Origin of the sequence: Amycolatopsis plumensis, from assembly GCF_042652605.1 — a bacterium.
In the GTDB taxonomy this organism is placed as follows: Bacteria; Actinomycetota; Actinomycetes; order Mycobacteriales; family Pseudonocardiaceae; genus Amycolatopsis; species Amycolatopsis plumensis.
Window position 1 is genome coordinate 1,540,458 of sequence record NZ_JBHSJY010000001.1, and the last position, 56,668, is coordinate 1,597,125.

Annotated in this window: 52 protein-coding genes and 1 tRNA gene (2 of these 53 only partly in view); 13 read left to right on the forward strand and 40 right to left on the reverse strand. The window is 71.7% G+C overall.

Annotation, left to right across the window (positions count from 1 at the left end; translation table 11 throughout):
• A protein-coding gene (locus tag ACFPLC_RS06930) for a hypothetical protein (RefSeq protein WP_191316086.1) crosses the window boundary here: on the forward strand, positions 1–240 show its 3' portion. Its footprint begins 9 nt before the window's first position; the window shows 240 of its 249 coding nt (coding positions 10–249); its start codon lies off the left edge, out of view; its stop codon occupies positions 238–240.
• A 291-nt stretch (positions 241–531) separates the two neighbouring features.
• Positions 532–1,611: a glycoside hydrolase family 19 protein gene (locus tag ACFPLC_RS06935; protein ID WP_378203092.1), complete on the forward strand. Its 1,080-nt coding sequence runs from the start codon at positions 532–534 to the stop codon at positions 1,609–1,611.
• Between the two features lie 38 nt (positions 1,612–1,649).
• Here ACFPLC_RS06935 and ACFPLC_RS06940 read toward each other — a convergent pair whose 3' ends face one another.
• The 8 genes from ACFPLC_RS06940 to ACFPLC_RS06975 form a co-directional block, all read right to left on the reverse strand.
• Complete coding sequence (locus tag ACFPLC_RS06940) at positions 1,650–2,396, reverse strand: thioesterase II family protein (protein ID WP_378203089.1); 747 nt, start codon at positions 2,394–2,396, stop codon at positions 1,650–1,652.
• 67 nt (positions 2,397–2,463) lie between these two features.
• Positions 2,464–3,297 carry a dioxygenase family protein gene (locus ACFPLC_RS06945; protein WP_378203086.1) on the reverse strand — a complete coding sequence of 278 codons (834 nt, stop codon included), beginning with the start codon at positions 3,295–3,297 and terminating at the stop codon, positions 2,464–2,466.
• A 77-nt stretch (positions 3,298–3,374) separates the two neighbouring features.
• Complete coding sequence (locus ACFPLC_RS06950) at positions 3,375–4,223, reverse strand: AraC family transcriptional regulator (protein ID WP_378203184.1); 849 nt, start codon at positions 4,221–4,223, stop codon at positions 3,375–3,377.
• Between the two features lie 193 nt (positions 4,224–4,416).
• Positions 4,417–5,568: a thioester domain-containing protein gene (locus tag ACFPLC_RS06955; RefSeq protein WP_378203083.1), complete on the reverse strand. Its 1,152-nt coding sequence runs from the start codon at positions 5,566–5,568 to the stop codon at positions 4,417–4,419.
• 195 nt (positions 5,569–5,763) lie between these two features.
• The gene (locus tag ACFPLC_RS06960) at positions 5,764–6,588 is read right to left on the reverse strand and encodes a serine hydrolase (RefSeq protein WP_378203080.1); all 825 of its coding nucleotides are present in this window, start codon (positions 6,586–6,588) and stop codon (positions 5,764–5,766) included.
• 201 nt (positions 6,589–6,789) lie between these two features.
• The gene (locus ACFPLC_RS06965; protein WP_378203077.1) at positions 6,790–8,322 is read right to left on the reverse strand and encodes a cellulase family glycosylhydrolase; all 1,533 of its coding nucleotides are present in this window, start codon (positions 8,320–8,322) and stop codon (positions 6,790–6,792) included.
• A 171-nt stretch (positions 8,323–8,493) separates the two neighbouring features.
• Positions 8,494–10,209, reverse strand: coding sequence for a GTP-binding protein (locus tag ACFPLC_RS06970; RefSeq protein WP_378203074.1), 1,716 nt, complete (start codon positions 10,207–10,209; stop codon positions 8,494–8,496).
• A gap of 128 nt (positions 10,210–10,337) precedes the next feature.
• Positions 10,338–11,255, reverse strand: coding sequence for an aminoglycoside phosphotransferase family protein (locus tag ACFPLC_RS06975; RefSeq protein ID WP_378203071.1), 918 nt, complete (start codon positions 11,253–11,255; stop codon positions 10,338–10,340).
• Between the two features lie 50 nt (positions 11,256–11,305).
• Here ACFPLC_RS06975 and ACFPLC_RS06980 point away from each other — a divergent pair, with 50 nt between their 5' ends.
• Positions 11,306–12,382 (forward strand): sensor histidine kinase, encoded by a 1,077-nt coding sequence (locus tag ACFPLC_RS06980; protein WP_378203068.1) that lies wholly within the window; start codon positions 11,306–11,308, stop codon positions 12,380–12,382.
• A gap of 205 nt (positions 12,383–12,587) precedes the next feature.
• Here the strand turns inward: ACFPLC_RS06980 and ACFPLC_RS06985 are convergent, their stop codons facing one another.
• The 7 genes from ACFPLC_RS06985 to ACFPLC_RS07015 all read right to left on the reverse strand — a co-directional run bounded on the left by ACFPLC_RS06985 (position 12,588) and on the right by ACFPLC_RS07015 (position 19,916).
• Positions 12,588–13,010: a S26 family signal peptidase gene (locus tag ACFPLC_RS06985; RefSeq protein ID WP_378203065.1), complete on the reverse strand. Its 423-nt coding sequence runs from the start codon at positions 13,008–13,010 to the stop codon at positions 12,588–12,590.
• Positions 13,007–14,821: an ABC transporter ATP-binding protein gene (locus ACFPLC_RS06990; protein ID WP_378203062.1), complete on the reverse strand. Its 1,815-nt coding sequence runs from the start codon at positions 14,819–14,821 to the stop codon at positions 13,007–13,009. Before ACFPLC_RS06990 ends, ACFPLC_RS06985 begins: the two co-directional genes overlap by 4 nt.
• Positions 14,818–15,321, reverse strand: coding sequence for a TlpA disulfide reductase family protein (locus ACFPLC_RS06995; protein WP_378203059.1), 504 nt, complete (start codon positions 15,319–15,321; stop codon positions 14,818–14,820). Before ACFPLC_RS06995 ends, ACFPLC_RS06990 begins: the two co-directional genes overlap by 4 nt.
• Entirely contained in the window at positions 15,321–15,821 is a 501-nt protein-coding gene (locus ACFPLC_RS07000; protein WP_378203056.1) for a MauE/DoxX family redox-associated membrane protein, read from the reverse strand. The genes ACFPLC_RS06995 and ACFPLC_RS07000 overlap by 1 nt, the downstream gene beginning before the upstream one ends.
• A 73-nt stretch (positions 15,822–15,894) precedes the next feature.
• Entirely contained in the window at positions 15,895–16,062 is a 168-nt protein-coding gene (locus tag ACFPLC_RS07005) for a hypothetical protein (RefSeq protein WP_191316100.1), read from the reverse strand.
• Between the two features lie 197 nt (positions 16,063–16,259).
• The gene (locus ACFPLC_RS07010; protein ID WP_378203053.1) at positions 16,260–18,692 is read right to left on the reverse strand and encodes a tetratricopeptide repeat protein; all 2,433 of its coding nucleotides are present in this window, start codon (positions 18,690–18,692) and stop codon (positions 16,260–16,262) included.
• Positions 18,693–18,758: 66 nt separating this feature from the next.
• Positions 18,759–19,916, reverse strand: coding sequence for an SGNH/GDSL hydrolase family protein (locus tag ACFPLC_RS07015; RefSeq protein ID WP_378203050.1), 1,158 nt, complete (start codon positions 19,914–19,916; stop codon positions 18,759–18,761).
• 86 nt (positions 19,917–20,002) lie between these two features.
• Between ACFPLC_RS07015 and ACFPLC_RS07020 the strand changes: the two genes are divergently transcribed.
• The 3 genes from ACFPLC_RS07020 (at position 20,003) to ACFPLC_RS07030 (ending at position 26,347) form a co-directional block, all read left to right on the forward strand.
• Positions 20,003–23,161 (forward strand): AfsR/SARP family transcriptional regulator, encoded by a 3,159-nt coding sequence (locus tag ACFPLC_RS07020; protein WP_378235734.1) that lies wholly within the window; start codon positions 20,003–20,005, stop codon positions 23,159–23,161.
• 77 nt (positions 23,162–23,238) lie between these two features.
• The gene (locus ACFPLC_RS07025; RefSeq protein WP_378203044.1) at positions 23,239–24,693 is read left to right on the forward strand and encodes an FAD-dependent monooxygenase; all 1,455 of its coding nucleotides are present in this window, start codon (positions 23,239–23,241) and stop codon (positions 24,691–24,693) included.
• A 214-nt stretch (positions 24,694–24,907) separates the two neighbouring features.
• Entirely contained in the window at positions 24,908–26,347 is a 1,440-nt protein-coding gene (locus ACFPLC_RS07030; protein ID WP_378203041.1) for a DUF1996 domain-containing protein, read from the forward strand.
• A gap of 76 nt (positions 26,348–26,423) precedes the next feature.
• Here ACFPLC_RS07030 and ACFPLC_RS07035 read toward each other — a convergent pair.
• The 4 genes from ACFPLC_RS07035 to ACFPLC_RS07050 all read right to left on the reverse strand — a co-directional run bounded on the left by ACFPLC_RS07035 (position 26,424) and on the right by ACFPLC_RS07050 (position 29,511).
• Positions 26,424–26,500: transfer RNA gene (locus tag ACFPLC_RS07035), tRNA-Leu, on the reverse strand.
• A 10-nt stretch (positions 26,501–26,510) separates the two neighbouring features.
• On the reverse strand, positions 26,511–28,475 hold the full coding sequence (locus tag ACFPLC_RS07040; RefSeq protein WP_378203038.1) for a hypothetical protein: 1,965 nt from the start codon (positions 28,473–28,475) through the stop codon (positions 26,511–26,513).
• Positions 28,476–28,501: 26 nt separating this feature from the next.
• Entirely contained in the window at positions 28,502–28,660 is a 159-nt protein-coding gene (locus ACFPLC_RS07045) for a hypothetical protein (RefSeq protein ID WP_378203035.1), read from the reverse strand.
• The gene (locus ACFPLC_RS07050) at positions 28,657–29,511 is read right to left on the reverse strand and encodes a 5'-methylthioadenosine/S-adenosylhomocysteine nucleosidase family protein (RefSeq protein WP_378203032.1); all 855 of its coding nucleotides are present in this window, start codon (positions 29,509–29,511) and stop codon (positions 28,657–28,659) included. The genes ACFPLC_RS07045 and ACFPLC_RS07050 overlap by 4 nt, the downstream gene beginning before the upstream one ends.
• Positions 29,512–29,716: 205 nt before the next feature.
• On the opposite strand from ACFPLC_RS07050, the gene ACFPLC_RS07055 reads away from it, so the two are divergent.
• Positions 29,717–30,427 carry an NUDIX hydrolase gene (locus tag ACFPLC_RS07055; protein WP_378203029.1) on the forward strand — a complete coding sequence of 237 codons (711 nt, stop codon included), beginning with the start codon at positions 29,717–29,719 and terminating at the stop codon, positions 30,425–30,427.
• Between the two features lie 61 nt (positions 30,428–30,488).
• On the opposite strand, the gene ACFPLC_RS07060 is transcribed toward ACFPLC_RS07055, so the two are convergent.
• From ACFPLC_RS07060 to nfi, 3 genes are all read right to left on the reverse strand, one after another.
• Positions 30,489–31,823, reverse strand: coding sequence for an NAD(P)/FAD-dependent oxidoreductase (locus ACFPLC_RS07060; RefSeq protein ID WP_378203026.1), 1,335 nt, complete (start codon positions 31,821–31,823; stop codon positions 30,489–30,491).
• 84 nt (positions 31,824–31,907) lie between these two features.
• Positions 31,908–32,591: a uracil-DNA glycosylase gene (locus ACFPLC_RS07065; RefSeq protein ID WP_378203023.1), complete on the reverse strand. Its 684-nt coding sequence runs from the start codon at positions 32,589–32,591 to the stop codon at positions 31,908–31,910.
• Positions 32,588–33,247, reverse strand: coding sequence for a deoxyribonuclease V (nfi, locus tag ACFPLC_RS07070; RefSeq protein ID WP_378203020.1), 660 nt, complete (start codon positions 33,245–33,247; stop codon positions 32,588–32,590). The genes ACFPLC_RS07065 and nfi overlap by 4 nt, the downstream gene beginning before the upstream one ends.
• Positions 33,248–33,295: 48 nt before the next feature.
• Here nfi and ACFPLC_RS07075 point away from each other — a divergent pair, with 48 nt between their 5' ends.
• A complete protein-coding gene (locus tag ACFPLC_RS07075) occupies positions 33,296–34,789 on the forward strand; it encodes a S10 family peptidase (RefSeq protein WP_191316109.1) in 1,494 nt (497 codons plus the stop codon).
• 24 nt (positions 34,790–34,813) lie between these two features.
• Here ACFPLC_RS07075 and ACFPLC_RS07080 read toward each other — a convergent pair whose 3' ends face one another.
• The 16 genes from ACFPLC_RS07080 to ACFPLC_RS07155 form a co-directional block, all read right to left on the reverse strand.
• Complete coding sequence (locus tag ACFPLC_RS07080; RefSeq protein ID WP_378203016.1) at positions 34,814–35,599, reverse strand: hypothetical protein; 786 nt, start codon at positions 35,597–35,599, stop codon at positions 34,814–34,816.
• Positions 35,596–36,432 (reverse strand): hypothetical protein, encoded by an 837-nt coding sequence (locus tag ACFPLC_RS07085; RefSeq protein WP_378203013.1) that lies wholly within the window; start codon positions 36,430–36,432, stop codon positions 35,596–35,598. The genes ACFPLC_RS07080 and ACFPLC_RS07085 overlap by 4 nt, the downstream gene beginning before the upstream one ends.
• Positions 36,433–36,478: 46 nt before the next feature.
• Positions 36,479–37,315, reverse strand: a complete 837-nt coding sequence (locus tag ACFPLC_RS07090) for a hypothetical protein (RefSeq protein ID WP_378203010.1) — start codon at positions 37,313–37,315, stop codon at positions 36,479–36,481.
• Between the two features lie 51 nt (positions 37,316–37,366).
• A complete protein-coding gene (locus tag ACFPLC_RS07095; RefSeq protein ID WP_378203007.1) occupies positions 37,367–37,957 on the reverse strand; it encodes a hypothetical protein in 591 nt (196 codons plus the stop codon).
• A gap of 59 nt (positions 37,958–38,016) precedes the next feature.
• Positions 38,017–39,726 (reverse strand): S8 family serine peptidase, encoded by a 1,710-nt coding sequence (locus ACFPLC_RS07100; protein WP_378203181.1) that lies wholly within the window; start codon positions 39,724–39,726, stop codon positions 38,017–38,019.
• 90 nt (positions 39,727–39,816) lie between these two features.
• A complete protein-coding gene (locus ACFPLC_RS07105; RefSeq protein WP_378203004.1) occupies positions 39,817–40,815 on the reverse strand; it encodes an ABC transporter ATP-binding protein in 999 nt (332 codons plus the stop codon).
• Positions 40,808–41,803, reverse strand: coding sequence for an ABC transporter ATP-binding protein (locus ACFPLC_RS07110; RefSeq protein ID WP_378203002.1), 996 nt, complete (start codon positions 41,801–41,803; stop codon positions 40,808–40,810). Before ACFPLC_RS07110 ends, ACFPLC_RS07105 begins: the two co-directional genes overlap by 8 nt.
• A gap of 6 nt (positions 41,804–41,809) precedes the next feature.
• Positions 41,810–42,763 (reverse strand): ABC transporter permease, encoded by a 954-nt coding sequence (locus ACFPLC_RS07115; protein WP_378202999.1) that lies wholly within the window; start codon positions 42,761–42,763, stop codon positions 41,810–41,812.
• Positions 42,756–43,685, reverse strand: a complete 930-nt coding sequence (locus ACFPLC_RS07120) for an ABC transporter permease (RefSeq protein WP_191316116.1) — start codon at positions 43,683–43,685, stop codon at positions 42,756–42,758. The genes ACFPLC_RS07115 and ACFPLC_RS07120 overlap by 8 nt, the downstream gene beginning before the upstream one ends.
• Before the next feature lie 109 nt (positions 43,686–43,794).
• Complete coding sequence (locus ACFPLC_RS07125; RefSeq protein ID WP_378202996.1) at positions 43,795–45,420, reverse strand: peptide ABC transporter substrate-binding protein; 1,626 nt, start codon at positions 45,418–45,420, stop codon at positions 43,795–43,797.
• 328 nt (positions 45,421–45,748) lie between these two features.
• Positions 45,749–46,702 carry a Ppx/GppA phosphatase family protein gene (locus ACFPLC_RS07130; RefSeq protein ID WP_378202993.1) on the reverse strand — a complete coding sequence of 318 codons (954 nt, stop codon included), beginning with the start codon at positions 46,700–46,702 and terminating at the stop codon, positions 45,749–45,751.
• A 9-nt stretch (positions 46,703–46,711) separates the two neighbouring features.
• Positions 46,712–47,890: a lytic transglycosylase domain-containing protein gene (locus tag ACFPLC_RS07135; RefSeq protein WP_378202990.1), complete on the reverse strand. Its 1,179-nt coding sequence runs from the start codon at positions 47,888–47,890 to the stop codon at positions 46,712–46,714.
• 140 nt (positions 47,891–48,030) lie between these two features.
• On the reverse strand, positions 48,031–48,540 hold the full coding sequence (locus ACFPLC_RS07140; RefSeq protein WP_378202987.1) for a DUF501 domain-containing protein: 510 nt from the start codon (positions 48,538–48,540) through the stop codon (positions 48,031–48,033).
• Positions 48,541–48,656: 116 nt separating this feature from the next.
• Positions 48,657–49,019 (reverse strand): FtsB family cell division protein, encoded by a 363-nt coding sequence (locus tag ACFPLC_RS07145; RefSeq protein ID WP_191316124.1) that lies wholly within the window; start codon positions 49,017–49,019, stop codon positions 48,657–48,659.
• Positions 49,020–49,270: 251 nt separating this feature from the next.
• Positions 49,271–50,557 carry a phosphopyruvate hydratase gene (gene eno / locus ACFPLC_RS07150; protein ID WP_378195493.1) on the reverse strand — a complete coding sequence of 429 codons (1,287 nt, stop codon included), beginning with the start codon at positions 50,555–50,557 and terminating at the stop codon, positions 49,271–49,273.
• A 64-nt stretch (positions 50,558–50,621) separates the two neighbouring features.
• Entirely contained in the window at positions 50,622–51,083 is a 462-nt protein-coding gene (locus ACFPLC_RS07155) for a VOC family protein (RefSeq protein ID WP_191307265.1), read from the reverse strand.
• A 72-nt stretch (positions 51,084–51,155) separates the two neighbouring features.
• Between ACFPLC_RS07155 and ACFPLC_RS07160 the strand changes: the two genes are divergently transcribed.
• Complete coding sequence (locus tag ACFPLC_RS07160; RefSeq protein WP_091318052.1) at positions 51,156–51,560, forward strand: tetratricopeptide repeat protein; 405 nt, start codon at positions 51,156–51,158, stop codon at positions 51,558–51,560.
• 188 nt (positions 51,561–51,748) lie between these two features.
• Here the strand turns inward: ACFPLC_RS07160 and ACFPLC_RS07165 are convergent, their stop codons facing one another.
• Positions 51,749–52,291 carry a TetR/AcrR family transcriptional regulator gene (locus tag ACFPLC_RS07165; protein WP_378195496.1) on the reverse strand — a complete coding sequence of 181 codons (543 nt, stop codon included), beginning with the start codon at positions 52,289–52,291 and terminating at the stop codon, positions 51,749–51,751.
• A gap of 68 nt (positions 52,292–52,359) precedes the next feature.
• On the opposite strand from ACFPLC_RS07165, the gene ACFPLC_RS07170 reads away from it, so the two are divergent.
• Complete coding sequence (locus ACFPLC_RS07170) at positions 52,360–52,674, forward strand: antibiotic biosynthesis monooxygenase family protein (RefSeq protein ID WP_378195499.1); 315 nt, start codon at positions 52,360–52,362, stop codon at positions 52,672–52,674.
• On the opposite strand, the gene ACFPLC_RS07175 is transcribed toward ACFPLC_RS07170, so the two are convergent.
• Positions 52,664–53,410 (reverse strand): lysozyme family protein, encoded by a 747-nt coding sequence (locus ACFPLC_RS07175; RefSeq protein WP_378195979.1) that lies wholly within the window; start codon positions 53,408–53,410, stop codon positions 52,664–52,666. The two genes, ACFPLC_RS07170 and ACFPLC_RS07175, sit on opposite strands and share 11 nt — an antisense overlap.
• A 366-nt stretch (positions 53,411–53,776) precedes the next feature.
• On the opposite strand from ACFPLC_RS07175, the gene efeU reads away from it, so the two are divergent.
• The 3 genes in view from efeU to efeB are tightly spaced (each overlapping or abutting the next) and all read left to right on the forward strand, a layout consistent with a single transcriptional unit that may run on beyond the window.
• Positions 53,777–54,622, forward strand: a complete 846-nt coding sequence (efeU, locus tag ACFPLC_RS07180) for an iron uptake transporter permease EfeU (RefSeq protein ID WP_378195503.1) — start codon at positions 53,777–53,779, stop codon at positions 54,620–54,622.
• Positions 54,619–55,755, forward strand: coding sequence for an iron uptake system protein EfeO (efeO, locus tag ACFPLC_RS07185; RefSeq protein ID WP_378195506.1), 1,137 nt, complete (start codon positions 54,619–54,621; stop codon positions 55,753–55,755). The genes efeU and efeO overlap by 4 nt, the downstream gene beginning before the upstream one ends.
• Positions 55,752–56,668, forward strand: partial view of an iron uptake transporter deferrochelatase/peroxidase subunit gene (efeB, locus tag ACFPLC_RS07190; RefSeq protein WP_378195509.1) — the 5' portion only. It continues 343 nt past the right edge of the window; 917 of the gene's 1,260 nt are visible here — the first part of the coding sequence; the start codon lies at positions 55,752–55,754; its stop codon lies beyond the right edge, outside the window. Before efeO ends, efeB begins: the two co-directional genes overlap by 4 nt.

The window sequence follows — 56,668 nt, forward strand, 5'->3', positions numbered from 1 at the left end:
CGGAGCCACCGGGCGGACGACGTCGTGGACGAGGTCGGGGTGTGGCTGGCCGGGGAGTTCGCGGGGCGTCTCCCCGCATCGGAGATCGACCGCGTCGTCCGGACGACGCGGCTCGACCTCGAGGGGAGCATCGCGCCGGAGGAGCTCGGGGAGATGCTCCACCGGCTGGGCCGGGCCAGGCTGCAGCGCATCCTGCACGCCGCCCCGGCCGCGCAGGTGAGGATTCCGCAAGCGCGGTGACGTGCCGGGCGGGCCACGCGGCTTTCGGTGCCGCGTCGCCCGCCCGCGGCACGGCCGCCCCTTCGCCGCCCGCCGGTCCCCTGTGAACGCACCGGGAGGCGCCGGCGGTTCATCGGAAGGGAACGTTCGCGCACACCCTCTGCCCGCGACGCCGGGCATTCTTGACTGGACTAGACCAATCTGCTCTAGTGACCGGTGTCCCCCCTCGTCTCGGCCGGATGAGCACACCCACCTGCGACGCCGGGCGCCTGCGCGCCCGCGTTCCGTCGTGGCCGAAGGAGTGAGCGAGTCTTGAGAAGACGTCTTGTCGCGATCCTGTCCGCTGTCGCCGCCGTTGCCGGGCTCGTCTTCGGCGCGCCCGCCGTCACCGGGCACGCTTCGCAGGCGGCCGCCGCCGCGTGCAGTGCGCCGAACTGGGTCGCCGGGCAGTGGTACGACGTCGGCGCCGTCGTGCGGTACACCAACGGCGGCTACTACCGCGCCAAGAACGCCAACCCGGGCTACGACCCGGTCATCAGCACCTGGTACTGGGAGCCCTACAGCTGTGACGGCGGCGGCGGGACCACCTGCAGCTACCCGAACTGGGTGGCGGGCCAGTGGTACGACGTCGGCGCGATCGTCCGCTACACCAACGGCGGCTACTACCGCGCCAAGAACGCCAACCCGGGCTACGACCCCGTGATCAGCACCTGGTACTGGGAGCCCTACACCTGCGGCGGCGGCACGGACCCCGGCAACCCGGGCAACCCCGGCGCGTTCGTGGTCAGCGAAGCGCAGTTCAACCAGATCTTCCCCGGCCGCAACTCCTTCTACACCTACAGCGGCCTGACCGCGGCCCTGTCGGCCTACCCCGGCTTCGCGAACACCGGCAGCGACACGGTCAAGAAGCAGGAAGCCGCGGCCTTCCTGGCCAACGTCAACCACGAAACCGGCGGCCTGGTCTACATCGTCGAGCAGAACACCGCCAACTACCCGCACTACTGCGACGGGAACCAGCCCTACGGCTGCCCCGCCGGCCAGTCCGCCTACTACGGCCGCGGCCCGATCCAGCTCAGCTGGAACTTCAACTACAAGGCCGCCGGTGACGCGCTCGGCATCGACCTGCTCGGCAACCCCTGGCAGGTCGAGCAGAACGCGGCGGTCGCCTGGAAGACCGGGCTCTGGTACTGGAACACCCAGAGCGGCCCCGGCACCATGACCCCGCACAACGCGATGGTCAACGGCCGCGGGTTCGGCGAAACCATCCGCAGCATCAACGGCTCGATCGAATGCAACGGCGGCAACCCCGCCCAGGTCGAGAGCCGCGTCTCGAAGTACCGCCAGATCACGTCGATCCTGGGTGTCGACCCGGGCGCCAACCTGTACTGCTGAACCGGCGGGGCGGGCGGGGGTGCGCCCGCCCGCCCCGCTCAGCCGGCGAGCCGTCCGGCGATCAGCCGGACGATCGCCGGAACGTGGTCGTTCAGGTAGAAGTGGCCGCCCGGGTACGTCTTCAGCTCGAAGTCACCGGACGTCCGTTCCGCCCACAACCGCGCCTCGGCCGCGCCGACCTTGGGGTCCCGGTCGCCGATCAGCGCCACGACCGGGCAGCCGACGTCCGGGCCCGGGCGGTAGTGGTACAGCTCGGCGGCCTTGTAGTCGCTGCGCAGCGCGGGCAGCACGAGGGTGCGGATGTCTTCGTCGTCCAGCACCGCCGCGTCGGTGCCGCCGAGCCGCTTGACCTCGGCCAGCAGCTCCTCGTCGCCCTTGTCGTGGACCCGCTCGCCGTGGTCCGCCGTCGGCCCGCGGCGGCCGGAGACGAACAGGGTGAGCAGTTTCGTGCCCCGGGCTTCGAGCCGCCGCGCGACCTCGAAGGCCAGGCTGGCGCCCATGCTGTGGCCGAAGAACGCCACCGGCCCGGTGGTCTCCGGGGCGAGCACGTCCGCCAGCCGGTCGGCGAGCACGAACAGGTCGTCCACCGGGGCTTCGGCGTACCGGTCCTGCCGGCCCGGGTACTGCACGGCCAGCACCTCCACGGCGGGCGCCAGCGCCGCCGACACGGGGTGGTAGTAGCTCGCCGCTCCCCCGGCGTGCGGGAAGCACACGAGCCGGGCCGAGGCCGACGGCGCCGGGTGGAAGCGCCGGACCCACGCCGCGGCGTCGAGGGAAATCGTCATGGGCCCAATCTGGCAGGCCACCCGGACGGCGTCGACCCCTGAAGTGCGCGGCCCGGTCAGCGGGGTGTCACTCCGCCCGCCACAGCGCCGGGACGGCCGGGGGTTCCCAGCCCGGCTGCGCGGTGTGGGCCTGCAGGCAGACGTACCCGCGGCCGCCGTAGGTGACCCGGATCCCCGCCGTGTACGCGGTCCCCACCGTCCAGGAAGTGCCCCCGGGTGGCGTGGAGGAGGTCGGCGTGGAGGAGGTCGACGTCGGCCGCGTCGACGTCGGCGTCTGGGCGACGTCGAGCACGAAGTCGAAGGCGGCCTCCTTCGCGGACCCGTTGTCGCGCACGGTCATCAGCAGCCGCGCGTCGAAGATCGTGTCGGTGTTGTTGCGAGGCTCGCCGGGGAAGTAGAGCTGCGTGGTCAGCACCGGACGGCCGGGTGCCTGCACCTTCACGTGGATGTGCCGGGTCCGGCCGGGGTAGAGGCCCGGCACGATCGTGGACAGCGTGAACGCGCCCTGGGCGTCGGTGTACTGGTGCCCGCGGAAGGTGTAGCCGGTGTTGTCGTAGGCGCCGTTGACGTCCGCCTGCCAGAAGTCCAGCAGCGCGCGGCCGATCGGCAGGCAGGCCCGTCCGAAGACGTACCCGGTCACGGTCAGCCGGGTGCCCGGGGTGCCGGGCGTGACGAGGTTGGTCCGTTCCGGTGAGTTCGGCTTGAAGTACGGGCCCTCGGTCTGCTCGATCGTCGGATCGTCGTCGTCGTGGCACGCCGGGGTCAGCGCCGGTGCCGTGCCGCCGACGGCGTTCGCGCGGGCCAGCGCCGGGCCACCGATCAGCGCGACCGGCGCCGCGACACCCGCGGCCAGCGCGGCCTTGAGCACCGTCTTGCGGCTGAGCTTGGTTTCATCGTCCATGGCTGCTCCTCGTGGGGGCTCGGGGATCCCCTCGAACGTAGGCAGCGCACCGGGCGGGCGGCGATGGACTGGACCGGTCAGTCGTGGTGCTTCTCCCCGCCGCGCCGGAAGGCGCCGGGACTCATCCCGGTCTCGCGGCGGAAGAACCGGCAGAAGTAGGCGGGGTCGGCGAACCCGACCCGGCTCGCGACCTGCCGGACGGTGAGGTTCGTCCGGAGCAGGAACCGTTGCGCCTCCCGGGTCCTTGCCTCGCGCAGCAGCTGCGCGGCGGTGCGGCCGGTCGCGGCCTTGACCGCCTCGGTGAGGTGCCCGGAGGTGACGCCGAGGCGTTCGGCGTGCGCTCGCACCGACCACAGCCCCGGCTCGGCGCGGCCGGCGAGCCGGACGAACTCCGCCGCCACCGCGCCGGCGGGGGCGGGCGGCGGGGTGCCGGCGGGGGCGGGCGGCGGGGTGCCCAGCCGTCCCGCCCGCACGATCAGGACGTGCACCAGCGCGCGCAGCACCGACTCCGTGCCGGCACCGCCACGGCGGTACTCGTCCTCCAGATCGGCGATCAGCCGCGCGACCCGCGCGTCGGCGTGGTCGTCCAGGTGCAGCCACGGCCGTTCGCTCAGCCGCCGCAGGAGCTCGCGATCGGCCGGGTGGTCGAGGAGGAAGTCGTCGGTGAACAGCACGACGTGCCCGGTGAGGCCGCGGACGCCGGCCCACTGGTGCACCTGCCCGGGCGCGATCACGCCGAAGTGCGGCGGCCGCAGCGGCCAGCGGGCGGTGTCGACGACGTGCGCGCCGGTGCCGCCGGTGACGTGCACGAGCTCGTGGAAGGTGTGCCGGTGCGGGAAGTCCGCGCGCGACAGCGGCCCGAGCGCGTCGAACGTGCCGACGGCGAACGGGGGTGCGTGCGGAGCGGGGACCTCCAGCCGGTGCATCGGCAGCTCGCCCGGCCGCGGGGTCCGGCAGGGCGTCCCTGACGGAACGGTCGTACCGCGCATGGCCGAGAAGTCTAGACCAATTTATCGGCGATTCGCCGGTTTTGCCCCGATGATCGCAATCCGATCGTCGGGTACCGGACAGCAGAACGGGGCCGGTCCACAGTGGACCGGCCCCGTTCGGAGCTACTGCTTACGCGCGGCTGCGGCGCCGGTTCACCAGCAGCATCAGCGCGCCGCCGCCGAGCAGCAGGCCGCCGATGCCGAACGGAACCGCGGCGTCGACACCGGTGTTGGCCAGCTCGCCGCCACCGGAGGGAGCGCCGCCGGGCGTGCTCGGCGCCGTGGTCGGGGTGGGGGTCGCAGGCGTCTCGGACCAGCTCGCGGTCGCCTTCGCGGCCACCTCGGTCTTCTCCGAGTCGGCGACGATCAGCGACTGCGCCGGGTGCCTCGCGTAGTTCTCCGCGACGAACAGGCGGCCGGTGTCCACCTCGCCGGTGGCCTTGAGCGAGAACGAGCCGCTGCCCGGCTTGGTGCCGGCCGGGACGTCGAGGAACAGCTTGCTGCCGTCCTTGATGTCGGCGGCCTTCTGCTCCTTGCCGTCGGCGTCGGTGAGCTTGACGCCGTCGGGCAGCTCGGTGGCCAGCGACGTGATGGCACCGTTCGTGGCGACCTGGAACGGGCCGATCTTGGTGCCGGCCTTGCCCTCGGTCTTCGGGCCCGCGATGTCGAGAGCCGGCTTCGGCTGCGCGCCGATGCCGGTGTTCTGGTCGCCGATCAGGTAGCTGTAGAGCGCGGCGACGTCGGCGTTGGTCTCGGCCGGGTTGTCCTCGGCGAGCGGCTTCTGCAGGTTGAGGTTCACGCCGTCGCTGAAGTGCCACACCGCGGCCTGCGTCCCGGTGATCGCCTCGGCCTCGGTGAGGCCGTCGTGGACCTTGACCCCCTGCTTGGCGAGCTCCGCCGCCACCGCGTCGAGGTCGAGGGCCGGGTAGCCGTGGTGCAGCACCCAGTTGAGCTTGGCGCTGTTCTTGACGAACGGTGAGCCGGCGTCCGGGTACTTGTTCCAGGCCGTCTCGACCATGTCGACGTCGTCGCGGGCGTGGGTGCTGAACTCCACGCAGTAGAGCTTGAGCGACTTGCCGTCCGACAGCTTGAAGCCGAACAGCTTGGCGTAGGGGTCACCCTGGTCGGTGTTCACCCGGTAGACGCGCTTGGACGTGGCTTCGTCGATCCGGCCGCGCGCGGCGCCGTCGTCCGCGAGGGCTGCCGGGGCGCTGACCATGACCGCGGCGGCCGCGGCGAGCACCGCGATCCCGCCACGCGCGAAAGCTGACCTGACCTGCATAACTCTCCTATCCGAGCCCGAACCACGCCGTTAGGGGCCGCGTGGGATCACGATCCCCGACCACGTCGGCCACTGATTCGGGTGAGTGATCACCCGGTCAAGCGAATGGCAGCATACACAGACCTCACAGTGGGCTACACGCGTGCCCCCATAAGCACGAATCTGCGCGAAAATCCCCTGAAAGAGGCCCAGATCTCAGGCGCGGAAATACCCGCCGAACAGGATTTCGGCGATCTTCGTGGTGGTCTCCTTGCCGACCTCGTCGCCGCCGGAGATCACCCGGGTGTCGTTCATCAGGGCGAGGGTGTACCGCTCGTCCGGGCCCGCGAAACCGACGGAGTTCATGATCCAGGAGCCGTCGTCGTTGTCGTCTGACCAGCCGTTCTTGTTCCCGGGCCGGGCGGCCGACCCGGCGCCCCAGACGCCCCACTGCTGGTTGGCGTCCACGGTGCGCAGTTCCCCGACGACGTAGTCGCGGTGCCGGGCGGGCAGGCGGGTCAGGACGTATTCGATCAACCGGTCCAGGTCGTCGGCCGTGGTGCGGATCCAGCCCCAGTGGTGCGGGTGGTGATCACTGAACCGCATGTCGGTCATTCCGTATGCCGGAAAACGGCGACCGAATTCCGCTTCGCCTCCATAACGGGTCCACAACGTGTGGGCGGCCCCGTCATCACTCGAATGGAGCATCCGGTGCAGCAGATCGCGATCTTGGGCGGTCAATGTGATCGCACCGGCGTCCTCGCGCAGCAGCAGGTCGACGGCCATGGCCAGCTTCGGAGTGGAGCAGGCCCAGATCAGCGTGCCGGCGGCCGGGCTGCGGTGGACGGCGCCGGTCCACCGGTCCCGCAGGACGATCCCGGTCACCCCCGGCCGGCTGTCGGCGTAGGCCTGCGCCCGCGCGATCCGCGCCCGCAGCTCCGGGCCGAACGGGTCACCGCCTCGGGGCGCGCCCCCACCGGCGGCCGGCGACGGCGCCAACGCGAAGGCCGCCAGCAGCGCGGTGAGCAGGAACTTGCCCATGGAGTCTCCCGGTGCAGGCGAGCGGACGGGTCCGCCCAAGAGACTCGCACGGACGAGCGGGGGCCGCGAGCGCCGCACCCGGTCCCTGTCTCAGCACACCGCCGGTCCGAACGCAGTGAATGACTCATTCCTGGCGTTCGACGCCAGGAATGAGTCATTCACTGCACCGGGACCCGCCACGAGGCAGGCCCGTGGCGCGCCTCAGGGGTGGACGGTGAGCAAGTGGGCCCGGAAGCCCTCGCCGTAGGTCTTGGTCGGCGTGCCGCTGTAGTCCTCGATCAGCACGTTGCCGCCGCTGCAGCCCCACGGGTTCCACGTCCAGGCCGTGTAGCCGAGGTTGTGCGCGTCGAGCCAGGCCATCACCTGGTCGATGTAGTCGTGGGCGCAGCTGTTCTGCCCGATCTCGCCCGCCTGCACCGGGACCTGGGCCGCGACCGTCCCGATCTGACTGTCCCAGCAGGACACCGTGACGCAGGCGTTGAAGTTGTACGAGTGCCAGGACGCCACCAGGTTGCCCGCCGGGTCCACCGGCTTGTAGGCCAGCCACTGCGTGAGGTCGTTGGTCCACGTCAGGCCGCCGGTCATCACCACGTTCTCGGCCCCGGTCGCCCGGACCGCGTCGACCAGCTCCTGCATCCCCGCGACCGCGTAGCCGATTCCGGTGCAGGTGCCGCCGTCGCGCAGGCATCGCCACGCCGCGGCCGCGTCGGACCAGTTGGCGGCCGCGTCCGGGTAGGGCTCGTTGAACAAGTCGAACACCACGGCGTTGTCGCCCTTGAACGCGGTCGCGACCTGGCTCCAGAACGTCGGCGTGTACTGCCGGTCGGGCATCGGCTTCTGGCAGGTGGCGTTGACGTCGGTGCACGCCGACGAGGTCCCGGTGTACTGGCCGTGCGTCCAGTGCAGGTCGAGGATCGGGTTGATCCCGTTGGTCACCAGCAGGTTCGCGTAGTCCTTGACCGCCTGCTGGTACGGGGCGCCGCTGGGCGAGCCGGACAGGCCGAGCCAGCAGTCCTCGTTCAGCGGGATCCGCACCGCGTGGATGTTCCACGCCTTCATCGCGTCGACCGAAGCCTGGTCGACCGGGCCGCTGTCCCACATCCCCTTGCCCTGCACGCAGGCGAACTCGCCGCTGGACCGGTTGACGCCGAGCAGCCGGTAGGTCTTCCCGTCGGCGGTGAGCAGCTTGTTGCCCGAGACGTGCAACGCCGGTGCCGGGCCCGGCGGGGGTGGCGTGGTGGTGGTCGTGGTCGGTGTCGTGGTCGTCGGCTTGGTGATGGGGGTGGTCGCCGTGGTCGGCGGGGTTCCGGTGCACGCGGCACCGTTGACCGCGAAGTCGGTGGGCGTGGTGTTGGTGCCGCTGTAGGAGAAGTTCGCGCCGGTGCTGACCGAGCCGCCGGCCGGGATGGTGCCGTTCCAGCTCGCGTTGGTCACGGTGACCTGCTTGCCGGACTGCGTCCACGTGCCCATCCAGCCCTGCTGGAGGGTCTGGTTCCCGGCGTAGGAGTAGGTCAGCGTCCAGCCGTCGGCCGCCGCGGAGCCGACGTTGGCGATCCCGACCGTGGCGCTGAAACCGCTTCCCCAGTCGTTGGCCGAGTAGGTGACGCGGCAGGCGAACGCGGCGCTCGTTTCACGCGCGGACGACACCACCGTCGTCGACGTGACGACTCCGGCGGCGACCGCGAGACCCGCCACGGCCAGCGCGGCAGGACGTTTTCCGGCTCTTCCCCACATCGGCACTCCCTTGTGCACATTCACGGCGAACCGCTCTGGGAGCGTTCCCAGAGACCCGTCACACCGTCGCTGCCGGGCCCCGGGTTGTCAATCACCAACGCCGACAAAGGGGCCGAACAGCGTCGGGTGCGTTCCCCCATCGAACGCAGGCGTCTCCTCCGGGCGGAGGCCCTACGGCCGCCACGGCCGGTAGCCGCCGGGCTCGACCGCGAAGACCGCTTCGCCCTGCCCGAGGGCCGGCAGCCGGCGCCGGAAAGCCGTGGTCGCGGCCGCCGGCAGCGTCCCGCTCAGCCGGGCGAGCCCGGCTTCGACCACCGGCGGCTCGCACACGGCCTCGAGCTGGGCCAGCGCGACCACGGCTGCGCCGACGACGTGTTCGGGCACTTCGAGGTCGAACCGGTCCACCGGTTCGTACACGCGGGTCCGCGCCCGCGCGAACGCCAGCGAAAGCAGGCGCGCGGTGGCTTCGCGAAAGTCACCGGCCGTGCTGACCGGCGGCTGGAACCCCGAGTGGGTCAGCGTGACGACGCAGTCGGTGACCTCCCAGCCGTGCGGGCCGCACCCCGCCGTGCGGTACACCGTCTGCTCGATGGCGGTGTGGAAGGCCCGCGGGAGCGAGCCGCGTTCGACGGCCAGCTCGTAGCGGACGCCGCTGCCGATCTCGCCAGGCGCGACCCGCAGCCCGACCGTGGCGACCGGATCGGTCGGACCGAGCCGGTCCAGGAACTGGACCGCTTCCCCCACACCGACGGGCCTTTCGATGTGGACCGGCGCCGGCGGCGCAAACCGGGCGACGAGCCCGAAGTCCTCGCGCAGCCGCTCGAGGAGGACCTCGATCTGGACTTCGCCGTACGTCCGCACCGACAACGCACCGCGGTCGGCCCGCAGGCCCAGCAACGGGTCCTGGTCGCACAGCTCCCGCAACGCCTGGTGCAGCCGGATTTCCTCGCCGGGCCGAGCGGTGACGACCGAAACGAGCCCGGGCGGCGAGAACAACCCGGCGTCCGCCAGGCCGTCCGGCGACCCGAGCCGGTCGTCGACGCGGACGTCACCGAGGCCCGAAAGCCGGACCAGATCGCCCGCGCCCGCGCGAGTGGCTTTGGCGCCCGCGAGCGTCATCGCCGTGACGCGTCGCCGGCTTCGCTCGACCGAGCCGTCTGCGTTCCGCCGGAAGAGCTCCACGCGGTCGCGCACCCGCAGCGTCCCGCCGTGCAGGCGGGCGTAGGCGATCCGGTCGCCGCCGCGGCCGCGTTCGATCTTGAAGACGGTCGCGCGGAGTTCGGAGCCCGGCTCGGGTGCGGGCAGGAAGTCCACGATCCCGGTGACGAGTTCAGCCACGCCGGCGCCGGTCATGGCCGAGCCGAAGAACACCGGGTACGCCTCGCCGGCGGCCACCTGGCTGCGGACGGCGTCCCCGGCCGGCCCCATCGCGGGAGACAGCTTCTTCCGCAGGTCGTCGAGCACCCCGGCCGGATCGACACCGGGCTGGTCGAGCTTGTTGACGAACACCAGCGTCGGCACACCCAGCCGGCGCAGGAGGCGCCAGAGGATCCGGGTGCTCGCCTGGACTCCGGCGGCCCCGGAGACCACCAGCACGACGCCGTCGAGCACGCCGAGCGCCCGTTCGACCTCGGCGACGAAATCGGCGTGCCCCGGCGTGTCGATGACGTTGACCGTCCGGCCACCGGCGCAGAAGGAGACCACGCCGGTGCTGATCGTGATGCCGCGACGCCGTTCGATGTCGAGGGTGTCGGTCTGGGTGTTCCCGTCGTCGACGCGGCCGAGCGCACCGACCGCGCCGGTGTCGAACAGCAGCCGCTCGGTCAGGCTGGTCTTACCGGCGTCGACGTGGGCGAGAATCCCGATGTTGAGGGAGGTTTCGGGCAAGAAGGGCTCCAGGTGCCGCAACGTTGGCTGGGAATCCGGCGGTGTTGCGGAACTGGCGCATGCTGCCCCCTTCGCGAATCGATCAGAGGGGCCGACCGTAGCCGAGGACGCGGTCGGGGACCAAAGGATTAACGGCCGGTCCGGTATTCGGCGAAGATTTCGCCGAGGACGCGGTGCGCGTCTTCGTCATCGGTCCGGGCCGCGGACACGAGCGTTTTCCAGAGCGCCCAGCCGCGTCCGCGCGCCCAGGTGCCGTCGTCGACGGCCAGGTGTTCGCGGAACGCCCGCCGTCCGTCGGCGGTCAGCAGCGTCCAGGCGATGGCCGTGTCGCAGGACGGGTCCCCGACACCGCAGGTCCCGAAGTCGATGACGGCGGTCAGCTCGCCGTCGTCGAGCAGCAGGTTCCCGGCGGCCACGTCGCCGTGGAACCAGGCGTCCCGGCCGTCCCAGCGCGCGGACAATGCGGCCGCCCAGATCTCGCGGGCCAGCCCGGCGTCGATCCGGCCGTCCAGCGCCGCGAGCGCGCGCTCGGCCGACGGCTCGTAGGTGCGCAGGGTGGCGCCCCGGAACCAGTTGTGCTTTCCCGGCTGCGGCCCGTCGGCGGCCTCGACCTCCTGCAGGGCAGCCAGGAACCCGGCCAGGTCGACGGCGAAGCGGACGGGATCGGCGATCCGGTCCCGGCTCGCGGGACGGCCGTCGAGCCACGGCTGGATCGACCACGGAAAGGGATAGCCCGCACCGGGTTTCCCGGCGGCCAGCGGGACCGGAACGGGCAGCGGCAGCCGGGGAGCGAGCACCGGGAGCCAGCGCTGTTCCTTGGCGACGGCCAACGCGTATTCGGCCGCGCTGGGCAGCCGCGCCACCAGGTCATCGCCGACGTGGAAGGTGAAGTTGTCCCAGCCACCGTGCGCCACGGGCCGGACCGGAAGTCCGGCCCACCGCGGGAACTGCTCGCCGACCATCCGGCGCACGGTTTCGGCGTCGACGGCGATCCGCTGCGGCGCGGGCCCGAGATCGGGGACGGGGCGGTTCTCCGGGGTGATCACGGCGGACGAGCATATGCCCGCGATAACCCGCGCTGCCTACGCTTTTCGGCGTGAACAGGCGCCCCGGGCTCAGCGCCCGGCTGAAACTGACCATCAGCTACGCCGCGTTCCTCCTGCTCGCCGGCGCTGTCCTGCTCGCCGTCGTGCAGATGTCCCTGCTGCGGTACGTGCCCGACAACGACCAGGGCCTGCTCGGGATCGCCCCGAACCGCTATCTCCTCACCCGCATGTTCGCTCCCTCCGCGGCCACGGCACTCGGTTTCCTGCTGGTGTTCGGCATGCTGGGCGGCTGGCTCCTGGCCGGCCGGATGCTCGCCCCGCTCACCCGGATTGCGGACGCCGCCCGGCTCGCCGCGCACGGCTCGCTCTCCCACCGCATCCGCCTGACCGGCCCCTCCGACGAGTTCCGCGAGCTCGCCGACGTCTTCGACACGATGCTCGAACGCCTCGAATCCCAGGTCGGCGAGCAGCAGCGGTTCGCCGCGAACGCCTCGCACGAACTGCGGACCCCGCTGGCGATTTCGCAGGCCATCCTCGACGTCGCCGGCCAGGACCCGGCCTACCCCCGCGACGAGCTCGTCGAACGGCTCCGCACGGTGAACACGCGGGCGATCGACCTCACCGAAGCCCTCCTGCTGCTCAGCCGCAGCGACCGGCGGCACTTCACCCGCGAGCCCGTGGACCTTTCCCTCGTGGCCGAAGAAGCCGCCGAAACGCTGTTGCCGCTGGCCGAAGAGCGCCGGATCACCCTCGACGTCACCGGGGAGCCGGTGCACGCGACCGGCTCCGCCGCACTGCTCCTGCGCATGGTGACGAACCTCGTCCAGAACGCGATCGTGCACAACCTCCCGGGCGGCACGGTCACCGTCCACACCGAACGGCGGCGCTACGCGAGCGCGCTGCGGGTCGAGAACACCGGACGGCCGCTGCCGCCGGAGCTGCTGCCGATCCTGACCGAGCCGTTCCAGCGCGGGACCGGGCGCACCCGCACCGACGGGCACGACGGCGTCGGCCTCGGGCTGGCGATCGTGCACAGCATCGTCCGGGCCCACGACGGGATGCTGGAGCTGGAGCCGCGCGAGGCCGGCGGCCTGGTCGTCACGGTCCGGCTCCCCGGCCGCCGGTAGGTGGGCCACCGGCCGGGGTTCGCGAAGGCGGTTGCGCCGGGGCTTCGGCAAAGCGCGTGCGCGCGGCCGACTCACCGATCCGGTCGGCGAACACCGCTGCGGAGGAAGAGTAAATCGCGTTGTTGGTCATACCTCGAGATTACCGGGATTCGAACACGCGTCATCACTCGATCGGGTAGGTCCACATGCGACTGTCCGCCCCCGCTCAAGAGACATGCCGCACCACCACGCCGACCACCCGCTCCCGCGGCACGAACCCGTAGTGGCGCGAATCCCAGCTGCTCGGCCGGTTGTCGCCCAGGACCACGGTGCAGCCGCCCGGCACCACTTCGCCGCCGAGGCCGTGTGCGTCCGGGTCGGCCCAGTCCGGCGGGATGCGGTCGCCCGCCACGGCGACCACGCGTTTGAGCAGCAGCTGGTCCCCCGTCGGCGCGCCGCTCGGCAGCGGCGGGAAGCGCAGCAGGGCCACCTGGCCGCGGCGCGCGCGGCGGGTCCGGCGCACCAGGACCCGGTCGCCGGAGGACAGCGCCGGTTCCATGCTGTGACCGTCCACTGTGGTCATGATCAGCCGGCGGCGGAGGACGACGAAGCCCACGGCCAGCAGCCCGAAGAACACCGTTGCCTTCACGGCACCGCCTGGTATCCGTCGGCCTGCAGGCGGAACAGGCGCGCGTACCCACCGTCGGCGGCGAGCAGGCTTTCGTGCGTGCCCAGCTCGGTGACGCGGCCGCCCTCGAGGACGGCGATGTGGTCGGCGTCGCGCACCGCGCTCAGCCGGTGCGAGATGAGCAGGCTCGTGCGGCCCTGCCGGTGCTCGCGGATGCGCGCGTGCACCTCCTGCTCGGCCTCCGGGTCGAGTCCGGAACTCGGCTCGTCGAGGATCATCAGGTCCCGGCCCTCCCGGACGAGCGAACGAGCCAGCGCCAGCCGCTGCCACTGGCCGCCGGACAGCACCACGCCGGCCGAGGTGCCGATCTCGAAGATGCGGGTGAGCGGCGTGTCGTACCCCTCGGGCAGGGCGGCGATCCGCTCGTGCGCACCCGCGCGTTTCGCCGCTTCCACCAGCCGGTCGCGGTCGGCCATGGCGGACAGCTCGCCGAGCCCGATGTTCTCGGCCGCGGTCATGTCGTAGTTCATGTGGTCCTGGAACACCGCGCTGATCCGGTTGCGCAGCACGGCGGGCGGCAGGTGACGCAGGTCGACGCCGTCCCAGAGGATGCGGCCGCGCGTCGGGTCGTACATGCGGCACAACAGCTTCACGAGCGTGCTCTTGCCCGCGCCGTTGAGACCGACCAAGGCGACCGCCGTGCCGTGCGGGATGGTGAGGTCGACCCCGCGCAGCACCCACGGGTGGTCGTCGCTGTACCGGAACCAGACGTCCCGCAGCTCGATCCCCTGCCGCAGCGGGGGAACCGTGTCACGGGTCCCGCTCGGCAGGTCGGGTTCGGCGTCGACCACGGCGACGTAGTGCGCGAACGACAGCAGCCGGGCCTGGCCGTTGGCGATCGACGACGCCAGCGTGCCCAGCGCCGCCTGCACCCCGGCGACGGCGGCCACGAACATCGAGACGTCGCCGGCGCTGAGCGATCCGTCGCGCGCCGACGTGATGGCCCACCACAGACCCACCCCGGCGACGGCCGCGCTCAGCGCCGTCAGCCCGCCCATGGTCCACAGCTCGCGTTCGTCCATCCGGCGCTGGGCTTCGTTGGCGCTGCGGCGCTCGTCCATCAGCCGGGCGCGCAGGAACGCCCCGATGCCGAACAACCGGATCTCGGTGGCGGCGGGGATGCCGGTGAGCAGCTGGCTGTAGAAGAACTCGCGCCGGGCGAACCGCTCGATGCGCCATTCCACCGCGGCGCGGCGCCGGGCCAGCAGCAGTTCGGCCAGCAGCGCGGGGATCGCGGCGGCCAGCACGACCCCGGTCATCGCCGGGCTCAGCACGAGCAGCGAGCCGAGGAACCCGACGAGGGAAAGCGTTCCGCTGAGCGTGCCGCCGACGCCGTCGACGATCTCCGGCATCCGGCCGCAGCTTTCCTGGGCCAGCCGCAGCCGGTCCTGGTAGGCGGGGTTTTCGAAGGTGCGCAATCCGATCTGGCGGCCCAGCGCCTCGAACAGCCCGTCGGTGGCGACCGTGCTCGCCGCGCGGCCGATCTGCGCGCGGACGTAGTGGGCGACCACGGGCAGCGCGGCGACGGCGAGCCCGGTCAGCACCAGCGCCACGGCGAGGCCGCCGACCGCGCCGGTGCGCTCGACGAGGCGGTCGAGGACGAGCTTGGTCAGCCAGGCGGTGGCGATCGGCGCCGTCGCCGCGGCCGCGGTCATGACCAGCAGGCCCAGCAGCCGCGCCGGGCCGGACCGCCACAGCAGCCGGGCGGCGGCCGCGGCCGCCGCCCGCACCTGGTTCGCGCCGATCCGCCGGTCCGTCTGGCGCACGGTCACCGGACGGCGGGCACGGGCAGCTCGTGCACCCGCCCGGCGGTCGCGACCACCCGCCCGCCGTCGACGACGTACAGCGCGGGCGTCCAGGTGTTGCGGAACGCGGCGGCGACCGGGCCGCCGTCGAGCTCCGCCGTCACCACGTGGGCGACCTCGGCGAGCGCGCGCACGGTGTCCGGCTCGTCGCCCCCGAAGACGGCGAAGACGTTGTCACGGCCCTGCGCGCGGGCGTAGGCGAGGAAGTCCGGCAGGGTTTCGTGGCAGGCGTCGCAGCCGGCCGAGAAGAACGCCACCGTGCCGTTCAGGGTGGCCAGGGTGAGCGGCTCGCCGTCGATCGTGGTGGCGGCGAAGTCGCCGACGGCCGAACCGGGCCGCAGCGCGAAGGGCGGTTCGGGCCTCGCGGCGGGCTGGTTCCGCATCCGGCGCAGGATCCCGATGGTCAAGAGCAGGTTCAGCAGGCACATCAGGCCCAGCAGCACCAGGGTGGCGACGACGTAGGGCATCAGGAACTCCTTGCGAACACGACGGCGATGTCGTCCATGGCGACGACGAGCACGGCCACCACGACCCCGGCGGCGAAGGCCACGGCGGCCCCGGCGGCGGGCGGCAACTGCTCCGGCGCGAGCGCGCCGAGGACGGCGAAGCAGATCAGCAGGGTGTTGCGGACCAGGTGACGCGGGCCGATCGGGGTTTCGGCCGCGCCGAAGCAACGGCACGGGGCACGCCGGCCGCGTCGCAGCGAAGCGGCGATGGCGGTGGTGAAGGCCAGCAGCAACGCCGAGGCGAGGACGAACCCGGCGATCGCGGTGACCAGGACGAGGACGGCGGAGGCGAGTTCGGTGACCACGACGGCCACCGACACCGGCACGACCCACTTCGCGGGCATCGGCACCAGAGCGGGCACCGAACGCGCGAACCCGCGGAAGTCCCGCAGCTTCGAGAGGGACGAAGCGGCGAACACGACGGCGATCAGCGCCGCGCCGAAGGCCCGGAAGTACTCCATGTCGCTCCCTCCACACCGGGTGGTGTCCGCGGGGAAGGATGCGGACACCACCCGGCACGCTCACCGGGGTGGCTCAGCAGCTGCTGCGGACCTTGGACCACTCGCACCCGGTCTGCGGGCAGCAGAAGCGGTACCAGTAGCCGGGGTGGCCCTGTGCGTTGCAGAAGTAGCCGCCACTGCAGGCGGAGGCCTTGGCCGTGGGCACGATCCGGTTGAGCACGCGGTCGATCAGGCGCCCCATGATTTCTCCCTTCGACGGTGGATGTGTCCGAGGAGCGGGAGCGTTTCCGCCATCCCGCGCCGGCTGCGAGCATTGCGGTCGGCGGCGTCTCCGGGCAGCAATCCCGGACGAACCCGGACGCCGCCCGGCCGACCCGCCCCTCGCCGCGGAATCACCTGTCTCCGGGGTGATCTGCTCCGATTTCGACAGATCGGTCGTCAGCCACCCGCCGCCAGCGACCACCCCAGGCCCGCGGTGATCTCCGGCGACTCCGGCAGGCCCAGCTCCCGGTGGTGCTCCCGGGCCGCAAGCCAGTGGTGGCGGGCGCCTTCGAGGTCTCCCGACGCGGTCAGCGCCCGGGCCAGGCCCGTGTGCGCCCGCGCGGCCGCGTGCAGGCTCCCCAGGTCCACCGCGATGGCCAGCGCGCACTCGTGCGTGGTCCGCGCGTGGTCCGTCCGGCCGAGCTCCAGCGACGCGTCCGCGAGGCACAGCAGCGCCTCCACGTGCAGATCGCGGTCGCCCGCTTGCTCGGCGATCGCCGTCGCGCGGCGGAAGTAGCCGCACGCCTCCGCGTGGCTGCCCGACCGCAGGTGCGTGTCGCCGATGTTGAGCAGGCTGCGGCCGGTGTCGCACAGGTCGCCGGTCTCCTGGTCGATGGCCAGCGCCTTCGTGTGGATCTCCAGTGCCTCGGCGTACCAGCCCAGCCGTCCGTGGACGAAGCCGAGGTTGGTCAGCGCGGTGCGCTCGCCCGCCCGGTCGCCCAGCTCGCGCGCCAGCGCCAGCGCCTCCCGCAGGAATCCCGCCGATCGCGCGAAATCGGCGTTCCAGGAGGCGATCGCGCCCAGCGTGCCGAGCGCCCGGCACTCGCCGGAGCGGTCGCCCGCGCCGCGGAAGCACTCCAGCGCCGCCTCGACGTGCCGCGTGGCCACGTCGTAGCGGCCGACCTGGCTGTGGGTGGCCCCGAGGCTCACCAGCGCGTGCCCGCGGACGGCCGGGTCCGCCGACTCCGCCGCGCTCGTGTGCAGGACCAGCGCCTCGCTGATGTAGCCGCCGGTCTGCAGGTACCGGAACAGCAGCCGGGACAGCAGCCCCGCGTGCCCGGACGGGACGCCCTGGACGCCGGCGCCGACCAGGTTGGCCCGTTCGGCGTCCAGCCAGGCGGTCGCCGGCTCGCGGTCGGTCAGCGGCGGGATCGGCAGGCCGGGGTCGGGGACGCGCGGCCGGTAGGCACGCATCCGGGGCGCGTACTGGTCCATCGCGGCGGCGGTGGCGAACGTGTAGTAGTCGAGCAGCCGGGTCAGCGCCGCCTTGCGGCCGGCGGGCGCGTCCTCGTCCTGCGCCCGTGCCATCCCGAACGCGCGGATGAGGTCGTGCAGCTCGAACCGGCCCGCCTCCCCGCGGCGCACCAGGCTGGTCGCGACGAGCCGATCCGCGGTCCGGGTCGCCTCGGCCAGCCCGGTACCGGCGAGCGCGGCGACGCCGTAGGCGTCCAGATCCGCGCCGGGGTGCAGGGCCAGCAGCCGCAGCACCCGCCGCTGCGGCTCGGCGAGCTGGTCGTAGGAGAGGCTGATCGACGCGTCCACGGCGTTGTCGAGCCGCAGGTGCGCGCGCCGCTGCTCGAGCCGCTCCAGGTGGTCGGCCAGCAGCCACGACCGGTGGGCGGGCGCGGTCATCCACAACGCGGCGAGGCTCAGCGCGAGCGGCAGCCGACCCAGTTCCGCGGTGATCCGCCGGGCCACGCCGGGCGCCTGGTCGATGCGGTCCGCGCCGACGGTGTGCCGCAGGTACGCGAGCGCGTCGTCCGGGCTCAGCACGTCCAGCGGCACGGGCGTGGCGCCGGCCAGTCCGGGCAGCGCCAGCCTGCTGGTGACGAGCACCGGCCCGCCCCGCTCGTCGGGCAGCAGGGGCCGGACCTGGTCCTCGCTGCCCGCGTTGTCGAGGACGACCAGCAGGCGCCGCCCGGCCGAGCGCTCCTGGTAGACGCGGGTCTTGCCCGCCAGGTCGGCGGGGACTGCGTGCCCGGGGACGCCGAGCAGCCGCAGAAACGAGTCGAGCACCGCGGCCGGGTCCACCGGCGGGCGGCCGGGGTCGGGGTGGAACCCGCGCAGGTTCACGAAGAGCGCGTTGTCGCACCGGCCGGTGCGAAGGAGCTCGTGACCGGCCTGGACGGCCAGCCCGGTCTTGCCGACCCCGGCCATGCCCGCGATCGCCGCCACCCGCCCGCCCGCGCCGTCGCCGAGGACGGTGGCCAGCCGCGCGAGTTCCGCCCGGCGCCCGGTGAAGTGCGCGACCGCCTCCGGCAGGCCGAGCTGGGCCTGCACGAAGGTGGCCGCCTCCGCGCGGCCGCGGACCGCCCGCAGCACGTCCTGCCAGCCGGCGACGTAACCCTGGTCCGGGTGGAGCACCTCGACCACGGCCAGCAGCAGATCGGTGTTGGGCCGGGCCCGGCCGGCCTTGAAGCAGTCGGCGACGGTCGTGCGGGCGGTCCGCTCCCCGGGCGGCCGTCCGGCAGCCGTCCAGAGCCGGTTGACCCGCTCGGCGATCTGCGCGTACGACGGGCCGCCCGCCCACGCCTTGAGCAGCCGCAGCTGCGCGATGAGCTCGGCCAGCGTGCGTGCCTGACCGGGATCCGGGGGTTCGGTGAACGCCATCCCGCCATGGTGACCGCGTTCCCCGGCCCGCGGACCGGTTTTCCGGAGTTGGCCGCGGGTTCGCGCTCAGTCGAAAAGCGACAAGTCGACAGAGTCGGCCAGCGCCCGGTAACCCGCGTCGCTGCCGTGCAGGTGGTCGCCGGAGTGGAACTCCGCCCGGATCCGGCTGGGGTGCCGCGGGTCGCGCCAGACGGCGTCGAAGTCCAGCACCGCGTCGAACGCGCCGGCGGTCCGGATCCACTCGTTCACCACCTGACGGGCGAGTTCGGCTTCGGGCGTGTAGGCCTCCGAGCCCTCGAAGGGCGCGATCGTGGTGGCGCAGACCCGCACCCCGCGTTCGCGCGCCCGCGCCACCAGTTGCCGGTAGCCGGCGATGACGTCGTCCGTCGTCACCGGTGCGCCGGGGAACATCTTCAGGAAGTCGGCCAGCGGGCCGTCGTCGCGCGGGGCGCAGGAGATCGCGATGTCGTTGCCGCCCACCGAAACCACGACCCAGCCGAGGCCCGGCGTCGCCAGCACGTCCCGGTCGAAGCGGGCCAGCACCGAGGTCCCGACGCCGTCGTTGAGCATCCGGTTGCCGCTGATGCCCTGGTTGACGACGAAGCCGGCGCCGCGCGCGGCCAGCAGTTCCGGCCAGCTGTGGTGGGTGTCCGGAGTGGACCCGGCACCGTCGGTGCGCGAGTCGCCGACCACGACGACGGCCGAGGCGGGCTCGTCGCGGAGCACGTCGACCGCGGAAAGCAGCGCCCGCACCGGAAGGATCGACGCGTCGCCCGGCAGTGCGGGAGCGGCGACGGCGTCACCCGGGATCGTCCAGCCGGTGTCGAGCACCGGGTCGTGGCACGTAACGGTTTCCACGCGCTCCGGCAGGTAGAGGCTGATGGACAGCTCGCTCAACGCCGCCGCGGGCAGCGTCACCGGATCACTCGGCACCGGTGCACCGGCGGGGATGGTGACGGACGGGGCACCGGAGAACGTCAGCTCCCGTGCGTCCCGCACCCCGCCGCCGGGCACGGCGAAGCCCACCCGCGCCGCGCCGATGGTGACGGGCGCGGTCCCGAACTCGTTGGTGAAGCGGACGCGCACCCGGTGCCCGCCGCCGCTGAGCCGCACCACCTGGCGGAGCGTCACGCCGGCGAGCGGCGGGTGGTCGTCGAGCGAGCCCAGCCCGTCGTGCGCGGATTGGGGCGCGGCGCCCCAGCTGCGAACCCAGCCGATGTTCATCTGTTGCCTCCATGGGTCGAACCGACCTCCGAAGGCTGCGGGGGACCGCTCACACGCGACGCACACGGCGCTGACACGATCGACGCATGGACGGGCTGCACATCACGCTGCTGGGCACGTTCCGCGTGTCCCGCGGGGACGTGGTCCTGCCCGTGCCGGGCGCGCGGCTGCAGGCCCTGCTCGTCCGGCTGGCGCTCGCCGGGGGACGCGCGGTCGAGCCGGGCGTGCTGGTCGACGCCGTGTGGGGCGACGCGCCGCCGTCGGGCACCACCTCGGCCTTGCAGACCCTCGTCTCCCGGCTGCGCCGCGCCCTGACCGCGGCCGACGGCGTGCTCGTGCAGGCCGACGGGGGCTACCGGCTGACGGTGGACACCGTGGACGCGGTGCGCTTCGAAGAGCTCGCCGCGGCGGGCCGGGAGCGGTTGCGGGCCGGGGACGCGCACGCCGCGAACGCCGTGCTTACCGAGGCCGTGGCGTTGTGGGGCGAGCCCGCGCCGATCGCCGCCGTCGCCCCGGCGGTGGCGACCCGGCTCACCCGGCTGTCGATCGAGGCCGCCGCCGACCTCGCCGAAGCGGAATTGTCGCTGGGACGCGCCGAAGCGGCCGCCGGACGGCTGAGCGCGTTACTGGCCGAGCACCCGGCGCACGAACGCGCGGCGGGCCTGCTGATGGACGCACTCGCCGCGCAAGGACGTCAGGCCGAAGCGCTGACCGTGTACGAGCGGGTCCGGCAGAACCTGGCCGAAACGCTCGGCGCCGACCCCGGCACCGCCTTGCGGGAACGTCACCTGCGCCTGTTGCAACCGGCGCCCGCACCGGACCGGCCTCGGCCCGCGCCCTTGCCCGCGCCGGTGACCAGCTTCATCGGCCGTGACGACGACCTCGCACGCGTCGCCGCCCTGCTCACGACGGGCCGCCTGGTCACCGTCCTCGGCCCCGGCGGCGCCGGCAAGACCCGGCTCGCGCTGGAGGCGGCCCGCCGCCACGGCCACGACGTCCGGCTCGTCGACCTCGCGTCCGTCACCGAACCGGCGAAGGTCGGGCCGGCCGTGCTCGCCGGGATCGGCCTGCGCGGCAACGCGCTGTTCGACGCCCGCAGGCGCGCCGGGAGCGACGTGCTGGACGTGCTCGCCGTCGAGCTCGGCGGCCGGGACTGCCTGCTGCTGCTCGACAACTGCGAGCACCTGATCGACGCCGTGGCCCGGCTGGTCGCGACGCTGCTGCCCCGCTGCCCGGCCCTGCGGGTGCTCGCCACCAGCCGTGAACCCCTGGCCGTGGACGGCGAAGCGCTCGTGCCGCTGGGACCGCTCGCTTTGCCCGGCCTGGACGACGACGTCCGCGAGGTGGCGTCGGTGCGCCTGTTCACCGAGCGGGCCGCCGCCGTGCGTCCTGGGTTCGCCGTCGACGAGACCACGCGGGCGGACATCGTGCGCGTGGTGCGCGGCCTGGACGGCCTGCCGCTGGCGCTCGAGCTGGCCGCCGCCCGGTTGCGGACGCTGTCGCTGCCCGACCTGGCCGACGGGCTCGCCGACCGGTTCCGGCTCCTCACCACCGGCAGCCGCACCGCGCCGCCGCGGCACCGCACCCTGCGTGCGGTCATCGCGTGGAGCTGGGAGCTGCTCGACGAGCGCGAACGCACGGTCGCGGACCGGATTTCCGTCCTGCCCGGCGGCGTCACGCCCGCCTCGGCCGCCGCCGTCTGCGCGGGCACCGGCGTGCGGGCCGACGAGCTCCCCGAACTGCTCGCCGCCCTCGTCGACCGGTCGCTGCTGCAGCTGGCGCCCGGCAGCCGTTACCGCATGCTCGAAACCATCCGCGAGTACGGCATCGACCGCCTGACCGGCACCGGCGACCTCGGCCGGGTCCGCGACCTGGCCGCCGCGCACTTCGCCGCGCTGGTGACCCGCCACGACGCCGAGCTGCGCGGGCCCGGCCAGCCGGCGGCGATGGAAGTCATCGCCGCGGAGTACGACAACACGCTCGCCGCCCTGCGTCACCGGTGCGCCTCCCGCGACTCCCCCGCCGCGATCGCGCTGGCACTGGGACTGACCTGGTACTGGCAGATGTTCGGCCGGGACGCCGACGCCGGTCACTGGCTGGGCGAAGCCTTGGCGGTGCCCGGCGGCGAGCCGACGCCCGAACGGGACTGCGCCCGGGCCGCCCACCTGCTCAACCGGGCCGACATCCTGTCCGGGATCACCCCCGGGGAAGCCGCGGACGACCGCGCCGGGATGCGCGAGCTGGCCGCCCGCCTGTCGGCGCATCCGGGGCTGCCGAGTCACCACCGCGTGTTCGGCCCGATGCTGCTTTTCCTGCTGGGCGACGAAACCGCGCTCCCGAAGTTCCGGCAGCTGGCCGACGGCGACGACGCGTGGCTGTCCGGGCTGGCCCACCGGTTCCAGGCCGAGATCGCCGAGAACGCGGGCGAACTCGAGCGGGTGCGCGTGCACGTCGAGGCGGCGCTGGCCGGTTTCCGGCGGGCCGGCGACCGGTGGGGCCGGGCGGCGACCCTGCCGATGCGCGCCCAGCTGCGGCGTTACGACGATCTCGACGGCGCACTGGCCGATCTGCGCGAAGCCCGGGCGCTGGCGGGCGAGTTCGGCTCGCTCAGCCTCGGCGACCGACTCTACACCGACCTGCGCTGGATCGACCTGCACATCCGGCGCGGCGAAACCGGCCGGGCGCTGGCGATGATCGGCGCCACCCGGGAGCGGGTGCGGCGCTCGTCGACGGCGGACATGCCGGTCCTGATCGACGGCTGGGAGGCCGGCCTGCGGGTGCGCCTCGGCGACCTGCGGGAGGCCGGCGCCCTGCTCGACGACGCCGAACGCCGTCTGCTCGGCGACACCGGGTTCCCCTCCGACCACGCCCGGACGCTGCTCGCCGGCGCGCGATCCGCGCTCTGCCTGGCCCGGGGCGACCGAGCCGGCGCGGCCGAGGCCGTGCGCGAGGCGTACGCCGCCGCGCTGGCGGCCCGGGACCTGCCGATCCTGTCGCTGGTGACGGTCCACACGGCCGCCCTCGCCGCAGCGCTCGGGCGGCCGCGCGAGTCGGCCGTGCTGCTCGGCGCCGCGGCCCGGCTGCGTGGCGCGCACGACCGCACCGATCCGCAGGTCCGCGAGCTCACCGGCCGGGGCCGGACCGAGCTGGGCGAGGACGGGTTCGCCGTGGCGTACGCGAAAGGCTGGGCGTTGGACGCCCAGTCGGCGCTCGCCGCGGCCGACCCGGCCCGGCTCGCGCTGTGAGCGCGGTGTGCGCGCCGTGTGAGTGACGGCGGTCAGGCTCGGGGTCACCTTCAGTACCTCGAGAAAGCGGGTTTGTCGTGCATGACGTGGTGATCGCAGGGGCAGGCCCGGTCGGGCTGTTCCTCGCCTGCGAACTCGGCCTCGCCGGCCGGTCGGTGCTGGTGCTCGAACGGGAGCCGGAGCCGCGTTCGCCGTGGCGGAGCTTCCCGCTCGGCATGCGGGGCCTGTCGGGCGGGTCGGCCGAGGCGTTCCACCGCCGTGGGCTGCTGCCCGCGCTGCTGGCCGCGTCCGATGTGGACGAACGACCCGAGGCGATCGCGCCGCGCTCGGTCGGCCACTTCGCCGGAACGCCCCTCGACCCGGCCGACGTCGACCTGGCCCGGCTGCCCTACCGGCTGCCGAGCCCGGCGCTCGACGGGTTCATGACCAGCCTCGAGGCGGTGGAGTCGGTGCTGGCCGGACGGGCGGGCGAACTCGGCGTCGAGATCCGCCGCGGCGTCGCGGTCACGGGCGTCGACCAGGACGGCTCGTCCGTGGTCGCCCGGGCCGGTGCGCAGGAGTTCCGGGCCCGCTGGCTCGTCGGCTGCGACGGCGGCCGCAGCACGGTCCGGCGGCTGGCGGGCTTCGATTTCGCGGGCACCGAGCCGCAGCTGACCGGCTACCTCGCGCTGGCCACGCTCGCCGATCCCGGGGTCCTCCGGCGGGGCTTCACCGTGACCTCGCAGGGCATGTACGTGACGATGTCCGAGCCGGGCCACCTCGGCGTGCTGGACTTCGACGGCGGGGCGTACGACCGTTCCCGGCCGCCGAGCCGCGAGCACCTCGAGGCGGTGCTGCGCCGCGTGTCCGGCACCGACGTGACGCTCACCGAGGTCCACCTGGCCTCCAGCTTCACAGATCGGGCGAAGCAGGCGACCACGTACCGCCGGGGCCGGGTCCTGCTGGCCGGGGACGCGGCGCACATCCACTCCCCGCTGGGCGGCCAGGGCTTGAACCTCGGCCTCGGCGACGCGATGAACCTGGGCTGGAAGCTGGCGGCGACGGCGGCCGGCACCGCACCCGCCGGCCTCCTCGACACGTACACGGCTGAACGCCACCCGGTCGGGGAACGGGTGCTCGACTGGTCCCGGGCCCAGGTGGCGGTGATGCGGCCGGACCCGCATTCCCGCGCCGCCCGGTCGGTGCTCGGCGACCTCCTCGCCACCCGCGACGGGACGACGTACGTGTTCGAGCGCACCTCGGGGACGTCACTGCGCTACTTCGGCGAACACCACCTAGCGGGGCACAACGCGCCGGATTTCGTGCTGGCGGACGGCACTCGCCTCGCCGACCTGCTGCACGACGGCCGGGGTGTCGCCTTGGACTTCACCGGCCGGCTCCGCGCGGCCGGAGACCGGATCCGGTACGTCGCCGGCCCGGCCCGGGACGACCTGGGGTTCGGCGCGGTGCTGGTCCGGCCGGACGGAATCGTCGCGTGGGCCGGCGAGCCGGACGCGGATTCCTTCGAAGAAGCCGTGCGCCGCTGGTTCTGAGTCTTCGATAACGAAAAGGTAACGCCGCGATGGCGGTTTGAACCCCTCGTCCGAATTGCCCGTTTCAGCCTACGTCGGGACCAGTGGCTCGGAGGACCGATCCTCCGGCCGCTCCCCCGGGTCCCGCACGTCCGGACCGGACGTGTCGCTGGTCGCTGCCCGAGCCGCGCGTCACCTTGCCGCGCCCGGGAAACCGAACGAGGTGAACAACTCCATGCCCCGAAAACCCGCCACGGGACGGCACCGCATCACCCGCCGCACCAAGCTCGCCACCCTCGGACTGGGCTTGGCGCTGGCCGCCGGCGCCTTGGTCGTCGCCACCACCACCGGCGGCACCGGTACCGCCGGAGCGTCCGAAGTGGACAAGTCGTTCTTCGTCGACATCACGAAGGTGCCGAAGGGGACGAACGTCGACCAGGCGCTGCAGCGCCAAGGCGCCCGCGGCACCTTCACCGTGGACTGCGGCCGCAACGAGAACCAGCACTTCAACCCCGACAACTTCATCGCCCAGCCCGGCGTCCGCAACGGCGCCGAGCACCTGCACGACTACGTCGGCAACCTCTCGACCAACGCCGACTCCACCAACGAAAGCCTCGCGAAGGCCGGCACCACCTGCAAGAACGGCGACAAGTCGACGTACTTCTGGCCGGTCGTGCGCATCGACACCGAGGAAGACGACGAGAACCCGCCGGCCAAGGACGTCTCCGCCGATCGCGAGCGGGCGAAGCAGGAGAAGGCCGGGACGCAGGTCGACTGCCCCGACGTGGCCAGCAAGCTCGCCGACGTCCCCGACCCGGCCGCCGCCGAGGTCGAGCGCGACCTCGACCTGCTCGACAACCAGGTCGAGGAGGCGAACACCCGGATCGCGGGCGGGGACCTGAAGTCGGAGCAGGACGTCCGCAACGCCGTCCTGAACCCCCTGGGCGACAAGCGCAAGGCGACCATCGACCGCATCGCCATCGCCATCGGCCGGACCGGCGCGCAGCCGGAGGACCTCGGCGGCCTGGCGGCGTGTGCCCTGAAGAAGAACGGCCAGGGCGGCCTCGACAACGGCGGCGGCAACAGCAACGGCCGGCCGGCCGAGCTGCCGGGCGTCAACGAGGACAACGAGATCGGCGACAACGAGGGGGAAATCCAGCGCGTCGAGCGGGCCGACCTGACGTTCACCAGCGGCGGCGCCCGCCGGGTCGTGGCGATGCCGCAGTTCCTCCGGATCCTGTACGGCGACGCCAAGCAGACCACGAACGGCCCGGCCAACGTCCGGCCGAGATGGACGTGCAGCGGGTTCGAGGACCGGCTCACCGACAAGTACCCGATCTGTCCCGAGGGCAGCAAGGTGAAGCGTATCCACAGTTTCCCGAATTGCTGGGACGGCAAGAACATCGACAGCGCCAACCACCGCACGCACATCGTGTTCGCCGACCGGCAGGGCAGGTGCCCCCAGGGCTTCAAGAACGTCCCGCAGCTGCGGATCACGCTGACCTACGACATTCCGCGGGACGTCCAGGTCAACGGCCAGTACAAAGTGGACGCCTTCGAGCAGGAGAACCACAACCCGCGTTCGGACCACGACGACTTCGCCAACGTCATGGGCCAGCGCCTGATGAACCAGGTGGTCCGCTGCATCAACAGCGGCAAACGGTGCTCGCAGTGATTTCCGCGGGGTAGCCGCGGCTCAGGGCCGAAGAGCGTCGGCGCTTTTCGGCCCTGAGCGCGCGTGCGGATGCTGCTGGTGCCCCCGACGGGACTCGAACCCGCACTGAATCGATTTTAAGTCGACTGCCTCTGCCGATTGGGCTACGGGGGCACCGCACACTCTAGGTGATTGCGCCGGGCGTGTGTCCGGCGCCGCGCTCTTGGCTGTCCAGGAGGCCCGGGCCGTGCTCGGCTCGGCGCCAGTCCTCCGATCGGCGGCGGCGGCGCTCCTGCTCCCGCACGATCCAGTCGCGACCCTCCGCCGAGACCGCCTCCAGCACGTGCAGTGCTCCCGCGATGCCCGAGGACTCCAGTGCGATGCGCTGCAGCATCGCCTCGTTCTCCAGATTCTCGTCCGTCAGGCCTTCGAAGCCCTCGGCGACGACCGAAATCTGCTCGCCGCTGACGAGCGTCAGGCGGAACGCCCTCTTCCGGACCGACTGGGTCTGCTGGAGCACTGCGTTGTCGCCGTTGAGGATCTGGTAGTGCCAGCCGTCCGCGTAACGGACGCCCACTTCGGCGACGCGGGCTGCGGAGACCGAGTCGTAGCGGAAGGACGTGCGGCGCTCGTCGTGGACGTCGGCCTTGAGGAAGTCCAGGTCCACCTCGATCTCGCGGACGCCGCTGTGGGTTAGGAGGAACACCAGGATCACGTAGCGGGAGTAGCGCATCGGGCCGCCGAGGACGCGGGCGCGGCGGGCGTTGGCCGCGCCCTCCGTCAGGACCACGTGCGCCACCAGGTCCCGGTTGGTCAGGGCGCAGCGGCGCAGTGCCTCGGTCTTGAGGTGGGACTTGTCCAGGTCGAGCCACCACGCCATCTCGGCGTCGTCCGGCCGGTCCGCGAGCACCTGTGCCCACTCCGCGTACGCCTGCTCCTCCTCCTTCAGCAGCCGGCTGCCGCGTTCGTTCTCCTCGGCCTGGAACTGGTGGGCCACCATGATCTTCAAGCCGTGCTTCACCGCGAAGAAGCCACCTACGCCCATGAAGATCGCCGCTCCGACGAAGCCGCCCTGGCCGCCGAGCATGATCAGGGCCCCGACGACCGCGACGGCGATCCCCGCGCGGTGGACGAGGACGCTGGACGCGGACGGGCGGACCTCGTCGCGGTAGGCGAACAGGGTGCCGTTCCGCCACTGCGCGGCCACCCGCCGCGCGTGCCACCGGATCAGCCAGTTCACCGCTCCGGCTTCCACCTGCGCGTTGCCGAACAGGGTCACGAACCGCCACTTGTAGTACTCGCAGATGCCGCGCGTGTCGTGCACCCAGCTGCCCGGCGTGTGCGGCCGCGCGTCCCAGAAGCGCGCCTCCACCAGCTTGTGGATCTGTTCGACGAACCGGGTCGACACCCAGTGGCCGGGCGAGGCGGTGGCCTGGAACTGCAGCGGGATGCCGTGCTCGCGGTCGCGGGCGACCAGCCGCATCGTCCCCAGCTGCTGCTCGCGGCCCGCCCAGAGCGCGCCGGCGAACCCGGCCGCCATGACCAGCAGGGCGGGGATGCCGACCGCCGGCCTGCCGTCGCCGAACCCGCTGAGGAAGGCGATGACGCCGAAGAGCACGCTCGCCGCGCCGAGGCCCGCCTTCACCCATTCCGCCGAAGGGATGGCCGCGCGTGCGGGCACGAAGTACCGCGGCACCGCGGGATCCGGCTCGAAGAACTTCCACGCCCGGCCCACCCGGTCGTGCTCGAGCCGCTCGGTCCGGACGCGCTGGGCGTCCACGGCGTCCACGCTGTCCTGGAGCGCGCCGCCGAGGACGAGGGCGAGGTGCCGGGTGATCTCGTTCTGCCGGTCGCGGGGCAGGTCCTGCAGGTTCGCCATGGCCTTCGCCAGGTCGGGGGCGTCCGGGGAGCTGCCCATCTCCTGCCGCCACACGAAGGACATGAGTTCCCACACCACGCCCAGGGCGCCACGCCACTCGTCGTGGGCGAACCGGCGGGCCGTGAGGTCAGCCATCCGGAACCGCGCGTACACGTCGTCGCTGATCTCGTTGAGCGACCGGTCGCTGAGCACGGCCAAGGCGTAGTAGTAGGCCAGCTCGGTGGACGCGTGCCCGTGCTGCAGCAGCTCCTGGAAGAGCGACTCGGCCATGCGCGGAGTTCCACCACGCAGGTGGTTCAGCGCGACCTGGAACCGCCGCTCGGGCGGATCCGAGGGTTGATGTTGTAGGTCGTCTCGTGGCGGTGGAACGTGCCGCCGTAGATCGCGCCGATCTGCTGCTCGACGTGGGCGTCGTCGGACGCCTGGTTCTGGAAGCCGGGAGGCGGGACGGTCACGCGTGCCTCCGGGAGGATCGCTGCGTCACGTGGAAGTCGCCGTAGACGGCGCCGACCTGCTGCCCGACGTGCGCGTTGTCCTTGGCCACGTTGGTGTAGCTCGCCGACGGCACCTCGGTGCGCTCGTCCGGACCGGAACCGTCCGCGCCGCCGATCCCGGCGGCGAGCGCACGGACGAAGTCCGCCGCGTTGCCGGCGGCGACGGCCTGCCAGTCCGCCTCGTCGGCCACGTCCTTGGCGCCGTCCGCGCGGTCGCTGATCCCGCGGACGGTCAGCGCGGGGACGTCGTCGTTGAGCCGGCCGGCCAGCGCGAACCCCGCGCTCTCCATCTCCACCGCCACCGCGTCCTGGTAGTTGTCCCACAGGTAGCGCGCGACCGCGGACGTCCGCCCGTCGACCACCACCTCGCCCGCGGCGACCGGCTCGAAGTGGACGTCTCCCGAGCCGCCCCAGCCGCCCTCCCTGGCCAGTGCCCGCGCCAGTTCCAGCAACCGGTACGACGGTTCCCAGGCCTCCGGCCGGTTCCGGAAGCCTTCGCCGTCGCTGTAGCCACCGTGGTAGGCGTAGACCTTCCGGGCGACGACGACGTCGCCGAGCCGGAGCCAGTCACGCAGTCCGCCGGCGACGCCGGTGAACACGACCGCCGACGGCGAAAACTCGGCGACCGCGCGTTCCGCGATCGCGGCCGCGCGGGCGTTGCCCATGCCCACCATGCCGAGCGCCGCCGGGCGGCCGGCCAGCTCGCCGACGTCGAACACCGTTCCCGCGTGGTGCACGTGCTGCCGCACCCCGGTCATCCGGGCGCGCACCGCGGCGCGCTCCACTTCCAACGCGGTCAAGATCACCAGCACGGGGCGACCGCCCCCTCTTCACGTTCTGCCATCACGATCTCCCTCTGTTCGCCGGAACGGCGCCCTCGCGACCGGGCAGGATGCCAAGTGCAAGGTGCAAGGTAGCCCTATCGGGCGATTCTCGTCAATAAGACGAATATTGGGCCCCTGCGTACACTGTGCACTATGGACACTCCACCGACCAGGAACGGCCGAGTTGTCGAACATGCCTGAGCCCGACGAGTGGACGATTCCCGAGGTCGCGGTCGCCGTGGACCTGGCCGTCCTCACCGTGCACGACAACGCACTGCAGATCATGCTCGTGAAACGGGGAATCCCGCCGTACGAGGGCATGCTGGCCCTCCCCGGCGGGTTCCTCGCGTCGACGTCGGAAGATCTCGACCACGCCGCGGCCCGCGAACTACACGAAGAGACGGGCCTCGACGCGCGGGCGTTACACCTGGAGCAACTGCGCACCTACGGAACGCCGGGCCGCGATCCGCGTCGGCGCGTGATCACGGTCTGCTACGTCGCCTTCTCGCCCCAGCTCCCGGATCCCGTGGCCGGCGGGGACGCCCGCGAGGCCGTCCTGATGCCGGTGGAGAAGGTGCTGAAACCACGCACCCGGATCGCGTTCGACCACAAGAAGATCGTCGCCGACGCCGTCGAACGCGCCCGCAGCAAGCTCGAGTACACCACGCTCGCGGCGGCCTTCTGCGCACCGGAGTTCACCATGACCGACCTGCGCGAGGTCTACGAAATCGTCTGGGGCGAACCGCTCGATCCGCGCAACTTCCACCGCAAGATCACCGGGGTCGACGGATTCCTGATCCCGACCGGGGAGCGCGTCTCGCGACAGCCCGGCCGGCCCGCCGCGCTCTACCGCCGCGGCCCCGCCACCCTGCTCCACCCGGCCATGCTCCGGACCCGTTCCTGAACCGACCCGGAACGCCGAGAGCCCCCGGCCGCGGGGCCGGGGGCTCTCGGATTCACGAAACTCAGGACTTCGAGACGCGCGCGAACTCGTCCTTCGGGTTGTTGATCTGCCCGAGCGAGATCACCTCGCGCCGGAACAGCCCGCCCAGGATCCAGTCGAACAGGATCCGGATGCGGCGGTTCCACGTCGGCATCGCCTTGAGGTGGTAGGCGCGGTGGAACAGCCACGCCGGGAAGCCCTTGATCTTCAGGTTCAGCGCGTCCGCGACGCCCTTGTGGAGGCCGAGGCTGGCCACCGCGCCGAGGTTCTTGTGGTAGTAGTCCTTCGGCTTGCCGCCGCGGAGCACCTTGATGATGTTCTTCGCCAGCAGGCGGGCCTGGCGGACGGCGTGCTGGGCGTTCGGCGGGCAGGTCGCCGTCGGGTCCTCTTCCGTGCGGGAGAGGTCCGGGATCGCCGCGTTGTCGCCCGCGGTCCACACGTCCGGGTGGCCGACGACCTGCATCGCGGCGGTCGCCTCGAGGCGGCCGCGCTTGTCGACCGGCAGGTCCGACTGGCCCACCACCGGGTTGGCCTTCACACCCGCGGTCCAGATGATCGTGTCCGTGTCGAACTCGGTGCCGTCCGAGAGCACGACGTGGCCGTTTTCGAACGACTTCGCCGCCGTCGACAGGTAGACCTCGATGCCGCGCTTCTCCAGCTGCTCGACCGTGTACACGCCGAGGGTCTCGCGGACCTCGGGGAGGATGCGGCCGGCCGCCTCGACGAGCACCCAGCGGATGTCGGAGACCTTGATGTTCGGGTAGTAGTTCTCGACCGCGAACCGGGTCATGTCCTCGAGCTCGGCCAGCGCCTCGATGCCGGCGAAGCCGCCGCCGACGACGGTGAACGTCAGGAGGCGCTTGCGCAGCTCGGGGTCGAGCGTGCTGGCCGCCTCGTCGAGCTTGGTCATGATGTGGTTGCGCAGGTAGATCGCCTCGCCGATGGTCTTGAAGGCGATGCCCTCTTCGACCAGGCCCGGGATCGGCAGGATGCGCGCGACGGCGCCGAGCGCGACGACCAGGATGTCGTAGCCCAGCTGCTCGATGTGGCCGTCGGCCGCCTCGACCGTGACGGACTTCTTCTCGTTCTCGATCTTGGTGACGCGCGCGGTCAGCACGTGGCAGCGCTTGAGCACCCGCCGCAGCGGCACGACCACGTGCCGGGGCTCGATCGCGCCGGCCGCGGCCTCCGGGAGGAACGGCGCGTAGGTCATGTGGGGCTGCGGGTCAACGACGGTCACGGAGGCCTCGTTGGCCCGGAGCATCTTCTGGAGGCCGTACGCCGTGTAGAGCCCGACGTACCCACCACCGAGGACGAGGATCCGAGTCGGTTCCGACTTCGACTTCGCAGCAGCCATGTCCTCATGGTGACACCTTCGCCGCGCTCCCGCTCAGGGGCCCCATCCGGCTGTGACCAGCGTCGCTGCGGTTTCCGTAACGATTCAGTCGTGCCCTGTCACCGAGGTCGCGGCACGGAAGACGTCCGCCACCATGGCGTGGGTCACGCGGTGTGTCTGGACATTGCGCGGTGAGACGTGATAACAGCCGAAAACCCGCAGGTCGCCGAGTCCGAGCACGGCACCGTGCGCGAAGGCCGGACGCGGCTGCGGCACCGGCCAGCCGGCCGCCTCCAGCACGGGCAGCAACGCCTGCCAGCCGAACGCCCCCAGCACCACGATCGCCCGCAGTGTCGGACGTAACAATGTTAGTTCCTCGGCCAGCCACGGGCGGCAGGTGTCGCGCTCGGCCGGTGTCGGCTTGTTCTCCGGCGGCGCGCACCGCACGGGCGAAACGAGCCGGGTGCCGTAGAGCCGGAGGCCGTCGTCGATCGCCGTCGACGTCGGCTGCGAAGCGAGCCCGACCTCGTGCAGGACGCGGAAGAGGAAATCACCCGATGGATCGCCGGTAAACATCCGGCCGGTGCGGTTCGCGCCGTGCGCCGAGGGTGCCAGGCCGACGACCGCGAGCGACGCGTCCGGCGGCCCGAAGCCCGGCACCGGGCGAGCCCAGTACTGCTCGCCGCGGAACGCCGCCTTGGTGCCCGCGACGCCCTCGCGCCAGGCCACCAGCCGCGGGCAGGCGCGGCAGCCGGCGACCGCGGCGTCCAGCTCTTCGAGGGACCTCATCGCAGCGCCGTCCGGGAGAGCCGGTCGGCCTGCCGCGTGGTCTCGGGTAGCCGGTAGCGCGGGGTCAGGGCCAGGGTGAGCCGGCAGGCGTGCGCCAGGTCGATCCGGTGCCCGGCCGAGACGTACACCGGCTTGACGCCGTCCTGGGTGCGCACCACCGCGCCGACGACCTCACCTCCGTCGACCAGCGGCTCCGCCGCGCCGCGGGCGGACGCGGGGGCGGCGTGCGTGCCGACGAGCCGGGTCTTGCCGACGCCGAAGGCGGGCAGCCCGGTCAGGACGCCGACGTGGCAGGCCAGGCCGAAGCGCCGCGGGTGCGCGAGGCCGTGGCCGTCGCAGACCAGGACGTCCGGCGTGCGCTCCAGCCGGTCCAGCGCGGCCAGCAGCGGCGGCAGCTCGCGGAAGGCGAACAGCCCCGGCTCGTACGGGAAGACGGCCTTCGCCCGGTGCGTCCGTTGCTCCACCACGGTGAGCCCGGCGGTCTCGAGGGTGACGACGGCCGCGGCGATGCCGTCGTTGTCGTCGTAAGCGACGTCCAGGCCGGTGACCGTCGGGGGCAGCTCCGGGCAGTCGTCGGCGAGCTCGACCCGGTCGCGGAGCCGCTCCTGCACGGCGAGCGCCTCCTCGGCCGTCGACGGCCAGTCCTCGGTGTGCACCGGGTCACCCTGCCACAGGTGGCCGGACCCGCCGACTAGGTTGGGTCCATGGCGGACAAGACCCCCGAAGAGGCCCCCGAGCCGAAGGCCGCGGAGACCACCGAAATCGCGGCCGAGCCGACCGACGACATCGTCACGACCCAGCACACGCTGACCGTGAAGCGGAAGAAGCTCGCGTACACGGCGAAGGCGGGGCGGATCGTCCTCCGCAAGGAGATCGTCAAGGACGGCAAGTCCGAGGGCTTCAAGGCGAAGGCCGAGGTGTTCCTCACCTCCTACACCCTCGACGACGCCGACCCGGGCTCGCGGCCGGTGACGTTCGCCTTCAACGGCGGTCCCGGCTCGTCGAGCATCTGGCTGCACATGGGCCTGATGGGGCCGCGCCGGGTGCTCTCGGGCGACGTCGACGACCTGGTGCCGCCGCCGTACGGGCTGGCCGACAACCCCGAGACGCTGCTGGCGCACAGCGACCTCGTGTTCATCGACCCGGTGTCGACCGGCTACTCGCGCGCGTCCGACGGCGGCGAGACGAAGGACTTCCACGGCTTCAAGGGCGACATCGAGTCGGTCGGCGAGATCATCCGGCTGTGGGTGTCGCGGCACGAGCGCTGGCTGTCGCCGAAGTTCCTGGCCGGCGAGTCGTACGGCACGCTGCGCGCCGCCGGACTGGCCGCGCACCTGCAGGACCGGCACGGCCTCTACCTGAACGGCCTGCTGCTCATCTCCTCGGTGCTCGACCTGGGCACGCTGCAGTTCACGGAGGGCAACGACCTCCCGTACTCGCTGTACGTGCCGACGTACGCGGCGATCGCGCACTACCACGGCCTGCACGGCGAGCGCCCGCTCGACGACGTCCTCGCCGACGCCGAGGACTTCGCGGCGAAGGACCTGCCGTGGGCGCTGGCCCGCGGCGCCCGGCTGTCCACTCAGGACCGGACGGAGGCGGTGGCCACGCTGGCGTCGCTGACCGGGCTTTCGGAGTCCTATGTGGACCGGGTGAACCTGCGGATCGAGCACGTCCGGTTCTTCACGGAACTGCTGCGCGACCGCGGCCTGACGGTCGGCCGGATGGACGGCCGGTTCACGACGTGGGAGCCGGACGGCGGTCGCGAGCGCATGAGCGACGACCCGTCGATCTCCCGGGTGGTCGGCGCCTACGCGGCGGCGTTCAACCACTACGTGCGGGCCGAACTCGGGTACGCCAACGACCTGCCGTACGAGCTGATCAGCGAGGACACGTTCAAGGCGTGGTCGTACGCGGACTTCGAGGGCCGCTCGGTCTCAGTGGTGGACTCGCTGAGCGCGGCGATGCGCGCGAACCCGCACCTGCGCGTGCACGTGGCGTTCGGCCACTACGACGGCGCGACGGCGTACTACGCGGCGGAGCACGTGCTGGCCCACTTGCAGATCCCGGAGGAACTGCGCGAGAACATCGACACGGCGTACTACCCGGCGGGCCACATGATGTACGTCCACGAGCCGACGCGGGTGCAGCAGTCGAAGGACCTGGCGAAGTTCGTCAAGAAGGCGTCGAACCGCTGAACCCCCGCGCCGGAGTGGCGCTGCTCACCGGACCTCCCCGTAGTGGCCGTCCGCGGGCAGCGCGGGGCGGCGGCGCCGCTGGGTGAACAACCCGGCGGCGTGCGTGGCCACCGCGAGCGCGACGTAGCCGGCGAGCCAAGGATCGCCCTGGCGGTCGCCGTACGTCAGGTCGGCGATCAGGGGCAGCGCGAACACCGACGGCATCAGGAGGTGGACGTCCTCGAGCCGCGTCACGACGTCGACCGCCAGCGAGCCCTCGTCCTCGGCGAGGACCGGCCGGGTGAGGATGCCGGTGAGCACCACGGCGTCCGCCGCCGCCCCGACGGCGAGCAGGCCGAGCCAGAACTCCGCCCAGAGCGAGCCACCGGCCGCCATCGTGGCGGCGAGCGCCGCGCCGCCCCCGAAGGTGACCAGCAGCGAGGTCAGGTACCAGCCGTTCAGCACGTCGGCGGCGGACGGACGAGGCCGGTGCAGCCGCCGATCGCCCAGCCACGCCGCCGCCCGCCGGTCGCCCGCCCGGATGTGCAGCCACAGCGTGAGCTGCACCGCGGCCATGGTGAAGAAGATGTACCCGCCCGCCGGCAGGTCGGGGCCCTCCACGCCGGGCAGGAGCCGCAGGAACACGTAGCCGAAGGCGCAGGCGCAGACGACCAGGGTGAGGACGAAGACCGGGGAGAAGGCGTCCGGCGACCGCCGTCCGGCGCGGACGCTCAACCGGAAGGTGAGCAGCGTGGCCGGCTCGGCGACCCGGACACCGCGCTTCTCGAGCCACTTGACCGCCGCCTGCTCGTCCTTCGTCAACCCGATCACCGGGGCACCTCCGGCGACCAGCCGGCCCCGGCCTGGGCCGGCAGCGGGACCCCGTAGTCGCCGTCCGGGAGCACCGGGCGCCGCCGACGGCCGGCGATCTGCAGGGCGATCGCGAGCGCCGCGTAACCGAGGAGCCATGGCGCGAAGCCGGGGGGCTGGCGCTGGGTGGTGACCAGGTCGAAGAGCACCGGCAGCGCATAGACCGAGGGCAGCGCGATGGCCAGGTCGTCGAGCCGCAGCACGGCGTCGACCGCGGCGGACGGCTCGTCTTCGGCGATCACCGGGCGGCGGACGACTCCGGTCACGATCACCGCGCACACGACCGCGCCGATGGCCAGCAGGCCGAGCCAGCTCCAGGCGTAGGTCCGGTACGGCGTGGCCACGAACATGGTGACCCCGAGCGCCGCGCCCCCGGCGAACGTGACCGCAGCCGACGCGAGGTACCAGCCTCCCAGCGTCGCCCGCCAGGACGGCCGCGGCCGGGCGAGCGCGCGGTCGCCGAGCTGCTCCAGGGCCTGCCGGTCCCGCCGCCGGACCGCGAACCAGAAGGCCAGCTGGCTCCCGATGAGCAGGAAGTACGGGACCTTGCTATCGGTCATCTCCACCCCGCGGACGCCGGGCAGATACTGCAGGCACTGGTAGGCGACGGCGACGGCGAGCGTCGCCAGCACGATCCCGGCCTGCCGGATCACCAGCGGCCGGGGGTGCGCGGTATTGCGGACGCCCAGCCGCGTGGCGAGCAGCCGCGTCGGAATGCCCACGCGCACCCCGCGGCGCCCCAGCCAGACCGCCGCCTGCACGTACTCGCCGCGGCTCGGTACCTGTTCCCCCATGGACCCCTCCCCTGTCCGCCTTACACGCGCGAAAGTCCGGAACGGTTTACCGGCCGTAGCAGCCGGGCGGCAGCCGGCGGTACCGGTGCCGGGTCACGAACCAGCCGGTCACCTGCAGCCCGGCCACGATCGCCAGGTAGGCCAGCGCGGACCAGCCCAGCGGGCCGGGCCACGCCCAGTCGACGACGAAGATCGGCATCGCCAGCACCGCGTACACCGCGCACGGGGCAAACCGGTACGGGTCCTCGGCCCGGAGCAGCCCGTCGACCAGCCGCGACGTCTCGTCTTCCGCGATGACCGGCCCGCGGAGCACCCGGCCCAGCACGAGCGCGGTCGCGCCCGCTCCGGCCGCCAGCGCGCACGTGTGCACCCCGATCGCCACCGACGGCGGGTACCAGTGCTTCCAGGCGAACTGCGGTTCGGTCAGGAACGCCGCCGCGCACAGGGCGGCCCCACCGGCGAACGTGATGGCCGCCGAGCTCAGGTACCACCAGCCGACGCGCCGCACCGCGCTGCGGAGCGGGAGCGGTGCGCCGGCGCCGACCGCCTGCTCGGCGGCCTGGTCACGGCGTTGCGCGATCCGCCAGCGAGACACCTGGAACACGGCGAAGAGCACAGCGCCCACCGCGGTCCGGCCCGGTAGCTCCACGCCCTGGAACAACGCACCGGCGGACGCCCACAGGACCACGATGACGACCAGGTAGGTGGGCGTTCCGCGTCCGGTGATGGCGCGCCCGCCGATGCGCAGCGCCAGCAGCCGCGTCGGCAGCCACACCGCCACCCCGCGCCGACCCAGCCACAGCCGCGTACGGCCCACTTCGAGCACCGTCGGCTCGCCGGGCAGTCTCGGGTCCACCGGCAGCGCCGGGCCGCAAACGTCCATCGGAATCCCCCCACTCGCGACATGAACGCAGACCGCCCCGGGAAGGTTGCCTCAGGTGCCGAAGTAACGCTCGGACCGGGGCAGCGCTTCGAGCGCGCCGATGGCGCCGGCCTCCGCGATCTTCTCGTGGCGCCTGAGCTCACCGTGCAGGTCCTCGGCGAGCATCCACCAGAGCTCGAGGTCGTCGGTCTCCTCGTCCCAGTCGGGGTCCGCCTTCTTCTCCGCGATCCGCTCCGGTGGGAGGTGGACGCTCAGGTCGTGGATCCGTTCGTTCAACCGGTCCAGGTGCGGTGACGGGGTCCGGCAATCGATCGACAGGAATTGCTTGAGCAGCCACAGTTCCTGGCTCTCCGACAGCACCTCGCGCACCACCCGGGCCGTGACCGGCCAGTCGGACCGCGTGAGGAACTCGTCGTTGGCCTCGCCGTCCCGGTATTCCAGGGCGGGACACAGCCAGACCGGACGCTCGACCCCCGCGGCGAAGTCCGCGTGGTCCGCGGCCGCCAGCGCCGACAACGTCTCCTCGTCGACGTCGACGCCGTGCTCCAGCGCCAACACCATCGCGAGGTCGTCGAGCAGCATCGGCGCCCAGAAACCCTGCAGCGCGTCGAGCACCGCACCCCGCAGTTCGCCCGAGTCCATCCCCGGTCCCCCTCACGCAGAAAACGGCCCACCCGGCGGGGTGGGCCGTTTCCACGACCTTACTTCAGGTACTGCGACCCGCGGGTCACCGCCGCGTAGGCGTCGACCGCGCCGTGGCCGTAGAAGCCGTTGAACGACGGGTCGCCTTCACAGGTGGCCGTGAACGTCGCGTCGCGGCCCTCCTTCAGGTAGTCCACCGTCCGCGGCACCGGGCAGGCGATCTTCGCCGCCGTGCCCTCGAGGACCCGCTGGACCTTGTCCGGGTCCATGCCGAACTCGCCGTGCGACTTCTTGCCGTACTGCGAGATGATCAGCGCCGCGACGCCGGTCGCGTGCGGCGTGGCCATCGACGTGCCCTGCAGCCACTGGTAGTAGCCCACGCGGCCGTCCGGCGCCGTCGCCTTCTTGACGCCCGCGGCCAGCCCGGCCTCGGTGATGTTGCCGTCCGCGTCGATGTTGCCCTCGGCGATACCCACGTTCTTCGGGTACGTCGAAAGGATTTCGTTCTCGACCGTGCGGTACCACGGCGTGCCGAAGCCGTCGCGGAAGAAGCCGCCCGGGGCCGACACCGAGATCTGCTCCAGGCCGTAGTTCGAGTAGTCCGCCTTCTTCTGCGACGGCCCGAACGAGCTCACGCCGATCGTGTGGTTGCCCTCGACCGGCAGGTTGAGGCAGGTCGAGTTGTCCACCGTGCGCGGGTGCGTGCTGTTCGCCGGGTAGTCCGGGCTGGTCGTGTCCGGCTGCGGCGCACCGAGGTCGGTGTGCTGGTTGCCCAGCGCGACCACCATCGTGACGCCCTTGCGGTGCGCGTAGTTCAGCGCGCGCTGCGTGGCCTCGATGATCGTACGCTGCTCGGCCTGCTCGGCGGGCGAGTCCGCCGGGTTCGCCGTGCAGTTGTACAGCCACGGGTCGGTGTAGAACGACATGTTGACCACGTCGATGCCCGCGTCACCGGCGTAGGTGATCGCGTCGACCGTCGGCTGCAGGAAGAAGTAGCCCGAGTCCTGGCCGGCGCGGATGTTCACCAGCGTCACGTTCGGCGCGACACCGGAGACGCCGAAGCCGTTGGCCGCGGCGGCGATGGTGCCGGCGACGTGCGTGCCGTGGCCGCCGTCGTCGTGGTTGGCCGGGTCGACGCAGCCGCGGAACTCGCACGGGCCGTCGACCTCGGCGCCGTTGACGTCGGTCGGGATGTCGCGGGTGAAGTTGCGCGAGTCGGCCTCGTCGAAGTTCGGCGCGATGTCCGGGTGCGTGCCGTCGATACCGGTGTCGATGACGCCGACCTTGACCTGCTTGCTGCCCGGCTGCTTGGTGCGGGAGAGGTCCGAGCGGACGGACTTGAGGCCCCAGAGCTGGTCGTCCAGCGGGTCCATCCCGACGGCCTTGTTCGCATCGGCCTTCTTCGAAGAAGCGCCGCCGCGGCCTTCCTTCTCGACACCGGCGTCGCCCTTGGCCTTCTTGCCCATCTTCGGCACCGAGCCGATGGACTGGGCCTTCGCGGCACCGAACACCGCGCGGTTCGCGGACACCCGCTCGCTGAAGCCGGTGGCCGGCGCGCTCGCCCTGATCAGGCCGACCGCGGCGTTGGTCTCCAGCACCGTGCCGCCCGCGGCCTTGATCGCCTGCTGGGCGCTGCCGATGCTCTGGACGTCCTTGGCGAGGACGGTGAACTCGGTCGCCGGGCCGGACAGCGCGGGCTGCGCCGACGCGGCCGGGACCGCGACCGCGGACACCGCGCCGAACAGCGGCACGGCCAGCACCGCGGCCATGAGCCTGGGTCTCTTCACTTTTCTCCTCCTCCGAAAGCGGTTCCTGCACCGTATAGACCGGACAATGCGCGTACAACGGCCAAACGTACGTTATGGAACAACCGACTTCTGCTCCGCGAAGTGACAAGCTGACAAGTGCCCGTCCGTCCGGGGGACCAGTTCCGGCACCTCCGTCGCGCACCGGTCTTCGGCCTTCCAGCACCGCGTGCGGAACCGGCACCCGGACGGCGGATCCAGGGGACTCGGCACGTCACCGGTCAGCCGGATCACCTGGCGGCGTCCGCGCACGGCCGGGTCCGCCACCGGCACCGCGGACAGCAGCGCCTGGGTGTACGGGTGGGACGGTCGTTCGTAGATCTCCTCGTCGGTACCGAGCTCGACGATCTTGCCGAGGTACATCACCGCGACCCGGTTCGACAGGTGCCGCACCACCGAAAGGTCGTGCGCGATGAAGACGTAGGACAGGCCGAACTCACCCTGCAGGTCACCGAGCAGGTTCATCACCTGAGCCTGGATCGAGACGTCCAATGCGGACACCGGCTCGTCGCAGATGATCACCTTGGGCCGCAACGCCAGCGCCCGCGCGATGCCGATGCGCTGGCGCTGCCCGCCGGAGAACTGGTGCGGGTAGCGGTTGAGGTGCTCGGGGTTGAGGCCGACCACTTCGAGCAGTTCCCGCACCTTGCCCGCCCGCGAGCCCTTCGGGGCGACGTCGGGGTGGATCTCGAACGGCTCGCCGACGATGTCGCCGACCGTCATCCGCGGGTTGAGCGAGGTGTACGGGTCCTGCAGCACGATCTGGATCTCGCGCCGCAGCTTCCGCAGTTCGGCGCCGCGCATGGCGAAGATGTCGCGGCCCTCGAACTTCGCGGTGCCGCCGGTCGGCTCCTCCAGGCGCATCAGGACCTGGGCGAGCGTCGACTTCCCGCAGCCGGACTCGCCGACGACGCCGAGCGTCTCACCCGGCATCAGGTCGAACGAGACACCGTCGACCGCCTTGACCTGGCCGATCGTGCGCTTGAAGAGGATCCCGGTGCGGACCGGGAAGTACTTCTGCAGGCCCTTGACCGACAGGATGGGCTCAGGCACGGGAGCTCACCACCTCTTCGGCGAAGTGACACGCGCTGGTGCGGCCGAAGCCGATCGCGTGCTGGGGCGGGACCTCCTGCGAGCAGACAGCTTCGGCTCGTTTGCACCGCGGGTGGAACGGGCAGCCCGTCGGGATGTCCAGCAGGCTGGGTGGCAGGCCCTTGATGGTTTCCAGCGTCTGTCCTTTGAGGTCGAGCCGGGGCAGGGAGTCCATCAGCGCGGCGGTGTACGGGTGGGCCGGCGCGCGGAACAGCTCGGCGGCGTCGGCCTGTTCGACGATCCGGCCCGCGTACATCACCGCGATCCGGTCGGCGACCTCGGCGACCACCCCCAGGTCGTGCGTGATGAGCACCAAGCCCATCTTCCGTTCGGCCTGTATTTCTTCCAGGAGGTCCATGATCTGGGCCTGGACGGTGACGTCGAGGGCGGTGGTCGGTTCGTCGGCGATGAGCAGGTCCGGGTCGAGCGCCAGTGACATCGCGATCATCGCGCGCTGGCGCATGCCACCGGAGAACTGGTGCGGGTAATCCTTGATCCGGCGTTCGGCGGCCGGGATGCGGACGATGTCGAGCAGTTCGATCGCCCGCTTCCGCGCGTCCTTTTTGGACATACCGAGCCGGACGCGCAGCTGTTCTTCAATCTGGAAGCCCACGGTGAACACCGGGTTCAGCGCGGAGAGCGCGTCCTGGAAGATCATCGCGATCTCGCTGCCACGCACTTCGCGGCGGCGGTCCTCCGACGCGGTCAGCAGGTCCTCGCCGCGCCAGCGCACGGCCCCGGCGGTGATCACCCCCGGCGGCATGTCGAGGATCCCCATCACCGTCTGGGCGGTGACGCTCTTCCCGGAGCCGGACTCGCCGAGCACGGCCAAGGTCTCGCCCGCGTGCACCGAGTAGCCGACGCCGTTGAGCACGTTCGCCACGCCGTCGGCGGTCCGGAACTCGACGTGCAGGTTCTCGACTTCGAGCAGGAGTTCGTTGTCGGACAAGAGGTTCTACCTCGACTTCGGATCGAGCGCGTCGCGGATGCCGTCACCCAGCATCACGAAGGCCAGCACGGTCAGGGTGACGAAGGCGCCGGGAAACAGCAGCATGTGCGGGTCGTTGCGGAAGTAGTCCCGCGAATCGGCGATCAGCACGCCCCACGAGATCACCGGCGCGCGCACGCCGATGCCGAGGTAGGCCAGGGTCGCCTCGGCGCCGATGAACGCGCCGAGCGCGATGGTGGCGTACACCAGCACCGGCGCGATCGTGTTCGGCAGCAGGTGCCGGAAGATGATCCGCGGGGTGCTCGCGCCGAGGCCGCGCGCGGCCTTGACGTAGTCGAGCTGCTTGGCCACCAGTGTCGCCGAACGCATGATCCGCATGCCCACCGGCCAGCTCAGCACCGCGATCGAGCAGACCACCTGGACGATGATCGTGACCGCGCCGGGGTTGGAGCCGGGTGCGTTGAACGTCGTCAGGATGACGATCGCGCCGAGCACGAACGGCAGGCCCGCGAAGATGTCGCCGAAGCGCGAGAGCAGGCTGTCGACGAGCCGGCCGTAGTAGCCGGCGATGATGCCGATCACCGAGCCGAGGAGCACGGTCACCAGCGTCGAGAACAGCCCGACCAGCACCGACGCGCGGGTGCCGTAGATCGTGCGGGCGTAGACGTCCTGGCCCTGGTTGTCGTAGCCGAACCAGGCGTCGGCGGACGGGCCCTCGTTCGCGTGCGCGAGGTCGCTGAAGCCCGCGTCGCGCGAGCTGAACAGGCCGGGCGCGATCGCGATCAGCACGACGAACAGGATGATCACCGCCGAGGCGATCACCGCGGGCTTGCGCCGCAGCTGGCGCCAGGCGTCGCTCCACAGGCTGCGGGGTTTCTGCGGGCCGGTGGCGGAGTCGTCCACGCGGGACAATTCCGCCGCGTCGGCGCCGCCGCCGCCCACCAGGTTCGGGTCAGTCATAGCGGATCCTCGGGTCGAGAACGGCGTAGAGCAGGTCGACGACCAGGCTCATCAGCAGGTACACCAGCACCAGCAGGACGACCACGCCGACGACCGTCGCGCTCTCCCGGTTCTGGATGCCGCGGAAGATGAGGCCACCCAGGCCGTTGATGTTGAACACGCCTTCGGTGACGATCGCGCCGCCCATCAGGGCGCCGAGGTCGGTGCCGAGGAAGGTCAGTACCGGGATCACCGAGTTGCGCAGCAGGTGGACGAGCACGACCCGGCTCTGTGGCTGGCCCTTCGCGATCGCCGTCCGGACGTAGTCGGCGCGGCGGTTCTCGGCGATGCTCGTCCGCGCCAGCCTGGCCACGTAGGCCATGGACAGGCTGCCGAGCGCGATGCCCGGCACGATGAGCTCGCCGACGCTCGGGTTGTCCGACACGCTCGCTTCGATCCAGCCGAGGCCGTTGCTGCCCAGGGCCAGCTGCAGCACGATCGCGGTGACGAACACCGGCAGCGAGATCAGGAACGTCGTCGAGACGAGCACGAGGTTGTCGAGGAACCCCTTGCCGCGCAGGCCGGTCAGCACGCCGGCGGTCAGCCCGATGACCGCTTCGATGACCACCGCGATCACGGCCAGGCGCAGGGTGATCGGGTATGACGTGGCGATCAGCTCGCCGACGGACGTGCCGTTGAAGGTTTCGCCCCAGTCGCCGGTGAACAGGCTGCCGAGGTACTTGACGTACTGGACGAAGATGTTGTCGTTCAGGTTGAACTTCTCGGTCATCTGGGCGACGTAGGACGCCGGGCAGGCGGCCTGGCCGCACTTGCCGGAGAACGGGTCGCCGGGCACGGCCCAGACCAGGACGTAGATGAGGAACGTGGTGCCGAAGAACACCGGGATCAGCTGGAGCAGCCGTCGCAGGACATAGCGGGTCATCAAGGGTTCCTAGCTTCTGAACGCCACAGTGCGCGCCGGCCGTCGTGAGTGGTAAGGAGGGTTAGAACCCGCCTTACCACTCACGACGGCGTGGTGGTGGGAGCGGCAGCTACTTCTTCAGCACCTCGATGGACGGGTAGTCCGGCATGCGGCGGAAGTCCAGCGCCGCCGACTTGAGGTTCTTCGACTTCGCCGCGACGCCCTTCTCGTCCCACACCGGGATCGTCGGCAGGTCCTTCGCGATCAGGTCCTCGGCCTGCTGGTACAGCTTGACCGCGGCGTCCTTGTCGGCGGTGGCGTCCGCCTGGCCGAGCAGGGCGTCCACCTGCGGGTTGGAGTACGTCGAGTCGTTCGAGGACCCGCCGGTCTTGAAGATCGGGTTCAGGAAGTCCTCGATGGACGGGTAGTCCGCCGACCAGTCCGACCGGCCCATGCCGGTCAGCTTGTGGCCGGTCACGATGCTGCGCCACTGGCCGAAGTCGGTGGCGGGCACGAAATCGCACTCGACGCCGAGTGTGTTCTTGATGCTGTTGCACGCCGCGACCAGCGGTTCCTTGCGGCCACCGTCGGCGTTGGACGCGATGGTCAGCTTGCCCTGGAAGCCCGACTTCTGGAAGGCCTCCTTGGCCGCCGCCGGGTCGTACTTGCAGAACTGGCAGACGCCGGGACGCGCACCCGGGATGCCCTGCGAGATGTAGCCGTCGGCCGGCACGTAGGTGTCGTTCATGACGGTCTTGGTGATCTGCGCGCGGTCGATCGCCATCGAGATGGCCTTGCGCAGCTCGAGGTTGTTGTAGCCGGGCACGTAGTACGGGATGTTGATGGTGCTGATCCCGAGCAGGTGGCCGGTGACCAGCCGGTCGCCGAGGTCGTTCTTGTACTTGCCGCCCGCGACGGCCGACGGCGGCAGCGCCTCCATGAAGTCGAGCCGCCCGCTCAGCAGGTCCTGGTAGGCGGTCTCCTGGCTGGCGTAGATCTTGATGTCGAGGTTCTTGAACTTGACCTTGTCGTCACCCTTGTAGTCGTCGAAGCGGGTGAGCTTGATGTCCTGGTTGGGCGTCCGCGAGACGAACTTCAGCGGGCCGTTGCCGATCGGGTGCTGCTCGAAGGCCTTGGGGTCCTTGAAAAACGAGTCCGGCAGCGGCGCGAAGGCCTGGTAGCCGACCTTGATGTCGAAGACGGAGAACGGTGCGTTGAGCGTCACCTGGAACTCGTAGTCGCCCTTCTCGACCAGCCCGGACATCTTGTCGGTGGCCGGCTTGGCGTTCTCGTCCTCGGGGTGGACCTCGGCGTAGCCCTGGATGTTCGAGAAGAAGTCGGTGTTGAGCTGGCCGTTCGGGCCGTAGGCGCCGTAGTTCCAGGCGTCGATGAAGTTGTGCGCCTTCACCTCGGTGCCGTCGTGGAACTTCCAGCCCTGCTTGATCTTGATGTCGTAGACCTTGGAGTCGGTCGTGGTGATCGAGTCCGCCATCAGGTTGAAGGGCTTCGCGTCCGCGCCCTTGAACCCGACGAGCGTGGCGAACATCGGCTGGATCGCCTTGGTGCCGCCGAGGTCGTTGATGTTGGTCGGGACGAGCGCGTTCTGCGGTTCGGTGCCGTAGACGCTCACCGTGCCGTCCGGGTCCGTTCCGCCGGCCCCCGTGGAGCTGCCCGAACCGCCGCCGCACGCGGCGAGCGCGAGCGCCAGCGAGGTCATCACCACCGTGGGTCCCCAGAGCCTGCGCGAACGACGCATGATCCCCTCCATATCCGGTGTGTCCGAAAGGTGAGACGCACGCTATCGGGGGCTATGAAGCTGATCACAGGACTGCGGTGTTGCAAATGTGTGACGGTCGTCGGGACCACCTGGTTGGAGCACAACCAACGTAGGAATCCGGATACTCCGGACGGCCCAGCGCGGACAGCAGGTAATAACGCGCTCACCCACGGTTCGGTTGCGCCACAAGCCCTTCCGGGCGCCCGAACGGTCGGTCGGCCAGCGATGCCCCGCCAATCACGCGTGATGCCCCTCGGCGCACGCGTGATGCCTCGCTGATCACGGGTGACGCCCCGGGGCGCACGGGTCAGGCGAGGGAGAGGGCGATGCCGTCGAGGATGTCGTGTTCGCTGACCACCAGCTCGGTCGGGCCGCCGCGGGTCGCCAGCTGCTCCGCGAGGGTCTGGACCACCACCGCGCCGCCGCCGATCACGTCGACGCGGCCCGGGTGGATCACCGGGTTGGCCGCGCGGGTGGCGTGGTCCTCGCTGAGCAGGCGGGACGCGAGCCGGTCGATGTCCGCCGTGCTCAGCTTGGACAGGTGCACGCGGTCGCTGTCGTACTCCGGCAGCCCGAGCGCGATCGCCGAGAGCGTCGTCACCGTGCCCGCCACGCCCACCCACGTGCGGGCCCGGGCGACGTCGACGACGTCGAACGCGTCCGTCAGCACCTTGCCGGCCAGGTCGCGGGCGGTCGCGATCTCGCTCGCCGTCGGCGGGTCGCTCTTGAGCGCGCGCTCGGTGATCCGGACGCAGCCGATGTCGACGGACTTCGCCGAGATCACGTCGGCCCGGCGGCCGTCCCAGGTGCCGAGGACCAGCTCCGTCGAGCCGCCGCCGACGTCGACCACCACGAACGGGCCGTCGTCCGGGTCCTGCTCGCCCACCGCGCCGGTGAAGGACAGCCGCGCCTCCTCGTCACCGGTGATCACTTCGGCCTCCACGCCGAGGGTCTCGCGGGTCATGCGGAAGAACTCGTCGCGGTTCTTCGCGTCGCGGGTCGCGGACGTGGCGACCATGCGGACCTTCTCCACGCCCTTGCGCCGGGCGGCGATCGTGTAGTCGGCGAGCGCCACGCGGGTGCGTTCGATCGCTTCGGGAGCCAGCTGCCCGGTGGCGTCGACGCCCTGGCCGAGCCGGACGATCCGCATCTCGCGGTGCAGGTCGCGCAGGTCGACCGTGCCGTCGTGGCGCGGGGTCAGCTCGGCGACGAGCAGGCGGATGGAGTTGGTCCCACAGTCGATCGCGGCAACACGAGGCATGCGATCACCCTAACCGGCCGGTGTCGACGTCCCCACGGTCGTGGTCGTGGTGGTGGTCGTGACCGAGGTGACGACCTGCCCGCAGGTGGGATCCGGCGGGGCCTTCGTCGGCGGGGTCGTGCTGGATTCTCCGGTCACGGTCGTCGTCGGCGGGGTGGTCGTCGTGCTGATGACCGTGGTCGTGGTGGGTGTCGTCGTCGGCGGCTTCGTGCAGGTTTCCGACGCGGTGGTGGTCGGGGTCGTGGCCGGCGGCGCCGACGTCTCGGTCGACGGCGGTGCCGTGGACGTCGTCGTCGGGACCGGCGGGGGCGGGACCGACGGCGGCGCGGGCAGGGCCGCCGCGTTCGGGGCGCCGACCGGCACCGTGCTGTCCGGCACCTGCATGATCCCGTTGCGGTAGGCGTCCGCCCACAGGATCACCGTGTTCACGTACGTGTCCGAGTTGTTGTACCGGTAGATCGCCCCGCGCAGCTGGTCCGGCTTCGCCAGGTCGAACCCGCCGGAGCACAGGTACCGGCCGGTGGCCAGGGCCGCGTCGAAGAGGTTGTTCGGGTCGGCCTTGCCGTCGCCGTTGCCGTCGGAGGCGTAGCCCTTCCACGTCCCCGGGATGAACTGGGTCGGGCCGACCGCGCGGTCCCACACCGGGTCCGTGTCGAGCAGGCCCTGGTCGGTGTCCGGGATCGCGGCGAACCCGCCCTGGCCGTTGAGCTGCGGGCCGAGGATGGGCTCGCGGGTGGTCCCGTTCGCGTCGACGTACCCGCCGCGCGCGTGGTTGGACTCGATCCGGCCGATGCTGGCGATCAGCGCCCAGTCGATGTGGCACGCGGGCTGCTCGCGGCCGAGGATGTCCGCGGCGTTCTTGTACGCGGCGAGCGCGGTGGCCGGGATGCCGAGCGGCCCGTCGGGGAGCTCGTAGGCCGGGAGGGGCAGCGGGCTGGGCGCGCCGGGGAGGGTGCCGTCGACGGCGATCTGCTGGAGGGCGGCGTGCCCGGGGTCGTAGCCCTGGGCGAGCGCGGCGTCGCGGGTGTGCTCGCCGGTCCCGCCGAGCCAGCCGAGGGTGCCGCCGCCGGCGACCAGCGCCGGGACCACGGCCAGGATGCCGGTGATCAGCGGGTACGCGGTGCGGTGCCGGATCCCGAACCTCCGGGCGTAGCTCCCGGCTGCGTCTGGCAGCCGCCGCACACGCATGCTCAGAGCCCTCCTGGCCGGATCGGTCACCACTCTCGGGAGACAGCCTGCCGCACCCGCGGCGGAGTTTCAGCCCATCGAGAGACGCGATCGAGGTTTTCGCTCACCCAGACCAGTTATCTGTTCACAACGCGCGAGTGTTACGCGGCGCAGTCCCCCGTGGGCCACCCGTTGGCCTTAAGCAGGGCCAGCGTCTCGTCACCGAACGGATTCACGCCGGGGCCGACGGCGAGGGAGTGGGCGACGTGCACGTGCAGGCACTTGACGCGGCCCGGCATGCCCCCGGCGGTGACCTGGTGGCCCAGGGGCTCGATGGCGTCCCGCTCGGCGAGGTAGAGCTCGTGCGTGCGCTGGTACTGGGCGGCGAGCTCGGGATCGGTGGTCAGCCGCTCGGTCATCTCCTTCATGATCCCGGACGCCTCGATGGTGCCGATCATCGAGTTGAGCTTCGGGCAGGTGAGGTAGTAGAGCGTCGGGAACGGCGTGCCGTTTTCGAGCCGCGGGCTGGTCTGCACCACGGACGGGTGCCCGCTCGGGCACCGCGCCGCGATGGCGCGCAGCGCTCGCGGCGGCCGTCCGAGCTGCTCCGCGATGATCTCGCGGTCGGCGTCGGTGACGGGCTCGAACCGGTGCTGCTGCGTGCTGTTCACGCGGTCAAGGTTAGAGCGTGGGCCCCGCCACCCGGCCCGCACCCCAAGGCGCCTCCGGACGCAGTGAATGACTCATTCCTTGCGTGCGACGCCAGGAATGAGTCATTCACTGCGTCTCAGCCGCCCGAGACCTGGTTCCAGAGGTTCTCGTACCAGGAGCTGCCCGCGGCCTGCTGCTGACCGGGCGGCGGCGCCGCGTCCGGGGCCTTGTCCTCCGGCAGCTGGACGATGTACGGCGTCTCGCCCGGCTTGACGTACCGCAGCCGCCGCCGGGCTTCGGCCTCGATCTGCGCCGGGTCGCTCAGCTCCGCCTTGCGGCCCTGGAGCTGAGCGACCTCCTGCTGCAGCTGCGCCTGCTGGGCCTGCTGTTCGCGGACCTCGGTCCGCTGGGAGAGGTACGTGCGCAGGGGCACGGCGATGGTGAACGCCAGCGCGCACACCACGATCGCCACCACCGCCGCGCGGCGGGTGGTGGACATGCCGAGCACCTTCGCCGCCCCCGACGCGCGCTTCGCCGCCAGGCCCCGGCGCAGCCGGGCCCGGGTGGTCTCCGCGTCGCCGGCGCGGCGGCGCGCCGCCGCGCTGCCGTCCGCCGTGCGGGGCGACCGGGATCCCGGGCTCCCCGCGCGGCCCGCGTCGGGGCGGCGGGTCCGCGCGGGTCCACCGACCCGCGCCGAACCGCCGCCACCGCCGCGGCGGCCGCGTGTCCTCCCCCGGTCCGCCATCGGCGTCAGGCCTCGGCGGTGAACCGCGGGAAGGCCAGCTCGCCGGCGTACCGGGCGGCGTCACCGAGGGTCTCCTCGATGCGCAGCAGCTGGTTGTACTTGGCGATCCGCTCGCCGCGGGCCGGGGCACCGGTCTTGATCTGGCCGACGCCGGTGGCGACCGCCAGGTCCGCGATGAACGTGTCCTCGGTCTCGCCCGAGCGGTGGCTCATCATCGACTTGTAGCCGAACGACGTGGCCAGCGAGATCGCGTCGAGCGTCTCGGACAGGGTGCCGATCTGGTTGACCTTCACCAGCAGCGCGTTGGCGGCGCGGCGGGTGATGCCCTCCTCCAGGCGGTCCGGGTTGGTGACGAACAGGTCGTCGCCGACGATCTGGACCTTGTCGCCGACGTCGGCGGTCAGGGTGACCCAGCCGTCCCAGTCGTCCTCGCTCAGCGGGTCCTCGATCGACACCAGCGGGTAGTTCGCCAGCAGCTCGGCGTAGTAGGCCGACATCTGCTCGGCGCTCTTCTTCGCGCCTTCGAAGGTGTACACGCCGTCGGCGAAGAACTCCGTCGCGGCGACGTCGAGGGCCAGCGCGACGTCACGGCCCGGGGTGTACCCGGCCTTCTCGATGGCCTGGACGATCAGGTCGAGCGCCTCGCGGTTGTTGCCGAGGTTCGGCGCGAAGCCGCCCTCGTCGCCGAGGCCGGTGGCCAGGCCGCGGCCCTTCAGCACCGACTTCAGCGAGTGGTAGACCTCGGTACCCCAGCGCAGGGCCTCGCGGAAGGTCTCCGCGCCGATCGGCGCGATCATGAACTCCTGCACGTCGACGTTGCTGTCCGCGTGCGAACCGCCGTTGAGGATGTTCAGCATCGGCACCGGCAGCACGTGCGCGTTCGGGCCGCCCAGGTAGCGGAACAGCTCCAGCTCGGCCGACTCGGCGGCGGCCTTCGCGACGGCCAGCGAGACGCCGAGGATGGCGTTCGCGCCGAGGCGGGACTTCGCCGGCGTGCCGTCGAGGTCGACCAGCTTCTGGTCGACGATCCGCTGGTCGACGGCCTCGATGCCGACCATCTCCGGCCCGATCTCGTCGAGCACCGCGGCGACCGCGCGCTCGACGCCCTTGCCGTTGTAGCGGCCGGTGTCGCCGTCACGCAGCTCGACCGCTTCGTGCTCACCGGTCGACGCCCCCGACGGGACCGCGGCCCGCGCCAGGGTGCCGTCGTCGAGAGCCACCTCCACCTCGACGGTCGGGTTGCCGCGCGAGTCCAGAATCTCGCGCGCGCCTACCTGCTCGATGAGAGCCACGCCATGCTCCTCGGTGAATCGTGCCTGCCTGCGGTTTCGTGCCCAGCCTAGCCGTCTCGGGAGTTCACCCGTTGGAGGACTCACCGCCCGCGCGGACCTCCTGCCAGCCGGGCGGCAGCTCGACGACCTCCGACGTCTGCTGCCAGAACGTCCAGCTGTTGCCGCCGAGATCGGCGACGGTGAACACCCGGGCACCGTAGGGCTGGTCCTGCGGCGGCTCCAGCTCGCACTCGTCACCCAGGGCGGCCTCGACCCGCGCGTACGTTTCGTCCACGTCGTCGACGTAGACGATGTTGAGCTGGCCGACCGGCCCGTCGACGCCCTTGGCCTGCCAATAGTCCGGGCCGACGCCCGCGAGCTGGATCCGCGCCTCGCCCGCGCGCAGCGTCGCCTGGAACACCTCGCCGGCGCCGTCGCAGAACCGGACCTCCTCGGTGAAGCCGAAGACCCTGGTCAGCCAGGCGAGCGCCGCCGTGGCGTCGGAGTAGTAGAGGTAGGGCGCCAGGCCCCGGTACCCGCTGCTCATGGCGGCACAGTCCATCACGTCCCGTTCGGAGGCGTGTGCATCCCCCTCTCCACGGGTAACGTGGGAGCGACCATGACGGACGCCGCAGCTGCTTCGCAGCCTCCCGAGGAGTCGCGGTTCCATGCCTTCCGCCAGGCCGAAGACCTGGTCGGCCGCCGTCGTCCGCTCGACGCGCTGAAGGCGCTGCAGCCCCTGCTCGAATCCGAAACGGACAAACCGTCGGTGCACCTGCTGGCCGGGCGCGCGTACTTCCACTCCGCCCAGTTGCGGCGCGCCGAAGAGGCGTTCACCCGGGTGCTGGAGCTGGATCCGACGGACCACTACGCGCGGTTCATCCTGGGCCGCACGCTGCAGCGCCTCGGCCGGTTCGTCGAAGCGCTGGCGCAGATGCGGATGGCCTCGGCGATGAACCCGGTGCCGGAGTACCTCGAGGCGATCAGCGAGGTCAAGGCGCACATCGCGTTGCGCGAGCCCTGAGGCGGCCAGGGCCGAACGGCCCGGGTGACCTCAGCCGTTCGGCCGACCGAGCGGGGCCCCTCGACCGATGTGCCGCACCCCCTTGCCCGGCGAAGCTGGTTCCAGACCGAAACCGGGAGGAACCACGATGTCGATCTTCGCCACGCTGGGCGCGTACGCCGGGCTGCTGCTGCTCGTGCTGATGGCCGTCACGCCGTTCGTCGCCGACCGCGAGCTGTGAACCCGTCGAGCAGCAGATCCGCGACCTGCTCGCCGGGCGCGCCGGAGGTGCGCAGCGTGCCGACGATGGCCTGCGGAAGCAGCTGGGCCGGGAGATCCGCCCGCAGGACACCGAGGTCCTGACCGCGCCGGACCAGCCCGAGGACGGCCCGCTGCAGCGCCCGTCCCGCCGGCGACGCGAGCGGCCGGACGTCGTGCTCGGCGACGAGCAGCGGGTACCGTCGCGCGATCGCGGCCATCTCGACGATCAGCACGCGCAGGCCGGCGACCGGATCTTCCACCGGGTGCGCCGGGATGGCCTCGCGCGCTTCCACCGCGGCGACGTCGAAGATCGCCCGGCGCAGCGCGTCGCGTCCGGGGTATCGCCGGTAGACGGTCAGCCGGACGACCCCGGCTTCGTCGGCGATGCGCTGGATCGTCGCGCGCGGGTCATCGGCCAGCACCCGTGCGGCCGCGCGGAGGATGCGTTCGTCATTGGCCCGCGCGTCCGCGCGGCGAGGGTGAGCGGCCATCGGTCAAGTGTTACACCTGCGGCACATTTCCGGCTCTAGCCTCGACGGCAAGCCGAAAGGAGCCCATCGTGCACCTCATCCCGGCCGGCGACGGCCTGCTCGCGATCAACGTCTTCACCGTCCGCCCGGAGAACCAGCAGGCCCTGATCGACTGCATCCGCGGAGCCGGCGATCCGGCCGGCCTGCCCGGTCTCCTCTCGATGCACCTGCTGCGCAGCCACGACGGCACGCGCGTGATCAACCAGATGCGCTGGACCGGTGAAGCGGCACTTCGCGCGGCCACGCGGGAAAACGCGGCGATCGCCGCGACCGTGCGGCGGGTCGGCGAACTCGTCGAGGGCGCCGGGCCCGACCGCTACGACGTCCTCACCCTCAAGGGCTGACGCTCGCCTCCGCGTAGGCGTCCGCCGCGCTGAAGACGTCCTGGCCGTACGCCAGGGCCTGGTTGTAGAACAGGATCGCCCGCCACCAACCCCCCGGGGTGCCCAGGTCGTCGCCGCCGGAACACAGGAACCGGGCCGCCGTGAAGGCCGCGTCGTCGATGTTCTGCGGGTCCGGAGCGCCGCCGTCGCCGTTCGCGCGCTCCTGATACTTCTTCCACGTCGACGGCAGGAACTGCATCGGGCCGATCAGGTGGTCCCACGACTTGTCGCCGTCGAGCTTGCCGCCGTCGGAATCGTGCACCGCCGGGACGCCCGGTGAGCCGTCCAGCGGCGGGCCGACCACCGGCTTCACCACCCGGCCGTCCGCGCCGATCGCCGCGAGGTCGAATTTGCCGCGCTCGTTCTCGACGCGGCCGATGCCCGCGAGCGTCGCCCACGAGAGGTGGCACGTCGGTTTCTGGCGCTGCATCCACATCTCCGCGCGCCCGTACGCCGCCAGCACGCGCGCCGGGACGTGCGTCTTGCCCGCGACGCGGGTCGCCCACGCGTCCAGCTCGGCCTGGTCGGACACCTGCGGCCGGTCGACCGGCGCGGCGAGCCCGGCCCGCGGCGCTTCGGCGCCGGGCTGCGGGCGCTGTTCGGGGATGGCCAGCGCCGGCTGGACCGGCGGAGACGCGGCCGGCGCGTCCGGATTTTCGACACCGATGGTGACGACGAGGATCACGCCGGTGAGCACGAGCCCCAGCGCGAGGGCGATCCGGCCGACGTACCGCCGGGGCGGCCCGCCCGGGGGCGACGACGGAGGCGTGACGGTCGGCTGAGCGGTATCGGCCACTCGAACAGGTTACGGACGCACTCAAGAGGGTCCCCCGGACGACTGACCAGGCAAGAGGAGGGTAAACCCGGGCCCGCTGCCTGCGAAATCACAGAATTCGTTATGGAGTCGACGCGCAAGCCCCTGACCTGCGGTTACCCTAACCTAACTTCCAGTCTGCGTCCCATTTGTCCGGTTGCCTCGTTTCCAGCAGGCAGCCGTGCGCTGGACTTACAGGTGAGCCTTACCTAAAACCATCACGGAAGCAGAACTCAGGGAGGCGGACCGGTGTTGTTCTCGAGCGCGCTGATCGGGCTGCGCGAAGGCCTGGAAGCCGCGCTGGTCGTCAGCATCCTGGTGGCCTTCCTCGTCAAGACCGAGCGGCGGCACGCGCTGCGGTGGGTCTGGCCGGGCGTCGGCGCCGCGGTGCTGCTGTCGGTCGCGGTCGGCGCGATCCTCACCTACACGACCGCCCAGCTGTCCTTCGAGCACCAGGAGCTGCTCGGCGGCAGCCTGTCGATCGTCGCCGTCGTGTTCGTCACCGCGATGATCTTCTGGATGCGCAAGGCCGCCAAGAGCATCGCGGCCGAGCTGCGCGGGAAGATGGACGACGCGCTGAACGTCGGCCCGGCGGCCGTGCTGCTGCTGTCGTTCCTCGCGGTCGGCCGCGAAGGGCTCGAGACCGCGGTGTTCTTCTACTCGACCGTCCAGGCCGCGCAGTCGGACACCGTGCAGCCGCTGATCGGCTTCGCCATCGGCATCGCCGCCGCCGTCGTGCTCGCCTGGCTGCTCTACCGGGGCGCGGTGCGGTTCAACCTGACCAAGTTCTTCACGATCACCGGCGTCCTGCTGGTCTTCGTCGCCGCGGGCGTGCTCGGCTACGGCCTCCACGACCTGCAGGAAGCCGCCTTCCTCCCCGGCATCGACACGCTCGCCTTCGACGCCTCGGCCACGCTGCCCGAGACGTCCTGGTACGGCGCGCTGCTGAAGGGCATCTTCAACTACTCGCAGCAGACGACCGTGCTGCAGGCCATCGCCTGGGTCGCCTACGTCGCCGTCGTGCTGCCCCTCTTCCTCAAGCCCAGCAAGAAGACCGCGCCGGCGCCCGCCGCCGCGGCCGCCTCGAAGGAGTGACCGTGCGCAAGACCCCCTCGCTGGCCGTACTGGCCGGTGCCGCCATGCTGGTGACGCTGGCCGCGTGCGACAGCAAGAGCCAGCCCGCGGCGGCCGGCGGCCCGATCAAGGTCGCCGCGTCCGACACCGCGTGCGAGGTCTCCGCGACCACGGCGAACGCGGGCAACCTGACCTTCGAGATCACCAACAAGGGCACCAAGGTCACCGAGTTCTACCTCTACGCCGAGGGCGACCGGATCATGGGCGAGGTCGAGAACATCGCGCCCGGGCTGAACCGACGGCTGATCGTCGAGGTCGCCGACGCCGGCAAGTACCAGACCGCGTGCAAGCCCGGCATGGCCGGCAACGGCATCCGCGGCGACTTCACCGTCACCGGCGGCGTCGCGAAGCAGAACGACGCAGATGCGCAGAAGGCGCAGGCGACCAAGAGCTACGCGGACTACATCGCCAACAACACCTCCGCGCTGCAGGACGAGACGGCGAAGTTCGCCGACCTCGTGAAGGCCGGGAAGGTCGACGAGGCGAAGGCCGCGTACGCGCGCACCCGCGTCTACTACGAGCGCATCGAGCCGGTCGCCGAGAAGTTCGGCGACCTCGACCCGGCCATCGACGTCCGCGAGGCCGACCTCGAGCCCAACCAGCAGTTCACCGGCTTCCACCGGCTCGAAAAGGACCTGTTCCAGACCGGCCTGCAGCCCGACAGCGCCCAGATCGCCGACAAGCTCGTGACCGACGTCAAGGATCTGGTCGCCAAGACCAAGACGCTCGAACTGTCCGCTTTGGACCTCGCGAACGGCGCCAAGGGCCTGCTCGACGAGGTCGCGACCGGCAAGATCACCGGCGAGGAAGAGGCCTTCTCGCACACCGACCTCTGGGACTTCCAGGCCAATGTGGACGGTTCGAAGGGCGCGATCACGTCGCTGCGGCCGGTCCTGCAGGCCAAGGACCCCGCGCTGGTGGCCACCCTGGACAAGGAATTCGCGAACGTCCAGGGCCTGCTCGACAAGCAGCGCGCCGGCGACGGTTTCAAGCTGTACACCGAGCTTTCCCAGGACCAGGTCAAGGAGTTCGCCTCGGCCGTCGACGCGCTGAGCGAACCGCTGAGCAAGGTTGCGGAGGTCGTGTCGAAGTGACGTCCACCGAGGGCACGCGCGTCTCGCGGCGGAAGCTCTTCGGCCTGGCGGGCGCGGGTGTCGCGCTCGCCGGGGCCGGGGCCGCCGCCGGCATCGGGATCGACAAGGCGACGAGCGGCAACGCCGAGGCGTCGACGAACACCGTCGACTTCCACGGCGAGCACCAGGCCGGGATCGTCACCCCCGCGCAGGCCAACCTGCACTTCGCGGCCCTCGACGTCACGACGAAGGACCGCGAGAAGCTGCGGGCCCTGCTCAAGACGTGGACCGACGCGGCCCGCCGGATGACGGCGGGCCAGGAGGTCGTCGCGAACGGCGCGGTGGGCAGCGGCGCGTACGCCCCGCCCGGCGACACCGGCGAGGCGCTCGACCTGCCGCCGTCGAACCTGACGCTGACCATCGGGTTCGGGCCGTCGCTGTTCGACGACCGGTTCGGCCTCGCCGGCAAGCGCCCGCCGCAGCTGATCGACCTGCCGCTGTTCCCGAAGGACAAGCTCGACCCGGCCCGCAGCGGCGGCGACCTGTGCATCCAGGCCTGCGCGGACGACCCGCAGGTGGCCGTGCACGCGGTCCGCAACCTGGTGCGGCTCGGCTTCGGCGTCACCGAGGTCCGCTGGTCGCAGCTCGGCTTCGGCCGCAGCTCGTCGACGTCGCGGGCGCAGGCGACGCCCCGGAACCTGTTCGGCTTCAAGGACGGCACGAACAACATCAAGTCCGAGGAACCCGACGTGCTGCGCGACCAGGTCTGGGCCGAGCCCGGCGACGGGCAGGCCTGGATGGCCGGCGGCTCGTACCTGGTGGCGCGCCGGATCCGGATGCACATCGAGACGTGGGACCGCGAGACCCTCGACGGCCAGGAGAAGATCATCGGCCGCACGAAGGGCACCGGCGCCCCGCTGGGCCAGACCGCGGA

Excerpts from the sequence above, each read along its gene's own strand:
- ACFPLC_RS06940 (WP_378203089.1), bottom strand. The coding sequence starts at position 2,396 with ATGACGATTTCCCTCGACGCCGCGGCGTGGGTCCGGCGCTTCCACCCG.
- ACFPLC_RS06945 (WP_378203086.1), bottom strand. The coding sequence starts at position 3,297 with ATGGACGATGAAACCAAGCTCAGCCGCAAGACGGTGCTCAAGGCCGCG.
- ACFPLC_RS06950 (WP_378203184.1), bottom strand. The coding sequence starts at position 4,223 with ATGCACCGGCTGGAGGTCCCCGCTCCGCACGCACCCCCGTTCGCCGTC.
- ACFPLC_RS06955 (WP_378203083.1), bottom strand. The coding sequence starts at position 5,568 with ATGCAGGTCAGGTCAGCTTTCGCGCGTGGCGGGATCGCGGTGCTCGCC.
- ACFPLC_RS06960 (WP_378203080.1), bottom strand. The coding sequence starts at position 6,588 with ATGGGCAAGTTCCTGCTCACCGCGCTGCTGGCGGCCTTCGCGTTGGCG.
- ACFPLC_RS06965 (WP_378203077.1), bottom strand. The coding sequence starts at position 8,322 with ATGTGGGGAAGAGCCGGAAAACGTCCTGCCGCGCTGGCCGTGGCGGGT.
- ACFPLC_RS06995 (WP_378203059.1), bottom strand. The coding sequence starts at position 15,321 with ATGCCCTACGTCGTCGCCACCCTGGTGCTGCTGGGCCTGATGTGCCTG.
- ACFPLC_RS07000 (WP_378203056.1), bottom strand. The coding sequence starts at position 15,821 with ATGGAGTACTTCCGGGCCTTCGGCGCGGCGCTGATCGCCGTCGTGTTC.
- ACFPLC_RS07005 (WP_191316100.1), bottom strand. The coding sequence starts at position 16,062 with ATGGGGCGCCTGATCGACCGCGTGCTCAACCGGATCGTGCCCACGGCC.
- ACFPLC_RS07010 (WP_378203053.1), bottom strand. The coding sequence starts at position 18,692 with ATGGCGTTCACCGAACCCCCGGATCCCGGTCAGGCACGCACGCTGGCC.
- ACFPLC_RS07015 (WP_378203050.1), bottom strand. The coding sequence starts at position 19,916 with ATGAACATCGGCTGGGTTCGCAGCTGGGGCGCCGCGCCCCAATCCGCG.
- ACFPLC_RS07020 (WP_378235734.1), top strand. The coding sequence starts at position 20,003 with ATGGACGGGCTGCACATCACGCTGCTGGGCACGTTCCGCGTGTCCCGC.
- ACFPLC_RS07030 (WP_378203041.1), top strand. The coding sequence starts at position 24,908 with ATGCCCCGAAAACCCGCCACGGGACGGCACCGCATCACCCGCCGCACC.
- ACFPLC_RS07040 (WP_378203038.1), bottom strand. The coding sequence starts at position 28,475 with ATGGCCGAGTCGCTCTTCCAGGAGCTGCTGCAGCACGGGCACGCGTCC.
- ACFPLC_RS07055 (WP_378203029.1), top strand. The coding sequence starts at position 29,717 with ATGCCTGAGCCCGACGAGTGGACGATTCCCGAGGTCGCGGTCGCCGTG.
- ACFPLC_RS07060 (WP_378203026.1), bottom strand. The coding sequence starts at position 31,823 with ATGGCTGCTGCGAAGTCGAAGTCGGAACCGACTCGGATCCTCGTCCTC.
- ACFPLC_RS07065 (WP_378203023.1), bottom strand. The coding sequence starts at position 32,591 with ATGAGGTCCCTCGAAGAGCTGGACGCCGCGGTCGCCGGCTGCCGCGCC.
- ACFPLC_RS07075 (WP_191316109.1), top strand. The coding sequence starts at position 33,296 with ATGGCGGACAAGACCCCCGAAGAGGCCCCCGAGCCGAAGGCCGCGGAG.
- ACFPLC_RS07085 (WP_378203013.1), bottom strand. The coding sequence starts at position 36,432 with ATGGGGGAACAGGTACCGAGCCGCGGCGAGTACGTGCAGGCGGCGGTC.
- ACFPLC_RS07090 (WP_378203010.1), bottom strand. The coding sequence starts at position 37,315 with ATGGACGTTTGCGGCCCGGCGCTGCCGGTGGACCCGAGACTGCCCGGC.
- ACFPLC_RS07095 (WP_378203007.1), bottom strand. The coding sequence starts at position 37,957 with ATGGACTCGGGCGAACTGCGGGGTGCGGTGCTCGACGCGCTGCAGGGT.
- ACFPLC_RS07100 (WP_378203181.1), bottom strand. The coding sequence starts at position 39,726 with ATGGCCGCGGTGCTGGCCGTGCCGCTGTTCGGCGCGGTGTCCGCGGTC.
- ACFPLC_RS07115 (WP_378202999.1), bottom strand. The coding sequence starts at position 42,763 with ATGACTGACCCGAACCTGGTGGGCGGCGGCGGCGCCGACGCGGCGGAA.
- ACFPLC_RS07120 (WP_191316116.1), bottom strand. The coding sequence starts at position 43,685 with ATGACCCGCTATGTCCTGCGACGGCTGCTCCAGCTGATCCCGGTGTTC.
- ACFPLC_RS07125 (WP_378202996.1), bottom strand. The coding sequence starts at position 45,420 with ATGCGTCGTTCGCGCAGGCTCTGGGGACCCACGGTGGTGATGACCTCG.
- ACFPLC_RS07130 (WP_378202993.1), bottom strand. The coding sequence starts at position 46,702 with ATGCCTCGTGTTGCCGCGATCGACTGTGGGACCAACTCCATCCGCCTG.
- ACFPLC_RS07135 (WP_378202990.1), bottom strand. The coding sequence starts at position 47,890 with ATGCGTGTGCGGCGGCTGCCAGACGCAGCCGGGAGCTACGCCCGGAGG.
- ACFPLC_RS07145 (WP_191316124.1), bottom strand. The coding sequence starts at position 49,019 with ATGTCCACCACCCGCCGCGCGGCGGTGGTGGCGATCGTGGTGTGCGCG.
- ACFPLC_RS07155 (WP_191307265.1), bottom strand. The coding sequence starts at position 51,083 with ATGAGCAGCGGGTACCGGGGCCTGGCGCCCTACCTCTACTACTCCGAC.
- ACFPLC_RS07160 (WP_091318052.1), top strand. The coding sequence starts at position 51,156 with ATGACGGACGCCGCAGCTGCTTCGCAGCCTCCCGAGGAGTCGCGGTTC.
- ACFPLC_RS07165 (WP_378195496.1), bottom strand. The coding sequence starts at position 52,291 with ATGGCCGCTCACCCTCGCCGCGCGGACGCGCGGGCCAATGACGAACGC.